The sequence below is a fragment of the Methanobacterium petrolearium genome, from assembly GCF_017873625.1.
GTDB lineage: Archaea > Methanobacteriota > Methanobacteria > Methanobacteriales > Methanobacteriaceae > Methanobacterium > Methanobacterium petrolearium.
This window is the reverse complement of the sequence record NZ_JAGGKL010000005.1, coordinates 115343-173013: the sequence shown is the minus strand read 5'-3', so window position 1 is coordinate 173013 and position 57671 is coordinate 115343. Positions and strand designations below refer to the sequence as shown.

Here is a 57671-nt window from a genome sequence, read left to right as displayed (position 1 = left end):
TGGTGAATTCAGTGCTATCCAGCCCATTATACCAGAAAAAATAAACAGGATGGATGACCAGATTAAAGATTTTAAGTCCCGACTGAGACGATGAATCATGTATACAACTGTCACCGATAAAATAATCCAAATGTAAGGTTTTAAGATACCATATAAGGGTGGTAGAACAACCATAAATAATGGTAAAAGAAGGATGGTAACGATCATTGCCCCAAACCCACCTAAAGAAACCAGTCTAATGGCTTCCTTTCCACGTCCCTGGAGAAGTAAATAATGACCAGGCATTACTGAAAGAACTGTTCCTTCATCAGGAACCCCTAAAAACATAGATGGGATGAATTCAAGTAATGCATGTGAAATTGACATTGAAAGCAGGAAAACTGCCAGGACTTCAGGAGAATAAGAGTATAAAAGAAATGGTGATGCTGAGAAAACGAATGCCCCTACTGTGTTTACATGGATCCCTGGAATCAAACCAGTTACCACACCACACAGCACTCCCATTATACAGGCAAAGATAAGATCAAACATATTATAATCACCACCATAGTTGAGCACAAGTATTGTATTAATAATATTTAAAATAGTATTAATATATTTTGTGTAAAAGATGAAAATGAGATTATTAGGTAAAAATAGAATTTATTGGCTGAAAATAATTTAAAAAACTAATAACAAATGAAAAAAAACTAAAAATAAATTGAAAGATCAGTTTAAAGATTTTTATAGTAAAACAAGTTTTGTGAGAAAATAAAGTAGGGAATATCCTACTTACATTAACCTGCGTACGTCAACCACTTCTATACTGGCAACATCGTCGAGCTGGGAGAATATCTCCTCTGCTTTTTCAGTTCCACCCTCGGCATCATCAACTATTACCATAACATTGAGGGCTACCAGACCAAAAGCAATTGGTTCTTCATCGATTTTGTGAAGTTCAGTTCCTTCTGGTATTGATTTTTCTACATTTTCTTTAATCTGAGCCAGATCAACATCAGGGCTTTCTGGCATTAATTTTATGGTTGCTACTACTTCTCCCATACTATATTCCTCCATTAATCCTATTTTTTATTGATTTATTCATGAAATTTGTTCATTATTAAATAAACCATCTGAAAAGCTGATAACCTGAGATCCAATAGTAATCTGAGATCCATTATTTTATAGAATTTATATTAATTCTATTGACTAACCAAATTATTAAAAAAATATGACCATGTTCTTGATCTCTTGAATCTTGATAAATCAGAAAATTAGAGTTTTAAGGAATGTTATGGACTTTAAAGGCTCTTATGGTCCTTTAAATCCACATTTGCATTGGTAAATGTGGCCGAAAGTTCGGCATTTCTGGCATCTGTACAGTATTTCTTCGCATTCAGGACATTCAAATTTTACATAGGTTTCTACAGGTGATATTTCCTGTTTACATGAGGTACATTGTATTTTTTCCATTTAATCTCCTCCAATAAACGTGCTTATAGAGCTTTGACCATCTAATATTGATAGGGCCCTTTCAGGGTGTTTACCATTAACAACATAGGAGCTGGTTTTATATTCAAGTAAAAGCTCCGCAAAGCTCTCATCTAGTGATGTTTCACCAAAAGTTAGAAGTTTTTTTGCACTAATTTCCTTGATGAATTGGGCGCCATCTTCCGATGGGCTATGTGTGTATATACCATCTACATCAGTGGCTATTAATAGTTTCGCCTTCACCAGGTGTGATATATATAATGAGATGGAATCAGAAGTCACCCTCCAAGAGTGCTCCAGTGGGTCTAATTCTTCCATCATCCGTGAAGGTAAAAGTACAGGTAATTTAGCACTTTTTAATACTTTTTCTGCATCTTCTGAAGATTTAACAGCCACTAAATCATTGAATTTGTCTGCCAGAAGCATGCCCAATATGTCCATACATAGAATTGCAGTCCAGTGTCCTGCAGAGGGGGATAAATCTATTTTTTCATGATATTCTCTGATCTGGTTGGCAAGATCACCACCACCACACACCACCATAACATCTTTACCCACCAATTTTCGGGCCAAATTTATGGAATATTCTGGGAAAAGACTTCCACCTATTTTCACCACCCATTCCATAACAACATTCTCCTAAATGATAATTGGTATGTTTATAAATCTAACTCTCTAAATCTAACCCTCTAAATCTAACCCTCTAAATCTAACCCTCTAAATCTAACCCTCTAAATCTAACCCCCTAATAGTGTCTTTTGGTCCAAGATAAGACTTATTTAAGTAGTTTAAGATCTTGAGTTATTTTGTCTATCTTTTCTTCCTTTTCAGGCCCTATTCCCAGGCAAGTTACAGTAGAGGGAGGTAATTCAGTGTGACCGGCATCTGTTACCAGGTAACTGGGAATTTCAGCGGCTTTAACCAATTCATATATTTCAAAAAGTTCCTGCTGACTTTTAACCTGAACAACCACCTTTTTACCGCCTTCTAACTCCCAGTCTCTTATAATCCTTTCATCAGCCTTTTTATAAGCCCCTATACTCGCATGGCATGCTTGGGCTGCCAATTTACCCTTACTCATTCCCAGATCTGCTCGCATAACAATAACTTGTTTCATTTTTCCACCAAAAAAAGAGGCCTGATTCTTAAATTTAAATCTTTAAATCAGATGAATTGAATTTGAATCCTCTAAATTAGTACATGATCTTATTTTCAGTTAAATTATTTTATTAGGATATTATTATTAGGATTTAAAATTTAATATAACACTGTATATTGAACCTAGTTTATGTTTTTTATAAAAATCTTACACTTTTTTATATGTTTATCTTTTAAGCCTTTTACCAACCCTTTCCACATCAACGGAATAAACTTCCATTCCTGGAATAACAACTCTTACCACTGGAATATCAATTTCTGGCCGGGTGAGATCCGTGTATAAAACCTGATCAAAATCACATTCAGAAAGAAGATTTAATGAAGTTTCTATATCTTCTCTAAATGACTTTTTGGCCTGGTTTTCAATGTCAGAAAGTTCTATTGTGCCCTGAGATTCCCCAAACCAGTGCTTGTTTATCCTTTTCATACGCTGATATCCTGCTTTGCGCATGAAAACAGCCCGGGTGGTGTCTTCACGTGTTCCGTGGATCTGGGTTGCTCTGCTTTGAGCCACCTCAGTTAAGGCCCGGATGGCAGCTACTTCTGGGTCTAGATGAGTTCCCACTCCCAGGGTTAAAAGAGCTGGATCTTTTAAAACCCTATCATCAGATACAGCAGCCATGGTTGGTATTTTCACATCAGCCGTAAGATCAACCAGTTTAATTTCGACCCCTGCTTTGTGAAATTTAGATATTATGTCCTTTATAAACTGATTTTCGGTGCCTTCACAGTTAACTTCCATCTTTGGCTGGCGTAGGGCTTCAAAAATACTCCATGCATCCCGTTCCACCACCTCAGTTATACCATGAAAAACTGCCTCCTCAATTACATTTCCTGATGCCAATCCATTGGTATTGGATTTGAAAAGAGAAACACCATTTTCTGGAATGTAAGGATGGTAAACAGCATTAGCAGGTACCAGACACTCACTATCATCCGCAGCATCAATGGCTGTAACCCAGCTGATGTCGTTTTCATCAGCACCAGAAATATTTGAAGGTAATATTAAAGATTTAGGATCTATGCATCCCTCCATTTTAAAAAAAGAACCAACCACATTTTTTTCTTCATCAGTTTTCTGTTGCTCAGCAGAATATCTTTCAAAGGCTTCCATCATTGCCGAAGCCTTGGCCTGTGGTTTGGTGGCTCCTTTCCCAGCATAAATACTTACCGCACCTTCCGCTGCCCCGGGTCGGATTGCAGAGTAGACTGGTATCCCAATGCGATCCAGATGAGTGATTTCGGCTATTCTGGTAACTCCTGCAGCTCTAAGTTTTCCCTCAACCTTCTCTATGGTCTTTTGAGGGTCACGGCAACGATGGGTGCCTCCCCTGTATCTGACTGGAATTTCTTTAAACATTTTTAATCCTTTAAGAAAGTAAATTAGTGGTTAAATTGTTAATTTTAAATTGTGGCTATAGTGTTAGTCTCATATAAGATAGGATATATGGATAAGCAACCATTATGAAAGCCATCCCTGTTGTAATAACCCATACCACAGGATTCCATTTTAGAACCTTTGCCCCATCCAATATAAATATGGGGAGTAAGTTGAAAAAAGCCAGGAAACTGTTAATGGTGAACCCAAGGCCACATATTAATGATATTATGGGAGAAAATGACAGGAATTGTAGGAGAATGAAAAATATTATTGCCATGGCCATGTTGGTTAATGGTCCAGCTATGGATATTTTTCCATTTTCTTCACGAGATATATCCTGGCCATAAATATACACAGCTCCTGGAGCAGCGAATACAAATCCAACCGCAGCGGATATTATTGCTAACACTAATCCTTGCACCCAAAGCCTATATTCTGCATAAAAACCATATTTTATGGCTACGAATTTGTGGGCTAACTCATGGAACACGAATCCGAATCCCACAGCAATCAATGTAACTGGGATGAGGGATATAAAGTTACTCTGAGTATCATTGCTGAATACGTATGCAAAAACGCCTGCAATAACCAGCATGGAGATCGTTATGTCCCTGATCTCACGGGATGTAAAGTTTACCATAATATACTAAAGAACTCCTACTCATTTATAAATAATTTCCCTCAATATTTTATATAAATTTGGTACGGTTTACTATGAAAATCCAAGAAATAACAGATAGGATGAACCAAGAAAAATTGGAATCGTTATTTATTCTTAAACCAGAAAATATAGCATATGTAACTGGTTTTAAGCCTTCAAGTGCATCTGTTTTAATCATTAAAGAAGAACCAGTACTTTTCTCCACAAAGTTAGATATAGAATTAGCCCAATCCCAATCTTGTGTACCTGTAAAAGAATTTAAATCTCTCGATGAACTTAAAAAATCACTTAAGGAAACTTTGAAGGGAAAGATAGGTATAGAAAATTCCATGAGTGTTGGGACGTATAAAAAAATATGTCAAGACTTTGAAACAGTTCCTAATGATATTATTGAAAGTTTTAGAGTGTTTAAATCAAAAAGTGAGATTAAGAAAATTGAGGGAGCCATCAGAATTGCTGAAGATTCCTTTGAAGATATTGATTTTTCTAAATTTTCTGGAAGTGAAGATGAACTGGCAGCTAAGCTGGAGTATAACATGAGAAAAGCAGGTTCCCTACGACCATCCTTCGAAACAATAGTGGCCTCAGGACCAAGATCAAGTAACCCCCATGCCTCATCAACTTCTTCAAAACTGGAACGTCCTGTGATGATTGATTGGGGTGCTTTTTATCGTAACTATGCATCTGATATCACCCGCAGCATAGTTCAAACTCCGAAAGAGGAAGAAATACTTTCCATACTTTTAGATGCTCAAAAAGAAGCTATTAAATCTATAACACCCGGAATAGAAGCATCCCATGTTGATAAAGTGGCAAGAAGTGTTATCCGGGAGTATGGATATGGGAAATATTTCATTCATTCCACTGGACATGGAGTGGGACTAGAAGTTCATGAAAAACCATCATTATCCTCAAAAAGTGATGAAAAGTTGGAAAAAGGGATGGTGGTTACTGTTGAACCTGGAATATATTTGGAAGGGAAATTTGGTCTCAGAGTTGAAGACATGGTTCTAATAAAAAACCGAACTAAAATTTTAACTAAATTACCTAGAAAAATTTTATCTAAAACTCCCTAAAAGATTAAATATGTTCAACTACTTTCCATAACAACATAATATTATACCGATAACAATATTGTACCAGCACAGAATAGAATTAGGCAAATAATATATACTTCTTGCATAATAATATAAAGACAGTTATAGTAATAACTTAATATTATATATCATATTTTATACAAAGGTGAAAAAATGGCCCTCATACCTTCCGCATTATCACCAGTATCCAACACCATTGATGGCATTTTTCCAGACAGATGGATGGTTCGTTTACAGGAAACCCTGATTCGTTCTGGAATGTATGTTAAGGCGTCTGATCTTTTAACCCTGATTATAGGTTCGGGACTGATTCTGGGCATTATACTGCTGATACCATTTTTAGTTTTAGGTATGAACCCTTTAATTGGTTTCATTCTTGGTTTAATCGCCCCTACTATTATTATGCTTGTTTGGATATTCTTCATGATGGAACGCAGGATTGATGCCATTGAACAGGGTACTCCTGATTTTTTAAGGCAGATCTCATCACTTTTACGTTCAGGAGTAGGTGTTGAAACTGCCATGGAAGACATCTCCAAACACGGAGAAGGCCCATTAACAGATGAACTGAAAAGGGCAGTAATTGAAATTAAAATTGGAAGCACCTTTGAAGATGCACTTCTAGGTATGGGTGAACGTCTAAAATCTAAAACATTAGACAGAACATTTAGGATGATAATAGAGGGCAGGAAAGTGGGAGGTAGCCTTGCAGATGTTATTGAAACAGTTGCAGAAGATTTAAGGGCGGTTCTGGCTTTGCAAAGGGAGAGAAGAGCCAATGTCATGATGTCGGTGATGTTCCTGTTAATATCCGCTGTTATTGCTGCTCCATTTGCATTGGGTATGATAATGACCTATTCCAGTTTCATTGCATCGGCTGGTAAAGTCAACCCCCTGGCAGGTGCTGCTCAAACCAGTGCCGCCGGATACATCATCATCCACTCAGTAATTGCAGGCTTATTAATGGGAATAGTTATGTATGGAAGTCCACGAAAAGGAGTTAAATACGCATTATTACTGGTTCCAGCGGCTTATGCCATCTTTTATGTCATGGGAATTGTCGCGCCAATGATACTTGGTATATAATTAATTGGGTATTATACATGGAAGTGATAGAGATGGGAATTATAGAAGATGAAGCAGCCCAGACTTCTGCTGAATTTGTATTACTATTCGGAGGTATCATTGTCATAGTTCTGATAGCAATGATCGTCTACCGAAATTATGTGCATGATATGGGCGATGAACTGACCAATGGTAGTGAAGTTCAGGACATTGACAAAAGCCTTCAGGAAATTAATGAAAGCTTTAACTAAACCCAAATAATTCAACTGTGATCTAAAAATTGGATCCTACCTTTAATTTTTTCTAAAATCGTTTTTATAGAGTAATTCAAATAAAAAAAAAACTGGATAATAAACCTTTTTTTAACTTGTTAATTCCAGTTAACTGGGCGATATTTATGAAGATGTTAATAAACGGGAAATTGATTGATAAAGACGAAAAAATCGCTGTTCTAAATCCTTTCAACAATGAAATTGTGGATCATGTGCCTCAAGGGAACAGAGAAGATGTGAAAAATGCTATCAATGCCGCTAATAAGGCTAAAAAATCCATGCAGGCTATGTCTTCCCGTAAAGTATCCAGGATACTCTACGATATCCACCAGGAATTAAAAGAAAAATCTAAGGAAATATCTAAACTCATCTGTCTTGAAACCGGGAAACCAATAAGGGACTCTAAAATAGAGATGGACAGATCCCTACAAACATTACTTATGGCTGCAGAGGAAGCAAAAAGGATCTATGGAGAAACTGTTCCTATGGATGCTGCCATTGCTGGTAAAAACGTTTTTGGATTTACAATGAAGATCCCTCTGGGAGTGGTTGCCGCAATCACCCCTTTCAACTATCCTGTGAACCTGGCTATGCATAAGTTAGCCCCGGCTCTGGCTGCCAAAAACACCGTGGTTTTAAAACCATCCAGTAAAGCACCTCTAGCCAGCCTTAAGATGGCAGAGATCTTGGCAAAACATCTGCCTGATGGAGCAGTTAACAGTGTAACTGGTGGTGGTGAAATTTTAGGGGATGCAATGGTAACCAGTCCATTGGTGAATAAAATCTCCTTCACTGGAAGCATACCCACCGGAGTTTCCATAGCCCAAAAAGCAGGAATGAAAAAATTAACAATGGAACTGGGAGGAAATGATCCCATGATAGTTATGGATGATGCAAACATTGATGTTGCCGTCACAGCAGCGGTAAGTGGAGCATACCTTAATGCAGGGCAGGTCTGTATGGGAGTAAAAAGGATTATTCTCCATGAAAAAATAGCTGACCAATTCACAGACCAGTTTGTATCCTCCACCAGAAAACTAAAGATGGGAGATCCAATGGATCCAGACACAGATATTGGTCCGTTAATTGATGAAGAAGCTGCTATCCATGTGGAAAGAGTTGTTGATGATGCTGTTGGAAATGGAGCTCAATTACTCTGTGGAGGTAGGCGAAAAGGAGCTTTTTATGAAGCCACAGTACTTGATAATGTTCATGAGGAAATGGAACTGGTTAAAAAAGAGACTTTTGGCCCATTATCCCCAATAATCCGGGTTAAAAACCTAAATGAAGCCATTCGGGTGGCTAACAATACCCAGTATGGATTGCAAGCAGGTGTTTTCACCCAGAGTATAGAAAATGCGAAAATAGCCGTAAACCAAATAGAGGCAGGTTCTGTACTAATCAATAAACAACCCACATTCCGTACGGATAACATGCTCTTCGGAGGGTTTAAAATGAGTGGGATGGGTAAAGAAGGAGTTAAATATGCTGTGGAAGATATGACCCGCAGCAAAATGGTAATCATCGGCTGAATTCAATCCTTAAAAACACTGCCCACACATAATCCAGATTATAATTTAATAACAGTTCCCATAACCAGAATTATAAAAATAATAAAAAGATATGAAAAATTATAATGAATATAAAACGATTTCAGTTGCCCAAAAATGTTTCTACAAGATTTCTAGCTTCATTCAACGCATCTAGAGGAATTCCATGAGGGAGTTTCCCTAAATCACCTTTTACATCCTTAAGAACACCTGCACCTGCACCTAAAAACATTCCTTCACTGGTTATCCCCATGAATACTTCAGGAGGTAGCAGGGCCACCGCCACCTGATTTTTCTCCTTCACTTCAAGATCGTTGGTTACAACAGTTATGGCCCGTTCATGTAGGTTGACATTACATACCAGGAGTTGATCAGCCTGAGGGTGCTTGGAAACACTTAAAATTTCTCCTTTTTTAATATCCACACCCATCACTGGATCTTTAATCTCACCCAAACTTAAACGTTGTTTTAACCCATAAATTGTTTCAAAGAAGAATTTTATCTTGGCTATTGCTTCTTCCAGCTTTTCTTTCTCATCACGACTGGCAAGTTCTAAAAATTGTTTGTGCCATAGATCTCCTCCCAGAGCTTCTTTTATTTCGTCTGCCTGTTTTTCCAGTAAACCCATTTGAGGAGTTTCTGCTATCTCAACTGGTGATAAGTATGAATAGTAAAGGGTTTGAATTTCAGATGTCATTTTTCTGGCAGCCTGCAAGACCTGTTTTTTATTCCATTTACCTTTTAAATTAGCACCCTCAACGGTCTTCAGGAAAAGTTCAATGGATTTTTCCACCACCAAGAGCCTGTAATCTTCACTGGTATCCCACATTAGAGCACCTAACCATAGATTGTTCAAATCATTTTAAATTAACTTCAGTATTAGAATCACATCATAGTTACATTATCTTTTATGCTTTAATACTTCTTTAGGGCTACATGTTTTATCTGTGGATGTTATTATAATTATTGAAAGACTTACTTGATTTAACGGTACTACTCTTAATATTGATTAATAATTTGATGAAAATAACCTCTTCTTTCGAAATATTTAAGTACAGGGAAGATTTTAATTTAATTTAGTTAACGGTGCACCCTGAGATGCATGTAGATGGGTTTTCAAAAGACCGGGGCATGTGCCAAAAAATGAGAGGTGGAAAGATGGTGGAATTGACTAACCTATATAACTTAGATGTATACACCACCCGCGGAAAGTACGTGGGACGCATTCAGGACGTGATCTTAAACATTAAAAAAGGTAGGGTTTCAACCCTAAAAGCTGTTGCCATGAACCCTGATAAGAAAAGTGTTGGCATTAAAGATGTTATAACAAAAAGCATAAGAATAGTTCCTGAAGGAGATGAAATCAGACCTTTAAAAGAGGAAGGGACTGTAGAAATACCTTACGATAGAGTTCAGGCAGTTGGAGATATTTTACTTATAAGTCCAGAAATAAAAGAACCCAGCAAACCTGCCAGTGCGGAGATATAAATAAATGATAGTTGGTATCCTGGGATGCGGTGCCATAGCTAACATTATAACAAATTTCGCCAGTGAAGGAAAACTGGGTGTTGAAATAAAATATTTTTACGACCGGGACATGGAAAGAGCCGAAAATTTAGCATCACAAGTTGATGGAAGAGTGGTTCTAGACCTGAAAGACATGTTAAGCCATGTCGACCTGGTGATTGAAGCTGCGTCACCTAAAGCTGTGGAGGAAATGGTTCCCATTATCCTTAAAGAAGGTAAAGATGTTATTGTTATGAGTGTTGGGGGCCTGTTAAATCCAAAAATCAGATTAAACCTGGAAAAACTGGCTAAAAAAAATAACTGCAAGATATATGCTCCTTCAGGCGCCATAGTAGGTCTTGACGGAATCAAAGCCGCGTCTTTGGGCAAAATACAGCGAGTTACTTTGGTAACTAGGAAACCACCCCGTTCACTTGGGATCACCACTGAAAAAGAGACCATCCTCTACCAGGGAAAAGCCACCGAAGCTGTGAAAAAATTCCCTCTAAACATCAATGTAGCCGCTACAGTTAGTATGGCTGCCGGTCAAGAAATTGAAGTTAAAATAATTGCAGATCCCCAGGTGGATCGCAACATGCATGAATTAGAAGTGGTGGGAGATTTCGGAGAATTCCACACCATGACCAGCAACCTCCGATGTTCCATGAATCCTAAAACAAGTGTTATGGCTGCTTATTCTGCCATTAAACTGTTAAACAGTCTTAACGAGAATTTATTGATAGGAACCTGAATCAAATCAGCCAAAAATCTTTTTTACAATAAATAATCCTCTATTTTGTTGAACTTTTCTATTGAACTTCACTTCAGTTAGTGAACTCCGTTTCAGTCCATATAATCTTGATTAAATTTTATCCTAGCCAATTATTTCAAAAAATTTTCATAATTGCATATTTGTTTAAATCCATATATTAATTAGATAAACATCTTCCAATAACCAAATCAATTATAAAACTGTTGTAAAAAAATATTAAAATTGAAAGAAATATTAAAGTTGGAACATTGATTAACATTTAATTTAAAAAAAATCTAAAAAAGAAATCTTTGTTGATTACATGAAAGAGTGTGAAATATTTTCCAGTTTAAAGGTTCCCTGCACTTCCAATATTGTGGTAAGGCTTGATGGCAGGAATTTCTCACAATTATCGCGTACATTGGAGTTTGAAAAGCCTTATGACCTGGAATTTGCTGAAATCCTTTCAGAAGCATCCCATTATCTTTTCAAGGAGTTCAATCCCAGATTTATATACCTTTTCTCCGATGAAATCAGTTTACTTCTGGGAGAGGTTCCTTTTGCAGGAAGGGTGGAGAAAATTGATTCGGTTATGGCTAGTTTCATGAGTGGGGCGTTCACCTGTGAAATTATGGGAAGAGAACGTTTTTCTGGACTTTCTGGTGAAATCAATTCTATTTCGTTTGATTCAAGAGTTATACCCCTTTCCAGGAAGGGAGTTATTGAATATTTTAAAGAAAGACAGATGGAAGCATGGAGGAACTGTTTGAATGGATATTCATACTGGACACTGCGAAAAGAGTATTCTAAAGAGGAAACCATGACACTCCTTCATAAAAAGAAAAGCAGTCAATTGCATGAAATTCTCTTTCAGCATGGCATTAACCTGGCCCAGATGCCTGCCTGGCAGAGGAGGGGGATTGGGTTATACAAGAAAAAAGTTGAAGTTGAAGGTTTAAATCCTTTAACCCAGGAAACAGTTACATCTCAACGGAATAAAATTATCATTGACTGGAATTTGCCCATGTTTGATGAGAAATTTTTCAATGAAAAATCCATAATTTGATTGATCATTTAATGAAGAACTAGTTGATATTATATATTATAATACCATTATCACAAACTGATCCTATGTATGAAAAAAAAGGTTGGGTTGACAGAGTTATTGAGATCCTCCTGGGAAACCAGGGTAAAGATTTCCAGGAAATTCTCATAGACCGGGAAGTTGTGGACGAAATAATCCAGATAGCCAGACAATCCCATCCTCTGGAATTCATGGCCCTGCTGGAAGGAAAAATCCATGAAGGAGTTTTAAAGGTAGAGGGTCTTGTTTTTTTACCTGGTGAAACCTCAAATCAGAGTGCGGTTATGAAAACATTCATGATGCCCATGACCACTGAAACAGTGGGATCGGTTCACAGTCATCCTATTCCAAATGCTACTCCCTCTACTGCAGATTTGCACTTTTTTGCCAAGAATGGATTGTTTCATTTGATAATTGCCCAACCTTACACCGAAGAAAGTATGATAGGCTATGATACTTTTGGTGAAATGATCAATTATCGAATAATCTAATTACTGAATAAACTACAATCTAATTACTGAATAACCTAATTACCAGACAACGATCTAACTGCGCATAATAATTTAAACTCAAAAATTAGACAAAAAATTTAAATAAAAAAGCAGAAGCATATAAAAAAATAAAAAAAATAGATAAAAATGGTTTAAAACACAATTTTAAAGATGACAATTAAAGTTCAACTGCCACTGCATCGTATACATCTGGCAGTGCCTTAATAGCATCTTCAACTTCTTCTGACACTTTCTGATCAACCTTCAGCACCATTACTGCTTCCCCACCAGGTTGTTGTCTTCCAACCTGCATTTTGGCTATGTTTATACCATATTCACCTAATTTGACACCTATAGATCCAATAATGCCCGGAATGTCCTTGTAACTGGCTATGACCATGGTCCCCTCAGTTTTCACGTTTACCTGGTAACCGTTGATCATGACAATTCTAGGTTCCTTTCCTAAGAATCCTTCCACACTGACCTGGTTATCTTCTGATTTCATTTCAATACTGATAAGGTTCTTATAACCCTTAGCATCGGTCCTTTTACCTTCTGTTATAATCACGCCCCTGTTTTCTGCGACGGCAGCGGCGTTGACCAGGTTAACTGGCTCGGTGAGTATGGGATTGAGTATTTCCTGGAGAAGTATGCGGGTGATTATATCATGTTTCTGGATTTCAGCCAGCTCCCCACAATAAGTGACTTCTAATTCATTTATGTTACCCTTAGACGTTTGTATAAGGAATTTACCCAGTTTTTCAGCCAGTCGGAAGTAAGGTTTGATGAGTTGGAATGTTTCAGGATCCATAACTGGCATGTTAATAACGTTTCGTGGAGATTCTCCATTAAAAACCTTTTTTATTTCTTTAGCTACTATGATGGCAGCGTCACGTTGAGCCTCAGAAGTTGATGCAGCAATGTGAGGAGTTAGGACTACATTATCAAGTTCAGTGAGTGAACTTCCCTTGGGAGGTTCAGTTTCAAACACATCCAATGCAGCACCACCTATTATGCCTTCAGAGAGTGCTTCGTATAAATCATCCTCGTTTATTATTCCTCCTCTGGCACAGTTAACAATTAGAGTGTTTTCTTTCATCATCTCCAATTGTGGCTTGGATATGAGGTGTTTGGTTTCCGGTGTCAGGGGAACGTGGATGGTGATGACATCTGCATTTTCAAGGAGTGTTTCCAGGTTTACTATTTCCACTCCCAGTTCTGATGCTGCTTCAGAGGTGATGTAAGGATCGTAGACAATAATATCCATTCCAAATGCTTTGGCCCTGATTACCACCTGGCTGCCTATGCGACCCATACCCACAATACCCATGGTTTTGCCATTGAGTTCCATTCCCATGAATCTGCTTTTTTCCCATTTATCCTCTTTAACTGATTTATCAGCTATGGATATTTTCCTGGACAGAGATAGTATTAGTCCCAGTGTATGTTCTGCCACGGTGATTGAAGTTGATTCGGGTGCGTTGACCACCATTATTCCTCGTTCAGTGGCAGCTTCCACATCTACATTATCCACTCCCACTCCTGCCCTGGCAATGATTTTAAGGTTAGTTGCAGCTTCAATAACTTCTCTGGTCACCTTAGTCCTGCTTCGCACTATGATGGCGTCAAAATCTCCAATATCTTTAACTAGTTCTTCAGGAGTGATGTCGGTTCGCGCAACAACTTCGGCGACCTCTTCCAATTCTTCAATTCCTTTCTGGTTTATTTGATCAGCAATAAGTACCTTCATATTATCCACATTATCCATTTTTTTACCAGCCTTAAGGTCCAGTTCTACTATGGTTAAATTATTTTTTTGAAGTGATATAATTTAATTGAAATGATAGAGATTTAAATTTGTTGAATCGTCAAGAACTTAGATAAAAAAAAATTATCTAATTTAAATAAGGAAGTTAAAGTGATTTTTTTATTATTTTTTGTTGGATATAAATCAATTGAAATTTAAAATCAATATTAAAGATTTAAAACCTAAAAAAAGCATGAGTTTTATATTTAATGATTATTGAGAGTTATCAGTGAACTTTTAAATACCTTTCAAAAAAGGTAATATATGTAAGGAAATAAAGGGAAAACATAAGATTAACATTTGGAGGTTTGATCATGGTTTCAGTGGATGAATATATAATTGTGAGCTCTAATTACATACCTGGATATGAGATTACCGAAACTAAAGGCTTTGTATATGGTCTCACTGTGCGCAGTAGAGGTGTTGGTGGACAGATAGGTGCAGGGATACGTTCCATGTTTGGTGGGGAGATCAAGGAATATGTTAGTATGATGGAAGAAACCCGAGAAGAAGCCCTTCACAGGGCCATGGATCATGCCCGGGCCATGGGAGCCAATGCCATAATCAGTGCCCGCTATGATTCCAACGATATTTCTGACATCATGCAAGAGATCCTGGTTTATGGAACTGCTGTAGTGGCTCAAAAAGTTGAATAAAGGTAAAGATTGCAATGTTAGAAGGTTTTATTGAAATAAATGGCCAAAAACTGCCCAGAACTTTGCTGGGAACTTCTCCATTTATTGGAGCACCACAGTTTGGACATCGCGCCCGACTTTATATTCTAGATCTCTACCGAAAGCCAGAAGCCATGGCCAGTATCATAGCCAAATCTTACCAGTTGGGAGTGAGGGGAATACAACTTTTACCCTACCCCCCAGTGGTTGAAGCCCTTCAAATGGCACGTGATGAAGGGTTTCCCATGGATATTGTGGCCACAACCCGCCCGGACCCCGAAAAAGGGGTTGATGATGTAGAACTTCTCACACGATTAGAAGCCAAGGCCATATTATTACATGCATCGGTCACTGACCAGTGCAACTGGGATTTGTTAGGTGAAAAACTGGATGTGATAAATGATACTGGGGCTATTCCAGGCTTGGTGACCCATACACCATTTAAGACAACCAGTAAACTCTTAAATTCACCGGTTTTGGATGATTTCCAGATTTACGGTGTTCCAGTTAATCGTCTTGGATATTTGATGGATTGTGATACTCATGGACCAGAAGATAGGGCTAAGTTCAGAGAATTAATCACGAATCTTGATAAAACAGTGATGGCCAAGAAAGTACTAGCTGCAGGAATAATGACACCAGATGATGCATTTGATTACCTTAAAACCCTAGATTTTATAGATATGGTGGCCGTGGGCATAGCTTCTGAGGCTGAAGCTGAAGAAACCTTTCTTAAACTAGCCAGTCGATGACAAACCGTTCATAAAAATATTTTCCATTAAATATTTGGTTAATTCTTCCTTTATTAAAAAATATAAAAAAATTCATCTTTTATTTATAAAAAAAGTAAGAGGAATGATATAAAAATTTGATTGGATTAATTGCATTCCCTTCTTTCAGCCAGCATCTTAAGAAACTCAGCTGGATCTTTCATTTCACCAATTTCCCAGCTGTGAACCACTGGGACACCATCAATACTATCTAATTTTTTCTTTTTTTCCAGTATAAAAACTGCATCTGTACCGATAACATCAGAAAGATCTTTTAAATTAGTTGCCATTCTCTTGAGGACCTTTTGGTTTCGATTCTTCTCAAGGTCCGTGATTAATGGCTCGGTTTTTTTATTAACATCAACATTTTGGGTTTCAGCTTTGGCAAGAGCATCAAATGGGGTGCGGTTAGTGTTTATAACCCCAAAACCAAGATCTACCAGTTCTCTTGGTTCGCCTTCATCCTTTTTATCCATGTTTTTTTGCTGGGGAACCTGGAATAAGTCAACAGATAGAGTTATCCTCATATTCAAGATGCTTTCCAGTAAAAATGCTGTTTCTGGTTGTGCCCGAACTCTGCCGGTTTCGTATTTGTATATGGTCTCCCTGGACACGTGGGCCAGGTCAGCCAGGTCTTTCAATGAAAGATCCTGTGATTCTCGCACATCCTTAACTATTTGACCATCGATCTCCACATAGTAGCCGCCTCTATCTGCAAATATTTCGGGATAAATTTCTTCCACCACAATATTACGGAGGGTTGTAGGTGCTATTACAGGAATTCCATGGCGTTCATATACCACATCTTCTTCCAGGACCTCATTTTTAGATTTGATGCCAACTAAGAGAGGGGAAGCAAGAAAAGTGCGGGCTACTCTCTTTATTTCCTGCGCATGGGCAGCGCTGAAACCATCCACATTAATGAGTACCTTCATTAAAAGTAGTAGTAATTCTCTACGGGCCACCAGATCAAAACAACTTCTATCATATATATTAGAAGTTTCAAAACCATGTTTGAAGAGTAACTCATTGATCTCATTTATGACATGATCTCTATGGGATGGCATGGTGGATGACATTAAAAAACACCCGGTGATTTTTGATATGAATAATATTGATACAGCTAATTCAGATTTTAACTCAGTTAATTCAGATTCGTTTAAAGTTTACGTTGGTATGGATGACACAGATTCTGCCAGTGGAATGTGCACCACATATATATGTTGTGTGATTATGGACCGACTTAAAGCTTGTGGTTTCAGGGTGGATGGTCCACCACGCTTAATACGCCTGAACCCATTTGCACCCTATAAAACCAGGGGAAATGGGGCAGTATCATTTAAAATGGTTTTAAAGTCAGAAAAAGAAATTATCAATGCTAAAAAACTTATCTTTGACCTGGTAAACGAACTATCTGTTATGGAAGATCCTAAAACCAATCCTGGTCTGGTATTTTATGAGGGAGAGGTAACTCCCGAACTTCAAAGTTTTGCCTTGAAAACCATTAGAACCATAGTTAAACAGGCTGAAGCTGAAAAGTTAGCAGATAAATTGGGTGTAGAATTATTCAAGTTTAAAAAAGGGAGGGGAATTATTGGCTCCCTGGCTGCCATTGGTTGCCCCTTAGATGATGTTACCTATGAATTACTAGCCTACCGTGACCCGGCAAATTATGGTAAAAAGAGATTGGTGGATGCAGAATCTGTCCGAGAAATGAACAGGAAAACATATCCAGATACTTTTGATAATTTAGATGAAGGATATGTGGCCATTACTCCACACACACCATGTCCAGTGCTTTATGGTATTAGGGGTGAAACTGAGGATGCTGTGTTAGAGGCTCATAAACTGGTGAATGTTTCCGAACCCATAGAACGTTTTAAGGTGTTTATAACCAACCAGCACACTGACATGCATCTGCAAGTTGCAGGAAACATTGCAAAAATGGAACAATTCCAGTGTTACATTGTCAAAGGCCAGGTAAAGGACCTTCCGGTGGTTATTGAAGGAGGACATGTAATTTTCACCCTGATAGATGAATCTGGAGAAGTAGAATGTGCTGCTTATGAACCTACCAAACAGTTTCGAGAACTGGTACGCCAACTATTTCCTGGAGACCAACTGATAGTTTACGGTGGAATCGGACGAAAAGGAACATTGAATGTGGAAAAAATCCAGATCATTAATTTAGCAGCCCTATATAAATACGTCAATCCCCTCTGTGAATGTGGGAAACGTATGAAATCCGCAGGAACAGGTAAAGGTTATAAGTGCCCTCAATGTGGGAATAAAATTCGCAACGATGCAAAAGAAAAAGTAAAAGTTGAAAGAACCCTTAAAAAAGGTTTTTATGAAGTTCCACCTTCTGCTCGACGTCATCTGAGTAAACCTCTGGTGAGGGGGACATAGATCTTGGAAATTGATAGAAAAATCTTGGAAAATGATAGAAAAATTTAGGTTTTAGAAATTGATAAGAAAAATTCAAGTTCTAGGCTGATAAGAGGGATTTAAGTTCTATAAACTGATAAAAAGGACGTAGGTTCTGAAAAAATGGTTAGTGAATACCCTGGTGAAATAAACAATAATCTGGAAGAAAACATCAAAAACCACCAAAAAACCACCAAAAAGTTGGCGAAATTTGTTAAATCCACCAAATACCAGAACCTCCCTGAAGAAGTGGTCAGACAAGCAAAACTCTGTTTTTTGGATTTTTTATCAGTAACACTTAAAGGATCATCAACTAAAAGTGCACAGATCATTAGGAATATTACTGGTGGAAATGGTGATTCAACCATTATTGGCGGGGATAAATCCAGTCCCCTTGATGCATCTTTGGCAAATGGGGTTTCTGCCCACTGTATGGATCTGGATGATGGTCACAGGCTAGCTCAATTACACCCTGGTGCATGCATCATCCCCGCAGCACTGGCTTTATCTGAAACCTATGAAAAATCGGGAAACGATTTCCTAACTGCTATTGTTGTAGGATATCATGTAACAATTCAGTTAGGAATGGTACTGAATCCTCAACACCGTGATAAAGGTTTTCACACCACAGGAACATGTGGCACTATAGGTGCTGCAGCAGCCGCAGCCAAGATAATGAATTTAAACTTGGAAGGAATTTTAAACTCCCTTGGCCTGGCAGGAACCCAGGCTGCCGGACTCCTGGAATCTGATCATTCCGGTAGCATGGGAAAACACTTACATGCAGGAAAAGCCGCCCAATCTGGAGTTTTATCCGCATTAATTGCTAGTGAAGGTTTCACTGGGGCACACACCATCCTTGAGGGAAAAGAAGGTTTTTTGAAAGCTATGGGAAGTATGGAAACCTTAAAAAATGCAAACTGGCAACATACCCCATATAAATATGAAATTATGGGGGTTTATTTCAAAAAATATCCCGTTTGCAGACACATGCATTCCTCAATAGATGCTACCATCAATATTATTAACAATAACAACTTTGAACCCGTTGATATCCAAGATATAATCATTGAAACTTACCAGATCGCTGCCTCTCATGATAATTATCATCCGGAAACTCTGGAAGGAATAAGGCAGAGCCTTCCTTTTAGTATTGCAATGGTCATCAAAGAGGGAAATTTAACTGCTGATGATATGTTAACTTTAAAAAATGGTTCAACGAGCTACATGAACCATGAAATAATTGAAACTGCAGGTAAAGTTAAGATAAAAATAGATAATAATCTGAACAATCTTTATCCTCAAAAAAGACCATCTAAAGTTACCATAAAAACTCAAGATAAAATTTACACAGAAGAAGTTGATCTGGCAAGGGGAGAGCCTGAAAACCCTTTCAGCAAAGAGGAACTGTTAACTAAATTCAGCGAAATGAATCCCCAGGTGAATGTAGGATGTTTAAAGATTCTAGATGATTTAGAAGATGAAAATTTACATGATGTGATGAACAATCTTAATAATGAGTTTAAAAAGGGATTAACTTAAAAAAAGGAATTGTGTAATTTTAGATGAAAAAGTGATGATTATGAACACTGAGGGCTTTTTAAAGAAAATTGGAATGAGAAACCATCATGAAAATTTCTCGGAGTCTGCGAAAAGGTTTCCAGATGGCAGCCAGTATCGTTTTGAAGTGCCGGGAATCCAGAACCCCGGAGCTATGGAGGGTCTTCTGGATGCCTTGGATGAATATGAACTTTCAGTGCACAGGGTAACTCAGACCAAGGGGATAATGCTTCTAACAGACCCTGAAATCTTGGAAATGGCCAGCATGGCCAAGGATGCTCAAGTTGAGCTCTTTTTAAGTGTTGGTCCTCGAGCTACTTATGACACCAGTGCATCAGCAAAAACTAAGGAAGGCGCCAGGATAGGGTACCGTTTAAGGGGTTATGATAATCTTAATTATGCAATTGAAGATGTCAGGCGTGCAGTGGACCTCGGTGTCATGGGAATTGTGGTCTACGATGAAGGACTTTTATGGGTTTTGGGTAAAATGCGCGAAGAGGGAGAAATCCCCCATGATGTTCATTTTAAAGTTTCAGCACACTGTGGTCATGGAAACCCTGCATCTGCACGTCTCATGGAGGTGATTGGAGCAGATTCATTTAACCCGGTTAGAGATCTTCAAATTCCCATGCTTGCATCCATAAGAGAATCCATAGATATATCCCTGGATATTCATATGGAAAATCCTAAATCTTCCGGTGGATTTATCCGACACTACGAAGCCCCTGAAATTATCAGGAAAGCATGTCCAGTATATCTTAAAACCGGGGGAGCAGTGGCTGCTCATCATGGCTATGATACCACCAGAAAAGAGGCAAAAGAGAGGGCAAGACAAGTTTTACTGGTGCAAAGCATGATCAATCGTTTCTATCCTGAAGCTGTGATGTCCAAAAAAGGAGCCAGTGACCTGGCCATACCCAAATGAATTGAATATGAAATTGAATAAAAAACGAATTATGCATAAAAATATCGTTATATGAACTTTGGAGAATTCCATGACTACAAAAATCGTTGAACTGGTTAAAAACGCAGTTATAGAGGCCAGTACAACCTTCAGAGAAGATCAATTTGATGCTTACCAACAAGCAGTTCAGAGGGAAGAAGAGGATAATGCCCGCTGGGTCTTGGAATTACTTGTGGAAAATGCAGAACTAGCCATGAATAAGAAAGTCCCACTCTGTGATGATACTGGAATTCCCCATGTTTTAATTGAATCAGGACCCAATACACAGCTTCCCTCAAATATATTTAAACAGATAGAAGAGGGAGTGGCTATTGGACTTAAAGAACTTCCGGGAAGGCCTATGGCAGTCTTAGGAAACGATGCTGAAAGGCTAGAACAGAGTAAAGGACTTGACAATGACCCCGGAAAAGTAACACCTCCCTCGTTCATGGTTGATAAAATGGATGATGAAGGAATTAAAATCCATGTACTCATGTTAGGTGGTGGTCCAGAGATAAGGAGCCATACATATCGTGTTTTTCACAAGCGGGATCATGAAAACCTTTTTAAGGAAGCATTAACATGGATGAGATCAGAGATTCCTAAGTTAGGATGCACACCATGTATCCCAGCCATAGGGATCGGTAGAACCCACTTTGAAGCCTCAACCTTGATGTTAAAAGCAATGGCATATGGAGATCTCAATCATCAATCTGGGATGGAAAAGAAGATAACTGATTCGATGAATCAAACCCATATAGGTGCCCTTGGTCTGGGAGGTTCAGTAACCGCCTTAGGATCCATGGTTAAAGTGGGACCTCAAAGGGCCAGTGGGGTGCGCATAGTTTGCATGAGGCCATGTTGCTGTGTTGAACCAAGAAAATCCTCTATTTATTTATCACCAAAAATACTGGAGTGAAGAGAAATGGTAATTGGAAGAGAAACTGTTGAAAACTTATTAAAACTCACCAAACCTCGTTGGAGGACATCTATTACCAAAGTGGAACCAAACCGGATAATCACCCGAGGATATCCTCAGGAAGACTTGATTGGGAATATTTCCTTTCCTGAAATGGTTTATTTATTATTGAAAGGTGAACTCCCCTCTGAAAACCAGGCAAAAATGTTAGAAGCAGTCCTAGTATCTTTCTGTGATCATGGTGTGACTCCTCCCAGCACCCAGGTAGCCAGAATTATGGCATCAACCGGAGCCCCCATGAACTCCTGTGTTTCTGGAGGACTTTCATCATTTGGAAAACATCATGCTGGAGCTTTAAAGGATTCAATGCACCTTTTACAGGAATTAATCGAAGAGGGGATTGATTCTAGTGGCCCTCCTTCTTCGCGTGATGATCTAAAAGACCTGGCACTCCGGGCAACAGAAATGTACCTGGAAAAAGATGAAAAAATACCTGGTTTTGGGCATCGTTTCCATGATAAAGACCCCAGACCAGTTAAATTAATAAAAACTGCAAAAAAAAATGGGTGTTTTGGAATTCACACCGAATTAGCCGTTGAAATTGAGAATTTGCTACTGGAGATGAAAGGTATTCGTATGAATATTGATGGTGCTAACGCCGGGATACTTTCAGACATTGGATTTGACTGGAAATTCGGAACAGGAATATTCATGATGGGAAGGGTACCCGCACTTGTTTCCCACATATATGAAGAAAAATCTGTTGAAACTCCTTTTAGAAAGTTTGCTGAAGTTGAAGATATTCATTACACTGGTTTAGACTCCAAAAATATCGATTCTGACGAACAGTAACTTAACATCATGAAAAAACCATTTTGAATTCTTTTTTCTCTCTGAGAATTAAATAGTAAAAGATATATATGTCCCTTGATAGATTTCCGTTTATCATGGTCATATTAGGGTGATTTAAATGACAACGATATCGGAAGCGATAACAACGATAAAAAAGGCTGAAAGTGATGCCGATAAACTAATAGAGGACACCAAAGCCAAACATTCTGAAATGATTCAAGAAGCCAAATCTAAATCAGATGAAACCATAAAAAAGGCGAAAGAAGAGGCCAATAGTGAAGCTGAAAAGATCACATTTGAAGCCGAATCCAATGCCCAAAAGGAAGCGTATCAAATTAACAATCAAACCAAAGAAAAAGTAGAAATAACTAAAAATAAAGCTACCGGTATGGTTGATGAGGCTGCTGAAGTCATTGTAAAAAGCATATTATAGTGTGAGAACCATGTTCAAGCCGGCAAGGATGAAAAAGCTCAGGATAATTACCCTGGACAAGTACGCTAATTCTGCAGTGGGTTCACTCCACGAAGCAGGACTTGTCCAAATTGAAGATATATCCGAGCGTATACAACAGGACGCAGAATGGAGACAGATCCTTAAACCCTCCAGCGCCTCTCCTTTTACCGGTAAAATCTCATCCCTTTTGATGAAAACCTCAGGTACAGTTGATTTTTTAAAATCAATGGCCCGTAAAGAGAAGGGAATTTTACCCCTGGTGAAGGGTTTTATAAACCCCCCACCCCTTGAAAAAGTAGAAGTGGAAGCTCTGGACGCTCAGAAACTTATTAAAAAGGCTGAAAAGATTCTGGAAGAAGTTGAATCTGAAACAAAACCCAATGAAGAAAAATTGAATCAACTGGACTCTAGGAAAACTGAACTTGAAAATGCCCTTAAAGTTGCTGGAAATCTTATTAATTTTAATGTTGACCTCGGTCTTCTGGAAGACTCTGATCATGTCTCTTTTATTGCTGGAAAACTGTCCACAGAATCCTATGATGAATTAAAAGGGATTTTAAAGGACTTGACTGATGAAATTATTGTTTTTGATCAGGATAGTGAATTGAAGGGATTCAAAACACTGATCATAATAACTGTGAAAAAGTACAGTGATGAAGTTTTAAGTGAGTTGCGCAAGCTGGAATTTGAAAGGTTCGAATTTTCTGGCCTGTCAGGAAAGCCTGATGAAACAATTCAGAAATCAGAATCAGAACTGGAATCCATCTCCAGTGAAAAAGAGCTTGTACTAAATGATCTGGCAGATGTTTCTGCAAAATGGTTAGATGAACTTATTGCTCTTAAAGAACAGTTAGAAATAGAAAAACAGCGCAATGAAATATTTTCTTCTTTTGGAGAAACTGAGAATACCCTAATGTTTGAAGGATGGGTGCCTGAGAAAAAGGTTAAAGAAGCTCTGGTAACCATTGAAACTTCAACTGAGGGCCATTCAATTGTCGATGTCTCAGATCCTGATGTGGAAAAAGACAACGTGCCAGTACATCTGGATAACCCCAGATTTGCCAAACCCTATGAACTGTTTGTGAACATGTATTCTCCCCCAGATTACCGGGAGGTTGATCCCACCATACTCATGGCCATTGTATTCCCATTTTTCTATGGTTTCTGTCTTACAGATGCTGGTTATGGGATAATAAATGCCTTAATGGGTGTTGTTGTTTATAAAGGATTAGGAAAGAACAATAAACTCATGGCTAACATGGGTCTGATTCTAATTGCCTGTGGTGCCTGGGCATTCATAATGGGAATGATAACTAATGGTTTCATTGGGGATTTATTCCCTCGATGGATTCTGGGTGGTGCTGCTCTTCCAACAACCATACCACAAATTGACGCCTTCAAACATCCTGAAATCATCCTGTATCTTGCTTTAATTGTAGGTGTGATCCACATTAACCTGGGTCTTTTAATCGGAGCCTACAACAACATTGTAAGGGGAGATGTCAGGGAAGCTTTAGGAGCTCAAATAGTATGGTTCATCCTGGAAATAGGCCTAATACTCCTGGCAGCATTCTATTTAATGACTGGATCATTAATGACTGCAGGAATAGTTGGAGGAATACCCATAATTATCGGCCTGGTCATGCTCATTTACTTTAACGGAGCATTTGGTATCATGGACCTTACCGGGTTCTTGGGAAATCTTTTATCATACGCCAGGTTATTAGCATTGGCCCTGTCCACGGGTGGAATTGCCATGACAGTTAACATATTAACTGGTATCGTAGGTAGTATGATTCCTTATATAGGAATTATACTGGCACCAATAGTATTCATAGGAGGACACATAGCCAATCTTTCATTCCAAAGTTTAGGTGCATTCATAAATGCACTGCGTTTACATTACGTTGAGTTTTTTGCTCAGTTTTACATAGGTGGAAGTCAAAAATTCAAAGCTTTCCGAGCTAAAAGAAAGCATACTGATATAGGAGGTAAATAATATGGTAGAAGTCGCTTTAGGAACAGCGTTAGCAGCAATAGGTGCCGGTGTTGCCATCGGATTTGCTGGATTAGGATCAGGTATAGGACAAGGAATAGCAGCAGCTGGAAGTGTGGGTGCTGTGGCAGAAGATGAAGAAATGTTCGCCAGAGGTATTATCTTCACTGCACTGCCTGAAACCCAGGCTATCTACGGTTTCCTGATTGCTATACTCTTGATGGTTTTCACAGTGATGGCAGGAAAAGCACTGCCCCCAGCATTAGGTCTGGTAGCAATTGGTGCAGGAGCCGCTATAGGATTTGCAGGTTTAGGATCCGGTATGGGTCAAGGTATCGCCGCATCATCATCTGTGGGATCAGTAGTTGAAGACCCAGATATGTTTGCCCGAGGTATCATATTCACTGCACTGCCTGAAACCCAGGCTATCTACGGTTTCCTGATTGCAATACTTTTGATGGTCTTCGCCGGAATCATGGGAGGATAATCAGATGAGTGCCGGGACAGAAAAAATAGTCTCAAGTATAATGTCTGATGCCCAGATCAAAGCAGATTCCATATTAACAGAAGCTGAAAAGGAAAACGAAACCATTCTCTCAGAAGGAAAATCAGTTGCAGACACTGAAAAGGAAAAAATCTTAGAAAACGCTGACAAACAGGCAAAAATGAGATATCAACAGATTATCTCAGAAGCTAAGATGAATTCCAGGAGAATGGAACTTGAGGCTAGAGAAGAAGTAATAGAAGAAGCCTTCCAAAAAGCTGAAGAAAAACTTAAAGAACTGGCTTCTTCCGATGCATCCCAATACAAAGAGTCTCTTGAAAAGGTGATTGTAGAGTCCGGTGTGGAAATAGGTGGAGGTGACCTGGTTATACTCGTCAAAGAAAGCGATACAACCAAAATCACCAGTTCCATTTCTTCCCTTGAAAAAAGCATCAGTGACAAAACCGGAAACACAACCAAACTGGAGATGGGAGAAAACATCACCACCATTGGTGGTGCCATTGTCAAGACTAAAAATGGTGAAATTGAAGTCAACAACACCATTGAAGCACGGATGCTGAGATTTAAAAAATCTTTAAGATCGGAAGTTGCAGGGATTCTGTTTAAATAAATAATAGAGGAGATTTCACATGGTAGAAGACATTGCTACACTAGTAACTTCACTGGGATTTCCCTCTGTTGAATCTTTTTTAGGTTTAGTTATCCTTGTACTGCTGATAATCGGAGCAGTTGTAGTTATAGTAACAATCAGACCTGTTCAGAACATATTTCCCTACACCTATCCCAATGCACGTGTAAGGGGACGGGCAGGTAAAATATTCACCGAAAAACAGTTTTCAGAAATTATTGAAGCAGGGAACCTTGATGAAGTGAAAAATTATCTGCGAGGATTCCCAGATTATGCGAAATACATTGATCAGTACCCTCTGGAAAAGGCCCTAGATACCCAACTTGCTGAAAACTACGATTTAATAGCCAGGATAACCCCTGCAAACAGTAGAGATGCATTCAAGTTTCTGCTTAAAAAATGGGATATCCAAAACATAAAAAGCATAGTTATCGCCAAAAAAGTAGGTTTAAATGCTGAAGAAACCCTGGAATTAGTGGTTCCCTTTGGTGAACTGACTGACAAACTGGATGCCCTGATAGATGCCAATGATATCAACGAAGTGTTAAGTGCCCTGGAAGGAACAGAATACACCTCCATAATAGAAGATGCCATCCCCATCTATGAAGAAACAGGGATGTTATTACCACTGGAAGCTTCCCTGGACAAATACCTTCTGGAAAATCTACTCAAAACAGTTACCACCCCTGAAGATGACAACACTGCCTTACTCAAAAGCTACATAGGAAGTATGGTTGATGCAGCTAACCTTAAAATCATTCTAAGGGCCAAAGTGGATGGATTGAAATTTGAAGATATCGATCCATACATGATCAGTGACGGCTACCAGATCAGAGAATGGAAATTAAAAGACCTAATGGAGGCAGAAGATGTTGCTGGAGTGGTTAGTGGTTTAGAAGGAACAGAATACGCTCCAGTTTTAGCAGAAGCCATGACAAAATACACAGAAACTGGTTCTATAGGAGCATTTGAAATTGCTCTGGATAACCATGTGTCTGAAACTGCTAAAAGAATATCATTGAAGAATCAGTTCGGAATAGGACCCATGATCGGTTTTTTAAGCAAAAAAGAAAAAGAAATCAAGAATCTAAAAATCATTGTCCGTGGGAAAAGAGAGGAAGGATTTACCCCTGCTATGATTAAGGAGATGTTAGTATGAGTTCAAAAATAGCAGTTATGGCAGATCCGGACACTGTGACCGGTTTCATGCTAGGAGGCATAAAGGATGGATTTCCTGTCAGTAACATGGAAGAAGCAGGAGAAACCCTCAAAAAACTGGCCAAAGAATACTCCATTATAATAACCACCGAAAAAATAGGAGACAATTTCAGAGAAACCATAGATAAGATCAGCAGTGAAAGTGCACTGCCCATGATAATAGAAATTCCAGATAAAAAAGGCTCAATAGATCGGGAATCAGACCCAATCCGAGACCTTATAAAACGAGTAATCGGGGTAGAGATGGTAGAATGACTGCCGAAGGAAAGATAATAAAAATAGCGGGCCCTGTTATAACCGCCGATGGTATGAGAGGGACCCAGATGTACGAGATGGTGAAAGTAGGTGATGACAAGCTCATTGGCGAAATCATCGAGCTGGAAGGCGACACTGCCACCATCCAGGTTTACGAAGAAACAGCTGGTATGAAACCAGGAGAAGTGGTTGAAAGTACAGGAGGACCATTATCCGTGGAACTGGGACCAGGAATCATCGGATCCATATTTGACGGGATTCAAAGACCACTGGAAACCATTAAACTGGAAGTGGGAGACTACATTGAAAGGGGTGTGGATGTACCCGCACTACCCAAAGACAAAAAATGGACCTTCAAACCTCTGGCAACAGCTGGTAGTGAAGTTAAAGGTGGGGACATTCTGGGCGAAGTGCAGGAAACCTCTGCAGTAGTCCAAAAAATTATGGTCCCTCCCAGGGTCAGCGGTACCCTCAAAAGTATCGTTAGCGAAGGCCAATACACTGTGACCGATGATATTGCAGAAGTAGAAACCCCTAACGGTGCGGTTAAAGTGCAGATGATGCAAAAATGGCCTGTTAGGGTTGGTCGACCATACAATGATAAATTAGACCCAGATATACCATTAGTAACCGGTCAAAGGGCACAAGATACCTTTTTCCCTGTTGCTAAAGGTGGAACCGCAGCCATACCAGGACCATTCGGATCAGGTAAAACCGTTACCCAGCAACAGCTGGCTAAATGGGCTGATGCAGATATCATTGTCTACGTAGGATGTGGTGAAAGGGGTAACGAGATGACTGAGGTTCTAAAAGAATTCCCAGAACTGGAAGACCCTAAAACCGGTAAACCATTAATGGACCGAACCGTCCTTATCGCTAACACTTCAAACATGCCTGTGGCAGCTAGGGAAGCCTGTGTGTACACCGGTATAACCATAGCAGAATACTTCCGTGATCAGGGCTACGACGTGGCTCTAATGGCAGACTCCACCTCAAGGTGGGCAGAAGCCATGAGGGAGATCTCCGGACGACTGGAAGAAATGCCTGGTGAAGAAGGATACCCAGCATATCTGGCATCAAGACTGGCACAGTTCTATGAACGAGCCGGCCGGGTGAACACCGTGGGAACTGAAAGTAAAGTTGCGTCAGTAAGTGTGGTAGGTGCAGTATCACCACCTGGTGGTGACCTATCTGAACCAGTTACACAGAACACCCTGCGTATATGTAAAGTGTTCTGGGCACTGGATGCATCACTTGCAGATAAACGTCACTTCCCATCCATAGACTGGCTGCAGAGTTACTCATTATATGTGGACAGTGTGGAAACATGGTGGGAGAAAAATGTGGGTGCCGAGTGGAGGGCAACCAGGGATGAAGCCATGGCCCTATTACAGAAAGAATCTGAACTTCAGGAAATCGTGCAACTGGTAGGACCAGACGCATTACCAGACAGGGAAAGGATCACCCTGGAAAGTACCCGTATGATAAGGGAAGACTTCCTGCAGCAGAACGCATACCACGAAGTAGACACCTACTGTTCCCCAACTAAACAGTTCCAGTTACTGAGAACTATTATTCTATTCCAGGAACAAGCTACAGCTGCCCTGGAACGTGGCGCAGCAGCAGCAGATCTAACTGATTTACCAGTTAAGGAAGAAATCGGTAGGATGAAGTTCATCCCTGAAGATGAATTTGACGCCCAAATCAAAGAAATCCAGGATAAAATAGTTAAACAGACAAGTGAGGTGTGAAAATGAACGCTAATATCAAAACCAGAGAATATACCACAGTCAGAGAAGTGGCTGGTCCCCTCATGATTGTTGAAGGCGTTGAAGGCGTTGCCTACAATGAAATAGTGGACATAGAAACACCAAACGGTGAAATGAGAAGAGGACAAGTCCTGGAAGTTAAAGATGACGTTGCTGTGGTTCAGGTTTTCGAAGGAACCAGAGACCTCAACACTGCCACCACCAAGGTACGATTCACAGGAGAAACCGCCAAAATCGGAGTTTCACTGGACATGCTCGGACGAATATTCGGTGGTACCGGAAATCCCATAGATGGCGGACCTGAAATCATTCCAGAAGAAGAATTGGACATTAACGGAAGTCCAATGAACCCATCTGCCAGGGAATTCCCTGCAGAATTTATTCAAACTGGTATTTCAACCATAGATGGAATGAACACCCTGGTACGTGGACAGAAATTACCAATCTTTTCTGGATCTGGTCTACCACACAATGAACTTGCCGCCCAGATCGCAAGACAGGCCAAGGTGTTGGCTGAAGAATCCGAATTCGCAGTTATATTCGCAGCCATGGGTATCACCCACGAAGAAGCAAACTATTTCATGCGCGACTTTGAGAGAACCGGTGCCCTGGAACGTGTGACTGTGTTCATGAACCTGGCTGACGACCCTGCCATTGAAAGGATCATCACCCCCCGTATGGCCCTAACCACTGCCGAATACTTTGCCTTCGAACATGACATGCACGTGCTGGTTATATTAACTGATATGACCAACTACGCAGAAGCTTTAAGGGAAATTTCCGCAGCACGTGACGAGGTACCCGGAAGACGAGGATATCCTGGTTACATGTACACTGACCTTTCCAGTCTGTACGAAAGGGCAGGCCGTATCAATGGTAAAGAAGGTTCCATCACTCAGGTACCGATCTTAGTGATGCCCCAAGATGACATCACCCACCCCATACCTGACCTTACTGGATATATTACCGAAGGACAGATAGTTTTAAGCAGGGACCTGCACCGTAAAGGTATTTACCCACCAGTAGATGTACTACCATCACTATCACGACTGATGAGTGGTGGAATTGGTGAAGGACAGACCCGTGAAGACCACAGTGGTGTGTCTGACCAACTTTACTCTGCATATGCTGAAGGACGTGACCTTCGTGATCTGATGGCTGTGGTTGGTGAAGAAGCCCTTACCGAGCGCGACCGTAAATTCTTAACCTTTGCTGATGACTTTGAAGGCAAATTCATCACCCAGAGCAGGGACGAAGACCGATCCATCCAGGAAACCCTGGACCTTGGCTGGGAGTTAATGAGCATACTGCCTGAAGCAGAGCTTAAGAGGGTCCGTGCTGAGCATATACCCAAGTATCACCCTGACCATAAATAACCCCCTTCTAAATTTTTTTAGGAAGGAAAATAGAGGGATAAAAAATGGCACAAGAAATGATTGAAGGCATCAACCCCACCAGGATGGAGCTTTTAAAACTCAAACAGCGGGAAAAACTCGCAGTTAAAGGTCACAGCCTCCTTAAAGAAAAAAGGAACGCCTTGATCATGGAGTTTTTCAACATCCTGGAAAGGGTGAAAGGATCCAGAGAAAATGTTAACAAGAAACTGGAGGAAGCCTACCAGGATTTAACCGCTGCCCAGGTTTCAATGGGTGATCTGGCTGTTCGAAAAGCTGCCATGTCAGTCACAGAATCAGTTGATGTGGATATTGACGCCAGAAGTGTTATGGGAGTATCAGTGCCGGTAATTGACTCTGAAATTAAAAAGAGAACTATCACCGAACGTGGTTATGGATTCATGGACACCTCAGTCAAAGTGGATGAAGCAGCCAAAAAGTTCGAAGAATCAATCCAGCTCATAATTGAACTGGGAGAAATCGAAAAAACCATCATGTTACTGGCTGGAGAGATCGAATCCACCAAAAGACGTGTGAATGCCTTAGAACATATCATTATTCCCAGGATTGAAAACACTGTCAAATACATTGAAATGCGCCTGGAAGAGATGGAAAGGGAGAACTTCGTCAGGTTGAAAATGATCAAGAAAACCATGGAAACGGAGGAAGTCAATGGTTAGAATAATAACACGACTGGATCAGGTCAAAAAAGAACAACACAAAAAAACCAAACCTTCCATTGATTTTGAGATCGGTAACATCTCTGGAAAAGTCAGAGCAATCATAGCTGCTGAAGAAAAGGAATTCAAAGCAGGGGAAACAAAACCAATCCCCATCAAAAAGATCGACATCAACGCCAACCACATAAGTTTCATAAGCGCTTATGGAACCAACAAGTACGGACATGCACTGGCAGTTGGTGAAGAAACCTACCTTCCCATCAGCATGGACAGAACAGCAGATCACGTGCTCTTCGCAGCAGCACTAGATTACAAAGTGGAAAAAGATGATTTATTAGGCATTTTAATACTCCTACCAGTGGAAGTAAACTTCTAAAGGTCCCTAAAAAAATTGTCTGATAAATATTTTTTTTTATTTTTGATTAAAACCAGCTATATTTTTGAAATGATTAAAATCCGACTAATCTTGATTTTATATAGTTATTTAGAGGTTCTTTGGCCTCCTGGATCTGGAGGAACAGATCATCCAATATGTATTTAATTTCGCGATAAGATTCCAGTGATTGATCATGTTTCCTCTGTAGATTTTTTAATTCTTTAATCTTGGACTTTCCCCTAACCCTTGACATAACACCAGGAGAACGCCCTCCAGCATAATCAACATTTATTTTATGTTTTCTTTTTAAATACTCACGTTCAATGTTTTTAATGTCCTTATTAACACGTTTTTTAAGTTCCTTTAATAGTACTTCCCTTTCATTGATCTCGGCTAAGATGCGCCTTGAATCGGCAATAGAATCTGCTTCTAAGTCAATATCAGCGATTTCCTGAATTAGTTTATAATAATCTTTAACTTTCATCCTGACACCATTAAAAAAGAAGAAATTAATCTGACTATCCTATTCACCTAATTATTTCAATTAATATCTTAAACAGATCAGATTCAACCTCACAATGGGTCTTCAGATCATCGTTTTCTTTTTCCATCAGCCTTAACTTATCAAGGATGTTGGCAATGGGATAAGTATTGAAAACTCCATTTACATTATCTGGTTTGGAAGATATAAGAAGAATAGTCACTATATTGTCATCAATATTCACATTATAATTCATACCATTGATGTAAATAGTATCAGATAACCTGAGAAGTAGTTTAATATGTTTAATAGGAAGGCCACTGGTGCTGATTATCTCTTTTATCTTATCATTCTCTTTACACTGTTCTATATCAATATCCACAGTATCCCCTACATTTACTTTTACAATACAATATTATATTCACCAGAGAATAAAATCTTAACTATGAACAGAGATCATAACCCGGAAGAAAATCTCCTGAAAAAACAGATCCTGAGCCTGAACCGCCACCTTCCCCGCCGTAGGAAGAACCTCAAGGAACTTTTAGAAGAGGAAAAACCACACGTGATGGGAACCGATGGGACACGCCACCGTTTTAAGAGGGATGAACTTAAAAAAATTGCATCCATGATTCCTGAAGGCATGTGGGAACGCCTGAAACTTCCAATATATATTGAAATTGATTCAGATAGAAGTGGTTCGCGCATATCCGGAAAAATAGAATGTGATCTGATATGCCAGATTCTGAATAAAGAGGATTGTGGTGAGGAAATCTATATTTATCGACCAGACATAAAGGTAGTAAGGCAAAAGTTTCCAACCACTTCACAGTACATATTCCTGGTTCGGTGAATTCCTTTCCTAAGTAAATATTACATATATAAAACTCCCATAATCGTTTCGTATGTAAATATTACTCACATAAATCCCCTTAATCTAATAGTTAAAGTAAATGCTAAAATTATATAAAGAAATATTCACAACAGATTGAAAACAATATAAAGGATGATTTAATGGGATTAAAAGGTATATGGAAAGCAATAAAATCATTTTATTACGATATTTTATATGACTTTGATTGGGAAGAGATAAAAAGGGACCCCGATAAAAGAGCAAAGGTAAGTGTGGTAATTTTCGGTGCTGAAATTCTAGTTACAATTAGTTTAGTGATTGGAACGCTAATTTTCATTTATTTAGTTGTGTTTACCTAAATATTAATTAACTATAAATTAACACATCATTTTGCAGGTTTCAGTTGGCCGTAAACCTTTTGAACCTTTTTTTTAGCAGAATAAATAGTATCTTCCCTTGCCATTCCTGAAGTTATGACTGTGGCTAAGGGTTCGCCTTTCTCAATGATAACCCCCGGGTAAGGTATATCATGGACCCCCGGCAGGTTAAGATCTGTCACCTGGGATCTGTGGTGGGTGTGGATGATCATTTTAACTGCAAATTTATCAGGAGCACTGACTTCCATAAGGCGTCCCTGACAGGCCTCAAGATGTGCTTCTGCCATGTTTATATTCAGGGCCACTTCGGCACATTCAAAGGTTCCCTGCAGGCGAGGGTTGACTTCAATGACATATATTTCGCCCTGGTTAATTATGAAATCCACCCCATTTGAGCCTATTAAGGATAGGTGGTGTGTCACTTTTTGGGCAATTTCTGAGATTTTACCATCTCCACTGTGGGGTGCAATGTTACCACAGTATCCGAATGGCTCCCTTTGACCCAATCTTTTGTCACCTATGATCTGGGTGCTGGTGAGTATGGTTTGAGTATCGTACATGGTTGAGAGAACTGATGCACTGATATTCTCACCAGCTATAAATTCCTGTAAGATCCAGTCATCACTTTCAATTTCCTGACAGTCAAGATCTGTTTCCTGCATCAGGGGATCCAACCTGCGTACTCCGTAACCGCCTGATCCATATCTAGGTTTTAAAATGAACTGTTTTTCCGGTGCACCGGTGGCAATTTCATGGGCATCATCCATATCACCTACCAGATATGTTTCTGGAACATGAAAAGAATGGTCAAATTTACTGTTAAGGAGGTTAAGTTCCTTCATAAGCTGGTATTTATCCTCAACACCATCCACATCAGGGTTTCCTATGATTTTATTGGATGGAAACCAATTAGGAGACACACCAGCACAACAAATAACCCCATCAACATCATCCACCATTTTAAGTGCCATCTTTTTAATAATCAGGGGATTGAAGTGTTCTATGAACTTTCCACATGATTTTTGTGGTTTTTGATCCAGGACAGACTGGGATTTTTCCGTGCATGATCCTAAATCCATAACTCCAAAATAATCTGCAGAATAAACCTGATATCCCAGTTTTTTCAGGGAACATGCCACAGCACGGGTGTTAACACCTGCCAGGAGAATTTTTTCCATGTAATTACCCTTGAAAATAAATAGTCCCGAGCGGAGTCGAACCGCCGTCGCCGGTTCCAAAGACCAGCAGGATTACCACTACCCTACGGGACTAAAACATAAAAAAGGCTGCAAGTGCAGCAATCTCCTTTTAGGCTGAAGTGATATTTAAAGTTATCTACATCTTATTTAAACTATGTTAAATAACTCAAAGTTATCTTGGAAGGGCTTTTTTATCACATTTACTCTTCAAACGACAGCTACGACATTTTCTAGGGTTTTGTGTCGGTATAAATTCTTCCTTACCCAAAATTAAGTTGTGAACCCGGTTAATAAGGGATATTATATCATTTTCTGCCCTCTGGTCAAAATATGCCGACCAAAAGATATTATCAGTTCCCCTTTCCCTCAGGGAGGCTATTATCTTTCTATCATCTTGCACTGTGTCTTTGAATGCCAGGCAATATCCAAAGACTTGGTGAATTGATGAAGAGAATGCCTTTGTTCCTGGTTTATCATCGATGATAACGAATTCATCAGGGGTCATCCACACCTCATCGATGAATCCTCTGATTCCGTAATGTTCGGAGATTACTGGTAGTTCTCTGGAGAGTAATTCTGCAGTTTTTGATGTTTCAATCATCTCTTCAAATGTGGCAGGTTCGGCATCACGTGAGAATTCTTCTTCTAATCTGGCGTGTTCCCTGGTCCCTACCACCATGTTTCTGGTGGGTTTAACTTCTATTCTTTGAACATTTTCCAGAAATATGCTGTATTCACAGTAACCCTGTTTATTCAGCCAGCTTATCGGGAAGTTGTTGCGCCCCTGGATAATCATAACCTGAGAGATGTCAGGGTGAGTTTTGGATTTTGTTTTGGGTTTTTCACCATCTATCAGACTTTGCTGGATTTTAAACACCCGTCATGTGTTGTAAAAATTTTATTTCTTTGAAAAAAATATTAATTTTTCCCTATTTTTCATCTTCCTCTTTTTTGGTTAAGCGGCTGCGTAGAACTGTCCAGATATCTTTATCATCCCTGTTTTCTTTGATTTCTTCGGCCTTTTTATTTTCTGTGCCTTTTTTATCCGGATTAATTTCTGTTTTATCGGCTTTAGAGGTACTTTTTTGGGTTTTACCCCCAAATTTCCCTTTTACAGTTACCTGTCCAGAGGAAGTCTGTTTTGCAGATTTTTGAGGAATGGTTTTGGGACCTTCTGTGTTTTCTTTCATTCTGGTATCTTTCACTTTTTTCAAGACACTGATGAGCTTTTCTCGGTCGTTTCCCAGACTTTCAACCTTATTTTCAAGTTCCTGGTTCTTTTTACGGATTTTATTATGTTTTTTGAACAGTTCTTTGTATGATTTGGAAAGTTGGCTGTGTTTCCACTCAAGATCTGCAAGTTCAGCTTCGTATTCAGCCAAATGACGCTTATATTCGTCTTCATCTCCTGAAATATCTTTTAATTCGCCTTTTTCATCAATTAAATCATTAAGATCGCTTTGGGGTATGATGAACACGTCCATACTGCAATCAAGGTTGTCCGCCCTTTTAAGGGGAACCAGATACTGATTGTATTCATAGGTCTTCTTCTGACCTCCCACATTTTTCTTGGTCTTCTTTTTATAGCATTTAACTTGTGATTTTACCAGTTTCACCAATTGATCTACCCCTATAAAGATTCAAAATTACGATTTAAAAAATCACATCCCCCTTCTGGATAAAGATATATCCTATCCTATTTTTAAGTCATTTGCTTTGTAACCTAATTTTAAGTTATTCAATTTCTAACATAATGTAAAGTTTTTTTACTTTGGAACCAAGTTTTAACTTATTTACTTGCGGTTCATAAATTTTCTTAAATTAAACTGGAATCCATTTACTCTAATCATGCTAGGCCTTCTTATATTACATTAAATGGTATTTCTATCTTTATTTATCATTTAGTTCCGCACCATGTGAATACCATCAGTATATGGATAGGATATCAGTATTATGTAAAATGGAAACATTAAAATCCAAGGGTTGTTACTTTATGTTAAGGCAACATTACCAATGTAATACTCATATCAATCCCCTTGTTTATTACTATGTGAATTCGGTGCATTATAATGAAAGATAAGAAACCCATATTGGGATATGATAGATTCCTGATGATGGCTCTTCTAAAGGAAGGTCCGCTGAGTTTAGAAGAGATTGATGATAAAACAATGCTGTTTTTATCACTTATCTGGTACCAGCAAATACCTCAAAAGAGCCAACCTTTAATGGAAAAATTGTTTTTCACATTTGCACATCTTAGGTCCGAATTAGAAGATAGGCGAGTTGCTCGAAAAGTTGGTGCCACTGCATATGAATGCCAGAAACTTGTTGAAATGGGTTGGGTGAAACTGGATGATGGTCTTTATTCTCTGACTCCTGAAGGATTGGAGTTGGCTGAAAAATTTGTTCAACATATGGAAAAAAAGGCAGCCCTGGTACGGAAGGATTTTTTCAAACCAGATGCAGCTGCGAAGAATACTACCTTTTTAGATGCTTTTCTGGCCGTTCTTAAACTAGGATCTGGTCTGGTGAGTGGGAGTGTGGGACTCACTGCTGATGGTACTGATGCCACCATGGATACGGTTTCCGCCTTTATGGTGTGGCTGGGAATCAAGTATCACCGGGAAACTCTGTCCACTTTGCTGGTGATATTCGGATTATTCTTCGCCTCCTTGAACATTGGTTATGATTCTGTTACCCATCTTATAAGCGCCTACTATGGAACACTGACCCCCATGGGTATGCCATACTTGGTTATAGTGGTGGAAGGAATCGCCATCATGGCAGCAGTTTTCCTGTTCTACTATCAACGCTACGTGGGTAAGACCAATTCTAATTTAACCCTTATTTCCCAGTCAGTGGACAGTAAAAATCATATATTCATAGGTTTTTCCGTTATTACCGGGGCAATTTTCACATTACAGGGTATTTACTTTGTAGATTCCATTATAGCGTTAGTCATAGCCATAGGAATATTCAAAGATACCACAGACTTACTCCAAGAGGCTATTTTAGCCAGAAGAGGGGAAGAGGAGGATTACTCCCATTATAAACTTCCTTTGGAGGAGACATGGGAGGGTAACAAGATGATGGCCTTCCAGAACTGGATATTATACATCCTGTGGAGTGGGCAGGAAAAAACACGCCCAGAAATTGTTTCGTCCTTGAAAACTGTTTTCAGTCCTGATAATTATATTCCTGTTTTATCAGAGCTTAATGCCTCAGTAAAGGAAGTTCATGACTTTGATGAGATATTTGATGATCTGGTAATTCCCCTGGAAAAAGAAGAGCTTTTAATTTTAGAGGAAGAAATTTACGCCCTAAGTGATGCTGGAAGTAAGTACCTGGAGAATTTTATAAGTAATTTCGATTACTATGATGTCCATACCTCAGATACCATCCTCCTGGCCATGGCTGAAGATTCGAGTAATCAACAGTAACCTCTAAAAAAGATTTAATGAAATAAATTGATATTAACTGATATTGATATAAATTGATACAAAATTAAATAATTTAAAAATTAGTTTTGGCATTGTTGGCAGCTTTCAATAGTTGCCGGTATTTAGCCCTTATATATTCCATATTTTCTTCTATAAGTTCATTGATGAACTTTTCCACACTTTCATCATCCAGGAAATCACGTATTTTATAGAATTTTGCCATTTTATAAAAACTCCTCTCGATCCAGAAATAATGTTTATTTTGCTTACTTAAATAGTTAGGTGATATACGAACTGTTCGTGACTAAATAAGGTAAAAAAAATATCAACTGCATCTATTCACATTCTACTCATTCATTGATCAAGGAAAAATATAAACATTTTCCCAGATTCCACCTAATTTTAATTCATCCAAAAAAAAATACAATTTGGTGATCAAATTTACTTCGTTATAGTCCTGTTTAGCGAAATTCTAATTCAAGTGAATGTTCTTTAAAATAAAATAATGTAAATTGAGTGATATTAATTATAAATACAACTGTATTAAGGATTTATGAACTGAAAACAGTATAACTTATCTTTTTATTTGTTCATATTTGCATATGAACTGTATAATATTCATTTAATTATTTTAAATATGTTAAAACACAATTTAAATGCAATAGTAGGATTCTGTTACAGATATTTTATTTTTCATTAGTTAAGTATTAATAGTAGCTAAAACTAACTCTTTTCGAAGAATATAATTACTAACCAATTAATCTAAACGCCAAAGGAGTTAATTTAACCTTAATTAACTTTTTTTAGGGTACGCCATGCAACAGGATTTCAATAATACTCAATAATTTATTTAATAAAGTATAACAGAGGTGAAAACATACAAAAACAAACAATTACAACTAAAATTGAATTCATTATTCCTTTACTGCTTATAAGTTTAACCTTATTAATCTGTTTGAGTGCTGTTTCTGCAGTAGATGTTTATGTTAATACCACTGGAAATGACACAAGCGGTACGGGTTCTGTTGATAATCCTTACCTTACTATACAAAAAGGAATAGACAGTGTAAATCCAAATGGGACAATATACATTGCTGATGGGATTTACAAAGACACTGGAAACACTAACTTAACAATAAACAAAAACATGACCCTTATCGGCCAAAGTCAGACAGGCACCATAATTGATGGTCAAGGACAGGGATCAATATTCACAATCAACCAGGGAATAACCATTATATTAAAGGAATTGACATTAACCAACGCCAGTACCACTAAGAAGGGTGGGGCTATTAACAATAACGGAACTTTAACAGTGTATAATTGTAACTTTAACAAGGATGTTGCGACTATCTTTGGAGGAGCAATCTACAATAATGGCACCCTAACAGTATCTGACTGTAACTTTACACAGAACACTGCAATTGGGGGTGGGGCCATCCATAACGATGGAATATTGAAAGTGATTAACAGCACCTTCAATAACAATACAGTGCCTAGTGGTGTTGGTGGTGCTATCGCTAATTATGGAAATTTAAACATGACTGGTTGTTCTTTTGATAATAACTTCGCATGGTTTTACGGTGGAGCTATTTACAACTCTAAAAACTTAAACATGACCAACTGTACATTCAAAAATAACACCGCTGAAGAGGGAGGAGCTATTTATAATTATGCAACAGGTATATTAAACATAAACGAAACATCATTCAATAATAACTCTTTAGATTATTCAAACGGTGGAGCAATCTATAATAGTGGAACACTGGCCATAATTAACGGTAAACTTACAAGTAACACGGCAAAAATCGATGGGGGAGCTATTTACAATAGTGGAACAGTAACCATCACAGGGTCCACGCTCACAGGTAACACCGCAACCGAAGATGGTGGTGGTGCTATCTATAACAGTGGGACAGTAGACATATCTAGCAGCACATTCACCAGCAACACTGCAAGTAAGGGAGGATCCATCTACAACAAGGAAGGCAGATTAACCATAAATAACAGCACCATAGAATATAGCACCGCGACAGCCACAAGTAAAACTGTAGATGTATATGCTAGTGGTGCAGGAATCTTCAATGATATTAATGGTAATTTAACAATTGATAACTGTATCATCCAAAATAACAATGCCACAGCCTCAGGTGAAGGTGTAAACGTGCGTTCTTTTGGTGGAGGGATATGCAATGGCGGAAATCTCTTTATCAATAATTGTATCATTCAAAATAACAATGCCATAGCCACAGCCGCCTCACAACTCGATATTGTATCTGCTGAAGGTGGAGGAATCTACAATGATAATATTCTCATCATTACTAACAGTACCATTCAAAGCAACACCATCACAGCCACGGCTGATGCGGACGTGATTATTTATGGGGCCGGAATCTTCAATTCTGAAGATGGAAATGTGTATATTGACAAAAGCACCATCCAATACAATAACGCCATCACAACTACAGATGCAAGTGTAGGTGTTTACGGTGGAGGAATACTCAATAATGGAAATCTGTATATTAATGACAGTTCTATCCAATACAACACAGTTGCGGCTACTACTCAGAGTATAAATCGCATTGGCGGTGGAGCTATATCTAATTCATACATTGGAAATGTGTATATTGACAAAAGCACCATCCAATACAATTCGGTTAAAGCCACAGGTGGAGATATTTTTGCCGTTGGTGGAGCAATCTACAACGAGAATGTTCTAATTATCAGTAACAGCACCCTTCAATACAACAATGTCACAGCCACTGGTGGAAGTGAATATTCAGATATTTGTGGCGGAGGAGTATGCAATTTTGGTGATATGATTGCAAATTTCAACCGGATTATAAATAATTCCCCAAATTCAATACATAATGATGCAGAATCTGTCCCAGATCTTCAATATAATTGGTGGGGTTCAAACGACCCTGTTTGGAGTGATATTATATATGGATGCAGTCCTCCTGACAATTGGGTTATTTTGAGCGTTAATGCAAGCCCTACAAATATCAATAACACCAAAACGTCAACTATAATGGCAGATTTCAACCATATTAACGGTGGTGGTATTTTAACTGGTGGACATATTCCTGATGGACCTATAACTTTGGAAGTACCATGGGGAAGCTTAGTTGACGCCATATCTGGAACCGGAAATTTGCCTTTATTGAGAAGTATAGGATCAGTATCTCCCGTGAGCGACTCTACTGTAATAACTCATTCAATCACATTAAACACTATAAATGGCGTTATTGCAGCTACATTCTATGCTAATGAAGGAGTAGTAAACCCCTTATCTAACCCTGTAAAAGTTACTGCAACTGCTGATAACTACACTACAAACAACACAGAATCTGCTTATATCACCCTCAACAAAGCATCAGACCTATATATCAAAATAACAAGCAATAATAACAACCCTAAACTAGGAGAAACATTCCAAATTACCTACAAGCTCGGAAACAAAGGTCCAGATGCAGCAAACAATGTAACAATAACAATACCCCTACCAGAAGGCTTTGAATACACCCATATTAGTGGTGATGGAGATTGGACTTACAATGCAGACACTAATACAATAACATGGACTATAACAAAGGTAGAAGTTGGTGATCCTTATCTGTATGTTTCAGGTTATGTAATTAGGCCGGGAGTTTATGTATTTAGTTCTTCAATCTCTTCAGATACTTACAATATCAACAGTCAAGGTGTAACTCCAATCACAATCAATGCAGTGAGTGAAGTGAAAGCAGCAAGTAAAACAATACCCATGCAAAATACAGGATTACCCATATCTGGACTAATACTTGCAATTCTAGCAGTTCTTGGTGGCTTAGCAACCTCAAAAATAAAATAAACTTTTTTTCTCTTTTTTTTATTTTTTCTATAAAATGTAACTACCATACTTGTTACCTATCCATCAACCAAACCATTATACATCATCATGAAGGCAATATAATAGTTTATAAAAAAAATAAAATACACAGGATGTGATTTTATGGTGGCATTAGTAGAGTTCACAGATTTTTTAGGTAGTATTGGTGTCTTGGCCCTTTTTATATTCATTATTTCCAGTATGATCTCCATGGGCCTAAATTATTCACTGAAAAGCATTATATCCCCTTTAAAAGATTTTAAAATGGATTTACTGTCTATCGTTGCTAACTTCGTTATTATTCCATTGATCACCATAACCATTGTGTATTTATTCCCCCTTGGCACTGGATTATCCACAGGATTAATTCTCATTGGATGTGCTGCAGGAGCTCCTTTCCTTCCAAAATTAGCGCAAATAGGGAAAGGAAATGTGCCTTACTCCATAGGTCTGATGGTGCTGCTAATGTTAATTACAATAGGGTTCCTGCCACTAGTATTGCCCTTTGTGCTCCCTGGAGTTACTGTCAATCCTTTAGACATAGCCAAGCCCCTGGTTATTTTAATGTTATGTCCAATGATAATTTCCATGTTGTTTAGATATCGATATGAAGATATATCCAAAGAAATTGAACCATTTTTTTCAAAAACATCCAGTCTGGCTCTTTTCGTTTTAGTTATTTCATTTTTTGTGGTGTACTTCAATCAAATAATGGGAATTATTGGTTCAACAGCCATAATTGCTTCTGTAATTATATTTTTAACCGCTTTTGTAGTTGGCTATTTACTGGGAGGAAAAGATAAAAACACTAAATTCACTTTAGGGGTTGGAACTTCACAAAGAAATCTTGCTGCTGCTTTTACAATAGCTACAACAAATTTTAACAATCCTGAAGTATTAACCATGGTAATAGTCTTTGGTTTAATGGCACTCTTAATAATAATGCCTTTAGCAGCCGAAACCGGGAAAAAAAGAAGGTGAAAAAAGAGTTTATGGTATAACTATGTTGAAACCAGAATCGAAACCTACCATGGAATCTAAAAATTCTTTCAAATCCTCAGAGTTACCTTTAACTTTTGATTCATCACTGGTAACTTCATCCAGCTTGGTTTGACCCAGAATCAGGGTTACCAAGGTGGAGACATCCACGTTTAATTCTATGTCTGGAGATTCATCCTGATAGTTCATCCGGTATATTAAAACAGAATCTACCAAGTTTATAGAACATTTTTCATTTCTATCAGTTAAATTTACATTTAATCGGATTTCTTTTCCTTCTGCTTTATCTTTATCAATTAAAATACCTAAAAATTCTAACAACAACTCGGTAGGCATACTGATCAGCGCATCTGTTGTATCTGTTGTTGCTGGAACTTTGTTCCCCCGTAATTCGGCGGCACCCACCAGGAAATTGTTTCTCCAAGGTCCACTTTCAGTTTGGTATCCTAATTGTTCCAGTGCATCTGCTTCCAGATACCTTGCATTTTTGTTGTTTGGATCTGCAAATACCAGGTGTTTGCATACTTCAGCCACCCATCTGTAATCTCCTTCATCAAAAGATTTTTTGGCTTTCTTTAAAACTTCTTCGAATCCGCCCATAAATTCCACATATCTTTTAGCAGCTTTTTCTGGTGGAAGAGCATATAAGTTTGCAGGATTTCCATCGTACCATCCCAGATAGAATTGGTAGATGGCTTTGGAGTTGTGATTAAAACTACCATAATAGTTTCTCAGGTGCCATTCATTTTCTAATGTTTTGGGAAGTTTCATTTCTTCTGATATTTCAATAGGTGTGTATCCCTGATTAGCTAATCTCAGGGATTGATCGTGCAAAAATTTGTAGGCATTTCTCTGCTTTTGTAGCATGTCAACGATTTCTTCATTTCCCCATTTAGGCCAGTGATGTTGTGCTATAAGAGTCTCTATTTGGTCACCATAAGTAAGTAGAATATTATCAATGGCTTTCCACCATTTCTTTGCATCTCTTACCTGAGCACCTCTTAAGGTAAGGATGTTGTGGATGTGATGAGTTACCACTTCAGCTACATTGAACACTTTAAACTGTGGATAGTACATCATAAATTCTGAAGGGGCTTCTGTTCCACTGGCCATTAAAAATCTAATATCCACCCCATCGACAGTGATCTTTTCTCCACTTTTACCAATAGTTTTCGTTGGATTGATTAACGATGTGGTTCCTAGAGCAACATTTTTTCCCAGACCCACATCTACCTGTTCTTGAGCAGATTCATTCAGTGTGATCCCATACATGTAGTTTGCTCGTCTGGTCATTGCATTTCCTGCAAATATATTTTCACTTACTGCTGCCATCAGGAAACCTTCAGGAGCTATCACCTCAACTTCTCCTTTATCTACTTGTTCTTGGGTTATAACACCTGCCACTCCACCATAATGGTCCCAATGACTGTGAGTGAAAATAACTGCTTTCACAGGTTTTTTACCTATATTTTTATAATATAGTTCCATTGCAGCCTTTGCAGTTTCAACGGAAACTAAAGGATCAATGACTATTAATCCAGTATCTCCCTCAATAACAGTGATATTTGACACATCATAAGATCGTATTTGGTAAATTCTATCCTGGACTTTGTATAAACCACTGTATAAATTAAGTTGTGCCTGTCTCCACAAACTAGGATTAACTGTAGGTTGCCAATCTCCTTTCAAAAATTCATAACTTTTTAAATCCCATAAAACGGAATCGTCAACTTTGATAACTAGATTTTCATCAGTTGCGATAAATCCCTTTTGAGCCTCTTTAAAATCTACATCATCATCAAAAGGTAGTTTTGCTTTCAAATCTTCATTAAATTTTTTGGTTATTTCAGAAGCATCCTTAATATCTTTTGTAAATTTTTCCATAGGAGCACCTTTTTTATAATTTGATCCTTTTTTAACTCCAAAAAATAAAACAGATAGGGTTTTTTTCTAAATCTATTTTCTAAGAACCTTTTTAACTAACTTTTTAATGAATCATTATTCCTGCAGCCATTTCCAGGCTTCATCTATATCTGCGGTGTGGAAATATTTACTTTCTTGGGCGTATGCTTTACCAAATACAGTTAACAGTTCTTCCCAGCGTTTATCACCAACAATGGCTAATTTATCTATTTTTTCGTGATATTTCCGGCCGAAATTTAGATCATCACCCCATGCTTCTACTTTTTCCCACTTAAATTCTTTCAAATCCAGTAGCAGTGCAGCTGATCCTTCCTGGTCTATCACATTTTGCACATCTGGTACCAAAACATCATAATCTGATTTGGATACATCACCAATTAACCTGAAACCCAGAACTTTCCCCTGACTTTTTTCCATTTTTTCAATCATATCAACAATCCTCCTCTTGACTTATTTTTTCGTTGTGAAAAATAATAAATTTTTGGATTTGTAATAATCATTTGTGTATCCTGGGCAAAAACTCAGCAAACTTACAATTCTTGGTTGTGAAAACCGAAAATTATAAGTATCTCACCAAACAATTTGCATTTGGAGTTTATTTAATCACCAATCAACGTTAACTTAATTTATAATGTAAAAAGAAACAGAAAATTCCCTCATATCAAATTTATCCATTTATATCAAAAGTTTAAAGAGAATTGTGACTAAAAATTTCCTGGTGAAAATATTGAAATATAATTTCAAAAATGTCACGTCTTTATTACCCATACTTAAATGGGGGACTAAATATGATAGAAACTGGTTAAAACCAGATATTATAGCAGGAATCACGTTAGGTGCATTTACCATTCCTGAAGCAATTGCATATGCTTCTTTAGTGGGTTTACCCCCAGAAACAGGTTTATATGCAGCCATGATAGGATTGGGAGTTTATTTATTATTCGGGACGTCTAAACAGCTTTCTATGGGACCCACTTCAGATGTGGCTATTTTGGTGGGGTCAACAATTGGTGGTCTTGCACTTTCCAGTTTTACAGAATATGCTGCTCTGGCTGCAGTAACTGCTATTTTAACTGGAGTAATAGCTTTAATTGCCCGGATTTTGAAAATGGGTTTCTTAGTGAAGGTAATTTCTAAACCTGTTTTGAAGGGTTTTCTTGCAGGTGTTGGTTTTTATATAGCTGTCAGTCAGTTACCCAAATTATTTGGCATCCATGGAGCAAGTGGAGGGTTTTTTGATCGCATATTTTTTATTGTTTCCAATTTTTATCAGTTTAATCTTCCCTCATTTCTAATTGGCATGGGAGGAATAATATTCCTCTTAATTATTCGTTACCGATTTAAAAAAGTGCCGGGAGCTCTACTTTTAATAGTTTTCTCCATTATTTTAATGTCAGTCACTAATTTGACTGATATGGGTGTGACTGTACTGGGACAGATATCAGCCCAGTTGCCTACCTTTGGTGTTCCCAATATTGCTACTGATATTTCTACAGTTATCCCCCTTGCTTTTGCCTGTTTTTTGATAACCTATGTGGAAGGTATGGGCCTTGCTAGAATGTTTTCGGTTAAGCATCACGATCCTATAGATCCTGATCAGGAGCTGGTGGCCCTGGGAACATGTAATATTGCGGCAGGATTAAGTCAAGGATTTCCTATAGGGGCTAGTATGTCCAGAAGCCTGGAAAATGATGAAAGTGGTGCAAAAACACCATTTGCAGGAGCTATCAGTGCATTAATAATACTCATCGTCATATTATATCTTTCCGGATGGTTATTCAATCTTCCCCAACCCATCCTGGCATCCATAGTGCTGGTGGCAATTATTGGCCTTGTGGATTATAAAGATCTACTTCGAATATACAGACTAAACAAAAGAGAATTTTATATAGCCATAATTACATTTTTGAGTGTTTTAACATTGGGGATCCTTCAAGGAATCCTGATCGGAATTATAATTGCATTCATAGATTTATTAGAACGTATTTATAATCCAAAAATAGTTGTTTTAGGACGTATCCCCCATTCTGAAAAGTTTAGTGATCTAGAACGTCACCCTGAAAATAAACAAATACCAGGTATTTTGGTGGTTAGAGTAGATGGATATCACATATTCGCCAGTGCAGAAAACATTAAAGAATCTATAATGAGTTTGATTGAAAATCAGGATAGTAAAGTGGATCTTCTCATACTGGATTTCAAATCATCACCAATAATAGATGTTACTGGTGCTGACATGCTAAAAGAACTGTGCGAAGAAATTATAAGTGAGGGTATTGAAGTTAAAATCGCCCATGCTTCAGGACAGGTGAGGGATTTCATTCGCAATGCTGGTTTTGAAAATTATTTCGAGCATTTAAAGCCTAATACTCATATCCATGAAATAATAGAGGAATTTAAAAATAAAAATAATCGTTAAATTCAAATCGTTATTCGTTGACTTAATACTTGAAGATATAACATAACTTTAAAAAAAATAGGGATTGTATGATTTGATTTTTTTTTAACTAATTTTCTTCATTTACAATTATGTCTGCTGGTTTAATAAAGAACAATGCTATTCCATCGATTATTAACCAGATACCAATAAGTAACGCAAGGTAATAAGGGTCCCAGGCATACGCGGCTAGTATTAAATATAATATACCTAATATTATGCCCATAGCACCTGATCCTTTACCATATGCTCCTTCTTTAACAAAGAATGACATTATACCTGCGATTATCATGAAAAGTCCGGCAAAGTATAGTAAGAAACTTGCAAAAGCACTGAATGCTAGAATATTTCCAAATAAACCAATTCCTACAATAATACCTATAATCCCTAGAATTAGATAGGCAATACTGGCACCCTTACTTGCACTCCAGGTTCCAAAGCTCTGTGCCAGGAGCCAAATACCCACAAAGATTATTGCCAGCCCAGCCAGTATACTTACTGTAAACACACTGAACAGAGGGAATGCAATTACTAAAATACCTAAAATAATAGCTAATATACCCATTAATACATTATTTCCTTCAGCCATTTTTCTTAACCTCCTCATATGTTATCAAACAATCCCTATACACTATTTAACCTAATATTAAGATTCAAGTATATATATTAATTTGTTATAAATGTACAATTTAAAAAATAAAAAAATTAGAATTCTTTGTTTATATTCACAACTCCCTGATTATCAGATGTGCTTTGTGTTTGAATTACATTTCCACCTTGTAGCAGCTGTACAGTTAAAGTTCCAGTACCATTATTTTCTAAGGAAACTGTAACAGTTCCAGGATTAGGGCCTAAATTGTATTTAGCATTTCCTGTTCCGTTTATCTGCATATCTCCATTTTTGTACCCATAATCACCAATCCAGGTACTGTTGGAATAAATCTGCAAAGTCACATTTGAACTGCTCTGATTTGAGGTGTTGTTACTGCTACTGGTACATCCAGATGCGAGGACTACTAAAACTAAAACAACAGGTATAATTCCCATTATTTTTTTCATTATTTTACCTCATTCTTCCAAATAATTTGATTTAATATAATAGAGAGTGATCCTCTTTCCTGTGTTCTTCTTCAAATGACTCTTCCAGTTTTTCACAGACATTCATTATATCATCAAAAAGCATGTTGACCATATCTCTACTAAATGTCTCTTTGATAACCATTCTTAAAACAGTGACGTCTTCTGCATTTGGCGGAAGTGTGTAAGCAGGTATTATCCATCCTCTTTCTCTAAGTTTATCTGAAAGCTGGTAAGTGGTGAAGTTTGAGTTTTTTAAAGTAAGGGCAACCAATGGAAACGTTGTGTTCTTGTTTATGATTTCAAATTTACCTGTTTCCTTAAGTTTTTTTGATAGATATTTAGCGTTTTCTGACATATTTTCCATTATACTCTTATATCCATCATATCCAAGACGAATAAAATTATAATATTGGGCTATTATGGTGCTACTACCTTTCGAAAAGTTTAAAGAATAATTGGGCATTGATCCACCCAGATAGTTTATATCAAATACCAATTCTTCTGGAATGTCAGTTTTATCTTTGAATACTAACCATCCAATTCCAGGATAAACAAGGCCATATTTGTGGCCTGAAACATTTATGGACCTTACTTGTTCCAGTCTAAAATCCCATTCCATGTCAGGATATAAGAAAGGAACTATAAAACCCCCACTTGCACCATCAACATGCATAGGAATGTCCCATCCTTTTTCTTCCTTAATTTTAAGTAAAGCATCGTTAATTTCTTTTACAGGATCCATTTGACCAGTGAATGTGGTTCCTACTACTGCTCCTACTGCTATGGTGTTTTCATCTACTTCAGCAGCAACATCTTCAGCGGATATTACATAGATGTCCTCTTTTAGAGGTATAAGTTTTAGTTCAACATCGAAATATAAAGCAAACTTTTCCCAAACTGTATGAACATCTGCACCCATAACAATGTTTGGTTTATCATAAGGTTTACCTTCGGCCTGTCTACGCTTTTTCCAAGTCCATTTATGAGCTAATAACGCTAACATTATGGCTTCAGAAGAACCAATAGTTCCTGTTCCAACAGATTCACAATCCTCAGGAGCGTTGAATAATCTGGCCAACATATTAATAATTCTTGATTGAATTACCTCTGTTTGAGGGTATTCATCATTATCCACAAAGTTTTTATCCAGACTTTCATTGATAAGCTGTTCTGCTTCTGGTTCCATCCATGTGGTTACAAAACTTGCTAAATTCAAGGCAGGATTCCCATCAAGATTCATTTCATCATGAATAAGCTGATATGCTGCCCTAGCTGGCATTCCTTCATCAGGCATTACATATTTTGAAATGCCTTTTGCAAAATATCGGCTTCCATATATTGTTGTTTCCTTATCTTCTTTCTTCATTTTATCTAAGTTTTTTTTGTTTGACAGCATCTATCTCACCTTCATTGTACCAAAAAACGAATATTATTTCATAAAATTATTTTAATTTGCCATAGAAAGTATAAATCTCCATTTTCGGTTGTAAACAAAATGGATCACTAACAAGCTGAAACAACGTTAACTCCATAATAAAATACTTTTTATAATATATAAATAATTGGTTTTAAATGTGCGATTAATATTAGTATTTTTAGGTTGATATGACATTCCCAAATTATAACGAGCTCATATTTTATGAATAAATCAAAGAGAAAAATAGGAAAAAATAAAAAGAACCCCTAAACCCAGTTACAAAGTGTTAAATTTTTTACTTAACATTTGTAGAATTAATCAGCTGTTTTAAATACTTTAAGTGTTCTTTAATCTCATTAAGTTCCTTATCTTTCTTATCCAGCTTTTTAATAAGAAGTTCATACTCTTTGCTGGTTATAGTTTCAGTGATTTTAGGCTTCCTTCTGACAGTTAACCCATCAACTGATTCTAAATATATGGTTTTTAGAGTTTTGATCTCATCAACGGAATGATAATCAATGTTATCATCTAAATTTTGACCTAAAAACGCATCAATTGTTTCATCATCAACATTTGATTGGTGCATGTGATTTTTGAAATACTTCCGAAGCATGGTAGAAGAAAAAAACCGTCTTTTATCCGTTAAATATCCTAAACCGGCCCTATTATTCGCCCGTTTAAAAATTGAACCATGAGCATATTTACTTATTGCTTGATTTTTTGAATTTACAAAAAGGGGATCATCTAAAGATTGAACAGATTTATTGTTTCTTTCACGGTCTATTAAATAATTTAATATGGCTAATGACGATTCATGAGAATTAAAGGTAACGTAAGATCTTCCTGTCCTAATTTTTTTGATTTTCCAGGTTCCAACCAGAGTATCCATCTTAAAAAGTTCATCAGCAACTTTTCTAAAATTTAACACTCCCTGATTTAAATCCATGTACTCTGAAATTGAATTAATAAAATCACCATAGGTTAAAAGTCTTAACTCCCTAGCCTCCATACCCGAAGATAAATGGAGTAGTATCATGGCTTTATCCCTTAAATTGCTTAACTCTAGTACTTCTTTAATTTGATCACTTGAAATGATCTTACTGTTACTACCTTTGTTAGTTTCTGGAATTGTTATGTTTTTAATAGGATTTGTACCAACTTGGAATTCATTGTAAAATGCCCTTATGGTGTCTAAATTGTTGACTATTGTGGTTGGAGATTTACCAGTTTGTTTCAGTTCTTCAATGTAACTGTTTACCAGTTCATCAACTTTCATGCCTTTCCTTTTTTGAGCATCTTGAATTAATTCAGACGGATTTTTACCGGCGAAATCACAGTATGACCTAATGCGCCCAATGTATACTGCTTTAGTTGATTTGGAGAGCTTTCTATTCTCAATGAAATTATTAAAAAATGGATCCTTTGAAATTTCTAAATTTAATTCATTCATAAAAACTACCTGAAATTATCTCACATTTTTGTTTAATTATATTATATTCTCCATAAAAATGTTTGCCCATTAACTGTTCTCAAAGATTTTTTCAAATGTTTTGAAGATGTCTTTTTGATTATGTTCTGGTCTTTCTTCTTTCAGGACAATATCATTGAGAAGTGCCATTAAATCATAGATAATGTCAGTTAAAATCGTTTCTCTTTCTAAAAATCCTTGTTCTAATCCTTTCTGCAAACCGATATCTGTGACTATCCCAATCAACCCTGTGTAATTCATCTTTTCATTATAGATTGGTGTAACTGTTAAAATTGTCCATACTTTATTGTTAGTCTTGTTTAAAAATTCAAACCCATCATATCGAATTACTTTAGTTTTGGACAGATTTTCGGGTTTGTAAAATTCTACTTGTTCTGTTATGAAATTTTTTATATGTTTTTCCAATATTTCGTTTTTGGAAAATCGTAACAAATCGGACATTTGTTCATTCAAATATTGGATTATTCCCTTTTTATCTAAAATAAAAATTCCAGCAGCTGATTTTTCTACTATATATTTGTATTGTCTTTCACTGTCAACAAGTTTCTTTTCCATTTTTTTACGTTCAGTAATATCAACGTGCACCCATAATCTACCATAAGGTTTATTTCCCACAAATATGGGTATAAAATCCCGTAAACAGGTTTTTTCACGGTTAAGATGAATTTCTTCACCAGTTACAGGTTCCCATCTTTCGATAATTTCATTAATACGATTAATTGCCTCATCAGGATATTTATAAACAGGTTTAATCTTTTCAATGAGTTTTGCTGTAGTGAACCCTGTTAATTCCTCTGGAGATTCATTAAGATCAAAATAGTCACAGAATGCAGGATTTGCAAATTCGATCAACCTTTCTTCTGTTACCAACAAAATACTCGCACCTAAATTGGAAAGAATAGTATAAAATCGTTTTAAAGTTGTTTGAAGCCTTTTTTCAGCTAATTTAAGATCAGTTAAATCATTAACCGAAGCTATGGTTCTTTTTGTTCCAGGAATCATTGCCACGTCAATTCGTATGATTTTTATATTTCCTTCTATGTCAATAAAACGAGCCTCATAACTACTTGGTGGTGTTCCAATAGCATTTCTACGCATAGAGTGATATTTTTCCAATGTTTCCAGATCTTCTTTCAGTACCATACCTTTCCAGCTTTTTTTACCTTCTACTGATTCTTTAGAATAACCGGAAAGGGTTTCAAACTGGGTGTTAACCATTAAGATGGTGCTATCTTCATCCACAATAATACTTGCAGTTCCTGTATTTTCAAACAGAGTTCTGTAAAATGATTCTGACTCTCTTAAACGAGCTTCCATTTCTTTTATTTCAGTAACATCTTGTACTGTGCCCCTTACAGAAATTATTTTGTTATTATTATCCTTCAGTGGTTTGCCAATAATGTGGATAACCCGTTTCTTACCATCCGGCCTTATTATCCTCAAATCGATTTCAGCATCATTTCCGGTTTTAAACACATATATCACTGTATCGTGAAAAAGATTCCAATCTTCAGGATGTACCACCTTCTTTTGATCGTAGTATTTAACCTGTCCCTGTTCAATATCATACCCTAAAACTTTAAAAACTCCCTCAGTCCAGGTTGGATCCCATGTTTCCGGGTCCAGTTCCCAAAAACCAAAATGAGCAATTGATTGAGCTTCGATAAACTTATTTTCAATGTCTTCTAAAGACATTTTTAATGTTCTTATTTCTCCCTTTCCATCATTTTTTGGTTGGCAATCCTTCAATTCAGAATCAAGTGATTTTTTATTGGTTTTTTTCATGAAACCATCCGATAATCTTCTAAATTAACTATAATGATGTTATATATAACTATAACAAATTTCTTAATAATATTTTCGAATCTTTGACAAAATATCAAATTTGATCTGGTAGTTCTTGAATATTCATTAGAATAACAAAATTAATAAAACATTAATCTAATGAAAATTTATGGAAAAAATATCTGGTAGGTGATATTTTGATGAAGTCGGATTCATTGATGAGCTTCCATTTGATGGCGAAACCAACTGGTGCAATTTGTAATTTAAACTGCAAATATTGTTTTTATACTCCTAAAAAGGACTTATATCCTGATCAATCCCTAAGAATGTCGGATGATGTGTTAAAAGAATATACTCGCCAGTATATCCGCGCACTTAACATTCCAGAAGTTACTTTCGCGTGGCAGGGTGGTGAACCCACTCTTATGGGTATTGATTTTTTTAAAAAAGCTTTAAAATATCAAGAAGAATACAAAACCCCTGGAATGCAGGTTTTTAATACTATACAGACCAATGGAATTCTTTTAGATGATGAATGGTGTGAATTTCTAAGTGAAAATAATTTCTTGGTGGGAATAAGTATTGATGGCCCTCAAGAACTTCATGATGTTTACCGTAAGGATAAAAAGGGAAACCCTTCTTTTATGAAAGTGATTAGAGCTATACAGTTAATGAAAAAGTATAATGTGGAATTTAATATATTGGCAACTGTGAACCGGGTGAATGCTGACCATCCCCTTGAGGTTTACAGGTTTTTCAGGGATGATATTAGTGCCAATTATATACAGTTCATTCCCATTGTGGAATTTGAAAAAGGTTCAGATGGAGAATTTAAAGTTTCTGAGGAATCTGTGAGAGCGGAACAGTATGGAAAATTTTTATCTGCAGTTTTTGATGAATGGATCAAAAAAGACGTTGGTAAAATTTTCATCCAGATATTTGACTCTTCTCTGGCCTCATGGGTCAAATATCCTTCATCAGTATGTTTATTTGCCCCAACATGTGGAACATCCCTCATACTAGAACATAATGGAGATGTTTACTCCTGTGATCATTTTGTTGATCCTGAACATTTACTGGGTAATATAATGGAAACTCCTCTGGAAGAACTGGTGTATTCACCTATGCAAGTTCAATTTGGACAGGATAAGTTTGATGGGCTTGCTAAAAAATGTTTAACATGTGATGTGAATTTTGCATGTCATGGAGCCTGTCCAAAACATCGTTTTTGTGACTCTGATGGTGAAATCCCTTTAAATTATCTTTGTTCCAGTTATAAACAGTTTTTTGAACATATAAAATGGCCCATGATTATAATGGCCAACTTACTTAAACAAGGCAAACCACCTGCCGATGTGATGCCTATTCTTGCTGGAGAACCTGAAACCTTAAAATACGTTTTTCCAAAAATAAATCGTAACGACCCTTGCCCTTGCGGAAGCAATCTTAAATTCAAAAAATGTCATGGAAAAGTCAAATGAACTAAAAATAATATTTTTTTAAATTCTTATTTTTTATTGTACATTTAAAACCAATAATTATTTATGAAACGTTTTATCATAAAAATCCTCAATCAAGAGGAGGAATTATATTTTATAATAAAATTCTCAACATATAGGAGGGATTAAATGACTACTGAAATAAATGATAAGGGGAAAATCGTCATAGTCGCTGCGTATCAGGACATTGAAAAGGCTGAAAATAATTTTGACCAGTTGACTGAACTGGCAAAGGATAAACAGATTAAAACAGACGGTATGATCATTGTTGAGAATAATGAAGATGATAAATTACGGGTTAGGGAAACTGGTGATAGTCTCGGCCGTAAAGGATTGGGATGGGGTGGCAGTGTTGGTCTTTTAGTGGGACTTGCTGCACCACCACTTTTAGCATCAGTAGCAGTTGGTGCTGCTGCAGGAGGCCTTATAGGTAAATTTACCAAGAAAAAATTAGAAAGTGGTATTGGAAAGGGTCTCGGAGAAAATTTAAAGCCAGGCACAGCAGCCATTTTAACCATTGTGGAAGAAAAAGATAAATTAATCGCTGAACAAGCATTAACTGATTCACCAGCCAAATCTGTGGCATCAATTGATAAAAAAGGACTTAAAGGTTTAAAAGATGCACTTGCTGAGGCAGGAGGTAAATTTAACCCGGATCGTACTGTACTGCCCATTCCTGATCGTGAATTTGGTGGTACTGCAGGTCGCACACTACATGAATCAGTTGCAGACTGGACCATGATACCCGGGCCACAGGCACCGGAGGATGCTCCCAACGTTTTACTCATTTTAATTGATGATGCAGGATTTGGTAACATTGGGTCCTTTGGAGGTCCAATAAACACCCCTAACTTCAGCCGTGTTCAGGAAATGGGGATCACATACAATAGCTTCCATGTAACTGCAGTATGTTCTCCTACAAGGGCATGTCTGTTAACCGGGCGCAACCAGCATCGGGTAGGTTTCGGTTCAATTGCAGAATATTCTGGACCATTCCCTGGCTATACTGCTGCCAAACCTAAAAGCTGTGCCGCTTTCCCCCGTGTTCTCAAGGAAAACGGGTATGTTACCGGTGGTTTCGGTAAGTGGCACCTTACTCCTGATAATGTTCAAGGAGCAGCTGGACCCTTCGATCACTGGCCCCAGGCATGGGGATTCGACCACTGGTGGGGTTTCTTGAGTGGTGCAGCAGGACAGTACGATCCCATAATCACCCAGGATAATGCAACAATAGGTGTACCCGAGGGCAAAGATGGGGAACAATATTACTTCCCTGATGACATCACAGACAAGGCTGTGGAATGGTTGCATGCAGTTAGAGCCCAGGATGCCCATAAACCATGGATGATGTACTATTCCACTGGATGTGCACATGCACCTCACCATGTAGCCAAACAGTGGGCTGATAAATATAAAGGCCAGTTTGATGAGGGATGGGATGTTCTGCGTGAAAAAACCCTGAAACGTCAGAAAGAACTTGGGATAGTTCCCGAAAATACCCAATTAACCGAACGACCTGATCTTTTCCCGGCATGGGATTCCCTGAGTGAAAATGAAAGGAAATTATATGCTCGGCAAATGGAAGTTTACTCTGGTTACTCTGAAAATGCAGACTGGAATGTTGGACGGCTTTTAGATGAAATTGAAGAGATGGGAGATCTGGATAACACACTCATCATCTACATCTGGGGAGATAACGGTGCAAGTATGGAAGGCACACTAACTGGCTCCTTTAATGAAATGACATTCCTTAATGGCATAGTACTGGATGCTGAAGACCAGTTAAAACTCATTGAAGAGTACGGTGGGATTGATGCCATTGGTGGTATCCACACTGCCCCTCACTACGCAGCTGCATGGGCTCACGCCGGTAACACACCTTTCCAGTGGGGTAAACAAATGGCAAGCCACTTGGGAGGTACTAGAAATCCCATGGTCATAGCCTGGCCCAATAAAATCAAACCAGATAGCCAGATGCGCCCACAGTTCACCCATGCTATAGATGTAGGTCCCACCATACTGGAAACCATAGGATTACCTGAACCAAAAATGGTGGATGGAATCGAACAGGAACCAACGGATGGAACCAGTTTTGCCTACACTTTCGATGATATGGAAGCTGAAGAACGTCACACTATCCAGTATTTTGAAATGTTTGGTAGTCGTGCACTTTACAAAGATGGCTGGTGGGCAGCTTCAAAACCAGACAGAATACCATGGGACTTATCACTAGAAACACTCCAAGCATTTGGACCAGATAGTAATTGGGACCCAGATAAAGATGCACCCTGGGAGTTATATTACCTTCCTGAAGACTTTTCACAAGCTCATGATGTTGCAGCAGATAATCCAGACAAGGTCAAAGAACTGCAAGATTTATGGTGGGAAGAAGCCGAAAGAAATCGGGTTTTACCATTGATGGGCGGTTTGTCTGTTTTTTATGGAATACTCCCCCCATTACCCACCATCACCCGATATAACTTTGCTGGAGATGTGCAAAATGTGCAGCGTGGTATGGTGCCCCGTATTTACGGACGGTCTTATGCCATTGAAGCAGAACTATCAGTCCCTGAAGAAGGGGCAGAGGGTGTTATTGTAGCTAACGCTGACTTTATCGGAGGTTTTGGTCTTTGGGTGGATGGAGAAGGATTGTTACACCATACTTATTCCATGCTTGGTGTGGAAACTTATAGGCAGACTTCCAAGGAGAAAATACCAAGTGGTGACGTTAAAATTAAGATGTTATTTGAAGCGGATGAACCTAAACCTGGTACTGGAGGTCATGTTACCCTATTTGCCAATGGTAAGGAAATTGGTTCCGGTAAAATGCCAAAAACCGTTGCTGTTACATTTTCTTCCTACGCAGGTATGGATATAGGTCGTGACAATGGCCTGGTTGTTGACCGGGATTATGAGGATAAAGCTCCCTATGCATTTACTGGAACAGTTAAAAAGGTGGTCTTTGATCTTAAGCCCAATGCCCATGAAGATGAGGAAAAAATCCATGAAATTGAACAACAATCAAATATTGCCCATGGAAGTGCAGGTTAACTTGATTTAGCCAAAAGGATGAAAAAATAAAAAGTTTCATCTTTTTTAGAATCTTTT

The 57671-nt window shown here is 37.9% G+C and carries 56 protein-coding genes and 1 tRNA gene (1 of these 57 cut by a window edge); 33 read left to right on the top strand and 24 right to left on the bottom strand.

Annotated elements, in window-relative coordinates:
* The 7 genes from J2743_RS06295 to J2743_RS06265 form a co-directional block, all read right to left on the bottom strand.
* On the bottom strand, positions 1–531 hold the start of the coding sequence (locus J2743_RS06295) for a tripartite tricarboxylate transporter permease (protein ID WP_209625722.1). 717 nt of this gene lie to the left of the window's left edge; the window shows 531 of its 1248 coding nt (coding positions 1–531); the start codon lies at positions 529–531; its stop codon lies off the left edge, out of view.
* Positions 532–771: 240 nt separating this feature from the next.
* Positions 772–1041, bottom strand: a complete 270-nt coding sequence (locus J2743_RS06290) for an elongation factor 1-beta (RefSeq protein WP_209625721.1) — start codon at positions 1039–1041, stop codon at positions 772–774.
* Positions 1042–1290: 249 nt separating this feature from the next.
* Positions 1291–1452 (bottom strand): zinc finger domain-containing protein, encoded by a 162-nt coding sequence (locus J2743_RS06285; protein ID WP_209625720.1) that lies wholly within the window; start codon positions 1450–1452, stop codon positions 1291–1293.
* Positions 1453–2097, bottom strand: coding sequence for an amino acid kinase family protein (locus tag J2743_RS06280; RefSeq protein ID WP_209625719.1), 645 nt, complete (start codon positions 2095–2097; stop codon positions 1453–1455).
* A gap of 148 nt (positions 2098–2245) precedes the next feature.
* The gene (gene pth2 / locus J2743_RS06275) at positions 2246–2587 is read right to left on the bottom strand and encodes a peptidyl-tRNA hydrolase Pth2 (RefSeq protein ID WP_209625718.1); all 342 of its coding nucleotides are present in this window, start codon (positions 2585–2587) and stop codon (positions 2246–2248) included.
* A gap of 207 nt (positions 2588–2794) precedes the next feature.
* Positions 2795–3988 (bottom strand): YcaO-related McrA-glycine thioamidation protein, encoded by a 1194-nt coding sequence (locus J2743_RS06270; RefSeq protein WP_209625717.1) that lies wholly within the window; start codon positions 3986–3988, stop codon positions 2795–2797.
* A 55-nt stretch (positions 3989–4043) separates the two neighbouring features.
* Positions 4044–4649, bottom strand: a complete 606-nt coding sequence (locus tag J2743_RS06265) for a site-2 protease family protein (RefSeq protein WP_209625716.1) — start codon at positions 4647–4649, stop codon at positions 4044–4046.
* 74 nt (positions 4650–4723) lie between these two features.
* Between J2743_RS06265 and J2743_RS06260 the strand changes: the two genes are divergently transcribed.
* From J2743_RS06260 to J2743_RS06245, 4 genes are all read left to right on the top strand, one after another.
* The gene (locus tag J2743_RS06260) at positions 4724–5746 is read left to right on the top strand and encodes a M24 family metallopeptidase (RefSeq protein WP_209625715.1); all 1023 of its coding nucleotides are present in this window, start codon (positions 4724–4726) and stop codon (positions 5744–5746) included.
* Between the two features lie 174 nt (positions 5747–5920).
* Entirely contained in the window at positions 5921–6853 is a 933-nt protein-coding gene (locus J2743_RS06255; RefSeq protein ID WP_209625714.1) for a type II secretion system F family protein, read from the top strand.
* 17 nt (positions 6854–6870) lie between these two features.
* Positions 6871–7083: a class III signal peptide-containing protein gene (locus tag J2743_RS06250; protein ID WP_209625713.1), complete on the top strand. Its 213-nt coding sequence runs from the start codon at positions 6871–6873 to the stop codon at positions 7081–7083.
* A 146-nt stretch (positions 7084–7229) separates the two neighbouring features.
* The gene (locus J2743_RS06245; RefSeq protein ID WP_209625712.1) at positions 7230–8636 is read left to right on the top strand and encodes a lactaldehyde dehydrogenase; all 1407 of its coding nucleotides are present in this window, start codon (positions 7230–7232) and stop codon (positions 8634–8636) included.
* A gap of 121 nt (positions 8637–8757) precedes the next feature.
* On the opposite strand, the gene J2743_RS06240 is transcribed toward J2743_RS06245, so the two are convergent.
* The gene (locus J2743_RS06240; protein ID WP_209625711.1) at positions 8758–9483 is read right to left on the bottom strand and encodes a tRNA-binding protein; all 726 of its coding nucleotides are present in this window, start codon (positions 9481–9483) and stop codon (positions 8758–8760) included.
* A 329-nt stretch (positions 9484–9812) separates the two neighbouring features.
* Here J2743_RS06240 and J2743_RS06235 point away from each other — a divergent pair, with 329 nt between their 5' ends.
* From J2743_RS06235 to J2743_RS06220, 4 genes are all read left to right on the top strand, one after another.
* A complete protein-coding gene (locus tag J2743_RS06235) occupies positions 9813–10142 on the top strand; it encodes a PRC-barrel domain-containing protein (RefSeq protein WP_209625710.1) in 330 nt (109 codons plus the stop codon).
* A 4-nt stretch (positions 10143–10146) separates the two neighbouring features.
* Positions 10147–10911, top strand: coding sequence for an aspartate dehydrogenase (locus J2743_RS06230; protein WP_209625709.1), 765 nt, complete (start codon positions 10147–10149; stop codon positions 10909–10911).
* Between the two features lie 322 nt (positions 10912–11233).
* Positions 11234–11977 (top strand): tRNA(His) guanylyltransferase Thg1 family protein, encoded by a 744-nt coding sequence (locus tag J2743_RS06225; RefSeq protein WP_209625708.1) that lies wholly within the window; start codon positions 11234–11236, stop codon positions 11975–11977.
* 65 nt (positions 11978–12042) lie between these two features.
* On the top strand, positions 12043–12486 hold the full coding sequence (locus J2743_RS06220; protein WP_209625707.1) for a Mov34/MPN/PAD-1 family protein: 444 nt from the start codon (positions 12043–12045) through the stop codon (positions 12484–12486).
* Positions 12487–12664: 178 nt separating this feature from the next.
* Here J2743_RS06220 and serA read toward each other — a convergent pair whose 3' ends face one another.
* Positions 12665–14236: a phosphoglycerate dehydrogenase gene (gene serA, locus J2743_RS06215; protein WP_209625772.1), complete on the bottom strand. Its 1572-nt coding sequence runs from the start codon at positions 14234–14236 to the stop codon at positions 12665–12667.
* A 371-nt stretch (positions 14237–14607) separates the two neighbouring features.
* On the opposite strand from serA, the gene J2743_RS06210 reads away from it, so the two are divergent.
* Both J2743_RS06210 and J2743_RS06205 read left to right on the top strand, forming a co-directional pair.
* Positions 14608–14949, top strand: coding sequence for a heavy metal-binding domain-containing protein (locus J2743_RS06210; protein ID WP_209625706.1), 342 nt, complete (start codon positions 14608–14610; stop codon positions 14947–14949).
* A gap of 14 nt (positions 14950–14963) precedes the next feature.
* Positions 14964–15719, top strand: coding sequence for a hypothetical protein (locus J2743_RS06205; protein ID WP_209625705.1), 756 nt, complete (start codon positions 14964–14966; stop codon positions 15717–15719).
* Positions 15720–15844: 125 nt separating this feature from the next.
* On the opposite strand, the gene J2743_RS06200 is transcribed toward J2743_RS06205, so the two are convergent.
* Positions 15845–16816, bottom strand: coding sequence for a transcriptional regulator (locus J2743_RS06200; RefSeq protein ID WP_245248097.1), 972 nt, complete (start codon positions 16814–16816; stop codon positions 15845–15847).
* 25 nt (positions 16817–16841) lie between these two features.
* On the opposite strand from J2743_RS06200, the gene J2743_RS06195 reads away from it, so the two are divergent.
* The 15 genes from J2743_RS06195 (at position 16842) to J2743_RS06125 (ending at position 31713) form a co-directional block, all read left to right on the top strand.
* Complete coding sequence (locus J2743_RS06195; RefSeq protein ID WP_209625704.1) at positions 16842–18146, top strand: tRNA(Ile)(2)-agmatinylcytidine synthase; 1305 nt, start codon at positions 16842–16844, stop codon at positions 18144–18146.
* Positions 18147–18287: 141 nt separating this feature from the next.
* Complete coding sequence (locus tag J2743_RS06190; RefSeq protein WP_209625703.1) at positions 18288–19706, top strand: MmgE/PrpD family protein; 1419 nt, start codon at positions 18288–18290, stop codon at positions 19704–19706.
* Between the two features lie 37 nt (positions 19707–19743).
* Positions 19744–20649 (top strand): peptidase, encoded by a 906-nt coding sequence (locus tag J2743_RS06185; protein WP_209625770.1) that lies wholly within the window; start codon positions 19744–19746, stop codon positions 20647–20649.
* A 70-nt stretch (positions 20650–20719) separates the two neighbouring features.
* A complete protein-coding gene (locus tag J2743_RS06180; RefSeq protein WP_209625702.1) occupies positions 20720–21586 on the top strand; it encodes a fumarate hydratase in 867 nt (288 codons plus the stop codon).
* Positions 21587–21592: 6 nt separating this feature from the next.
* On the top strand, positions 21593–22438 hold the full coding sequence (locus tag J2743_RS06175) for a citryl-CoA lyase (RefSeq protein WP_209625701.1): 846 nt from the start codon (positions 21593–21595) through the stop codon (positions 22436–22438).
* A gap of 118 nt (positions 22439–22556) precedes the next feature.
* Entirely contained in the window at positions 22557–22871 is a 315-nt protein-coding gene (locus J2743_RS06170; RefSeq protein ID WP_209625700.1) for a V-type ATP synthase subunit H, read from the top strand.
* A gap of 10 nt (positions 22872–22881) precedes the next feature.
* Positions 22882–24891 (top strand): V-type ATP synthase subunit I, encoded by a 2010-nt coding sequence (locus J2743_RS06165; RefSeq protein WP_209625699.1) that lies wholly within the window; start codon positions 22882–22884, stop codon positions 24889–24891.
* Position 24892: 1 nt separating this feature from the next.
* On the top strand, positions 24893–25375 hold the full coding sequence (locus tag J2743_RS06160) for a V-type ATP synthase subunit K (RefSeq protein ID WP_209625698.1): 483 nt from the start codon (positions 24893–24895) through the stop codon (positions 25373–25375).
* 4 nt (positions 25376–25379) lie between these two features.
* Positions 25380–26003, top strand: coding sequence for a V-type proton ATPase subunit E (locus J2743_RS06155; RefSeq protein ID WP_209625697.1), 624 nt, complete (start codon positions 25380–25382; stop codon positions 26001–26003).
* Positions 26004–26022: 19 nt separating this feature from the next.
* Positions 26023–27180, top strand: a complete 1158-nt coding sequence (locus tag J2743_RS06150; protein ID WP_209625696.1) for a V-type ATP synthase subunit C — start codon at positions 26023–26025, stop codon at positions 27178–27180.
* Positions 27177–27494, top strand: a complete 318-nt coding sequence (locus J2743_RS06145; protein ID WP_209625695.1) for a V-type ATP synthase subunit F — start codon at positions 27177–27179, stop codon at positions 27492–27494. The genes J2743_RS06150 and J2743_RS06145 overlap by 4 nt, the downstream gene beginning before the upstream one ends.
* A complete protein-coding gene (locus J2743_RS06140; RefSeq protein ID WP_209625694.1) occupies positions 27491–29245 on the top strand; it encodes an ATP synthase subunit A in 1755 nt (584 codons plus the stop codon). Before J2743_RS06145 ends, J2743_RS06140 begins: the two co-directional genes overlap by 4 nt.
* A 2-nt stretch (positions 29246–29247) precedes the next feature.
* Entirely contained in the window at positions 29248–30639 is a 1392-nt protein-coding gene (locus tag J2743_RS06135) for an ATP synthase subunit B (RefSeq protein ID WP_209625693.1), read from the top strand.
* 44 nt (positions 30640–30683) lie between these two features.
* Positions 30684–31337, top strand: a complete 654-nt coding sequence (locus J2743_RS06130) for a V-type ATP synthase subunit D (RefSeq protein WP_209625692.1) — start codon at positions 30684–30686, stop codon at positions 31335–31337.
* Positions 31330–31713 (top strand): DUF22 domain-containing protein, encoded by a 384-nt coding sequence (locus J2743_RS06125; protein ID WP_209625691.1) that lies wholly within the window; start codon positions 31330–31332, stop codon positions 31711–31713. Before J2743_RS06130 ends, J2743_RS06125 begins: the two co-directional genes overlap by 8 nt.
* A 73-nt stretch (positions 31714–31786) precedes the next feature.
* Here the strand turns inward: J2743_RS06125 and J2743_RS06120 are convergent, their stop codons facing one another.
* Positions 31787–32197: a hypothetical protein gene (locus tag J2743_RS06120; RefSeq protein WP_209625690.1), complete on the bottom strand. Its 411-nt coding sequence runs from the start codon at positions 32195–32197 to the stop codon at positions 31787–31789.
* A gap of 43 nt (positions 32198–32240) precedes the next feature.
* Positions 32241–32576, bottom strand: a complete 336-nt coding sequence (locus J2743_RS06115; RefSeq protein WP_209625689.1) for a hypothetical protein — start codon at positions 32574–32576, stop codon at positions 32241–32243.
* Between the two features lie 63 nt (positions 32577–32639).
* Between J2743_RS06115 and J2743_RS06110 the strand changes: the two genes are divergently transcribed.
* Together J2743_RS06110 and J2743_RS06105 are read left to right on the top strand one after the other, a co-directional pair.
* Positions 32640–33047 carry a DUF61 family protein gene (locus tag J2743_RS06110; protein WP_209625688.1) on the top strand — a complete coding sequence of 136 codons (408 nt, stop codon included), beginning with the start codon at positions 32640–32642 and terminating at the stop codon, positions 33045–33047.
* A 161-nt stretch (positions 33048–33208) separates the two neighbouring features.
* A complete protein-coding gene (locus tag J2743_RS06105) occupies positions 33209–33406 on the top strand; it encodes a hypothetical protein (protein ID WP_209625687.1) in 198 nt (65 codons plus the stop codon).
* Positions 33407–33432: 26 nt separating this feature from the next.
* On the opposite strand, the gene J2743_RS06100 is transcribed toward J2743_RS06105, so the two are convergent.
* The 4 genes from J2743_RS06100 to J2743_RS06085 form a co-directional block, all read right to left on the bottom strand.
* Entirely contained in the window at positions 33433–34602 is a 1170-nt protein-coding gene (locus J2743_RS06100; RefSeq protein WP_209625686.1) for an ATP-grasp domain-containing protein, read from the bottom strand.
* 21 nt (positions 34603–34623) lie between these two features.
* Positions 34624–34695 (bottom strand) — tRNA-Gln (locus J2743_RS06095).
* 100 nt (positions 34696–34795) lie between these two features.
* Positions 34796–35491: a CRISPR-associated protein Cas4 gene (locus J2743_RS06090; RefSeq protein ID WP_425342806.1), complete on the bottom strand. Its 696-nt coding sequence runs from the start codon at positions 35489–35491 to the stop codon at positions 34796–34798.
* 61 nt (positions 35492–35552) lie between these two features.
* Positions 35553–36239, bottom strand: a complete 687-nt coding sequence (locus J2743_RS06085) for a hypothetical protein (RefSeq protein ID WP_337972237.1) — start codon at positions 36237–36239, stop codon at positions 35553–35555.
* Positions 36240–36692: 453 nt separating this feature from the next.
* Between J2743_RS06085 and J2743_RS06080 the strand changes: the two genes are divergently transcribed.
* Positions 36693–38063: a cation efflux transmembrane domain-containing protein gene (locus J2743_RS06080; protein WP_209625684.1), complete on the top strand. Its 1371-nt coding sequence runs from the start codon at positions 36693–36695 to the stop codon at positions 38061–38063.
* Between the two features lie 73 nt (positions 38064–38136).
* Here J2743_RS06080 and J2743_RS06075 read toward each other — a convergent pair whose 3' ends face one another.
* Positions 38137–38286 (bottom strand): hypothetical protein, encoded by a 150-nt coding sequence (locus tag J2743_RS06075; RefSeq protein WP_209625683.1) that lies wholly within the window; start codon positions 38284–38286, stop codon positions 38137–38139.
* A gap of 732 nt (positions 38287–39018) precedes the next feature.
* On the opposite strand from J2743_RS06075, the gene J2743_RS06070 reads away from it, so the two are divergent.
* Both J2743_RS06070 and J2743_RS06065 read left to right on the top strand, forming a co-directional pair.
* Positions 39019–41916: a beta strand repeat-containing protein gene (locus J2743_RS06070; RefSeq protein ID WP_209625682.1), complete on the top strand. Its 2898-nt coding sequence runs from the start codon at positions 39019–39021 to the stop codon at positions 41914–41916.
* A gap of 141 nt (positions 41917–42057) precedes the next feature.
* Entirely contained in the window at positions 42058–42915 is an 858-nt protein-coding gene (locus tag J2743_RS06065; RefSeq protein ID WP_209625681.1) for a bile acid:sodium symporter family protein, read from the top strand.
* 9 nt (positions 42916–42924) lie between these two features.
* Here the strand turns inward: J2743_RS06065 and J2743_RS06060 are convergent, their stop codons facing one another.
* Positions 42925–44817: an alkyl/aryl-sulfatase gene (locus J2743_RS06060; RefSeq protein WP_209625680.1), complete on the bottom strand. Its 1893-nt coding sequence runs from the start codon at positions 44815–44817 to the stop codon at positions 42925–42927.
* Between the two features lie 114 nt (positions 44818–44931).
* On the bottom strand, positions 44932–45285 hold the full coding sequence (locus J2743_RS06055) for a SpoIIAA family protein (protein ID WP_209625679.1): 354 nt from the start codon (positions 45283–45285) through the stop codon (positions 44932–44934).
* Positions 45286–45583: 298 nt separating this feature from the next.
* On the opposite strand from J2743_RS06055, the gene J2743_RS06050 reads away from it, so the two are divergent.
* Positions 45584–47275: a SulP family inorganic anion transporter gene (locus J2743_RS06050; protein WP_245248093.1), complete on the top strand. Its 1692-nt coding sequence runs from the start codon at positions 45584–45586 to the stop codon at positions 47273–47275.
* An 88-nt stretch (positions 47276–47363) separates the two neighbouring features.
* Here the strand turns inward: J2743_RS06050 and J2743_RS06045 are convergent, their stop codons facing one another.
* The 5 genes from J2743_RS06045 to J2743_RS06025 form a co-directional block, all read right to left on the bottom strand.
* Positions 47364–47900, bottom strand: a complete 537-nt coding sequence (locus tag J2743_RS06045; protein ID WP_342451635.1) for a DUF308 domain-containing protein — start codon at positions 47898–47900, stop codon at positions 47364–47366.
* A 98-nt stretch (positions 47901–47998) separates the two neighbouring features.
* Positions 47999–48352: a hypothetical protein gene (locus J2743_RS06040; RefSeq protein ID WP_209625678.1), complete on the bottom strand. Its 354-nt coding sequence runs from the start codon at positions 48350–48352 to the stop codon at positions 47999–48001.
* Between the two features lie 31 nt (positions 48353–48383).
* Positions 48384–49769 (bottom strand): glutamate decarboxylase, encoded by a 1386-nt coding sequence (gad, locus tag J2743_RS06035; protein ID WP_209625677.1) that lies wholly within the window; start codon positions 49767–49769, stop codon positions 48384–48386.
* Between the two features lie 316 nt (positions 49770–50085).
* Complete coding sequence (locus tag J2743_RS06030) at positions 50086–51240, bottom strand: tyrosine-type recombinase/integrase (protein WP_209625676.1); 1155 nt, start codon at positions 51238–51240, stop codon at positions 50086–50088.
* Between the two features lie 69 nt (positions 51241–51309).
* A complete protein-coding gene (locus J2743_RS06025; RefSeq protein WP_209625675.1) occupies positions 51310–53064 on the bottom strand; it encodes a PAS domain-containing protein in 1755 nt (584 codons plus the stop codon).
* A 200-nt stretch (positions 53065–53264) separates the two neighbouring features.
* Between J2743_RS06025 and J2743_RS06020 the strand changes: the two genes are divergently transcribed.
* Positions 53265–54545: an anaerobic sulfatase maturase gene (locus J2743_RS06020; RefSeq protein WP_209625674.1), complete on the top strand. Its 1281-nt coding sequence runs from the start codon at positions 53265–53267 to the stop codon at positions 54543–54545.
* A gap of 147 nt (positions 54546–54692) precedes the next feature.
* On the top strand, positions 54693–57614 hold the full coding sequence (locus tag J2743_RS06015; protein WP_209625673.1) for an arylsulfatase: 2922 nt from the start codon (positions 54693–54695) through the stop codon (positions 57612–57614).
* Positions 57615–57671: the final 57 nt, after the last annotated feature.

Coding starts and splice junctions, on each gene's coding strand:
- J2743_RS06255 (WP_209625714.1), top strand. CDS start 5,921: ATGGCCCTCATACCTTCCGCATTATCACCAGTATCCAACACCATTGAT.
- J2743_RS06025 (WP_209625675.1), bottom strand. CDS start 53,064: ATGAAAAAAACCAATAAAAAATCACTTGATTCTGAATTGAAGGATTGC.
- J2743_RS06060 (WP_209625680.1), bottom strand. CDS start 44,817: ATGGAAAAATTTACAAAAGATATTAAGGATGCTTCTGAAATAACCAAA.
- J2743_RS06135 (WP_209625693.1), top strand. CDS start 29,248: ATGAACGCTAATATCAAAACCAGAGAATATACCACAGTCAGAGAAGTG.
- J2743_RS06125 (WP_209625691.1), top strand. CDS start 31,330: ATGGTTAGAATAATAACACGACTGGATCAGGTCAAAAAAGAACAACAC.
- J2743_RS06240 (WP_209625711.1), bottom strand. CDS start 9,483: ATGTGGGATACCAGTGAAGATTACAGGCTCTTGGTGGTGGAAAAATCC.
- serA (WP_209625772.1), bottom strand. CDS start 14,236: ATGAAGGTACTTATTGCTGATCAAATAAACCAGAAAGGAATTGAAGAA.
- J2743_RS06100 (WP_209625686.1), bottom strand. CDS start 34,602: ATGGAAAAAATTCTCCTGGCAGGTGTTAACACCCGTGCTGTGGCATGT.
- J2743_RS06190 (WP_209625703.1), top strand. CDS start 18,288: ATGGTTAGTGAATACCCTGGTGAAATAAACAATAATCTGGAAGAAAAC.
- J2743_RS06075 (WP_209625683.1), bottom strand. CDS start 38,286: ATGGCAAAATTCTATAAAATACGTGATTTCCTGGATGATGAAAGTGTG.
- J2743_RS06225 (WP_209625708.1), top strand. CDS start 11,234: ATGAAAGAGTGTGAAATATTTTCCAGTTTAAAGGTTCCCTGCACTTCC.
- J2743_RS06280 (WP_209625719.1), bottom strand. CDS start 2,097: ATGGAATGGGTGGTGAAAATAGGTGGAAGTCTTTTCCCAGAATATTCC.
- J2743_RS06020 (WP_209625674.1), top strand. CDS start 53,265: ATGAAGTCGGATTCATTGATGAGCTTCCATTTGATGGCGAAACCAACT.
- J2743_RS06055 (WP_209625679.1), bottom strand. CDS start 45,285: ATGATTGAAAAAATGGAAAAAAGTCAGGGGAAAGTTCTGGGTTTCAGG.
- J2743_RS06205 (WP_209625705.1), top strand. CDS start 14,964: ATGTTAGAAGGTTTTATTGAAATAAATGGCCAAAAACTGCCCAGAACT.
- J2743_RS06040 (WP_209625678.1), bottom strand. CDS start 48,352: ATGAAAAAAATAATGGGAATTATACCTGTTGTTTTAGTTTTAGTAGTC.
- J2743_RS06155 (WP_209625697.1), top strand. CDS start 25,380: ATGAGTGCCGGGACAGAAAAAATAGTCTCAAGTATAATGTCTGATGCC.
- J2743_RS06170 (WP_209625700.1), top strand. CDS start 22,557: ATGACAACGATATCGGAAGCGATAACAACGATAAAAAAGGCTGAAAGT.
- J2743_RS06210 (WP_209625706.1), top strand. CDS start 14,608: ATGGTTTCAGTGGATGAATATATAATTGTGAGCTCTAATTACATACCT.
- J2743_RS06260 (WP_209625715.1), top strand. CDS start 4,724: ATGAAAATCCAAGAAATAACAGATAGGATGAACCAAGAAAAATTGGAA.
- J2743_RS06045 (WP_342451635.1), bottom strand. CDS start 47,900: ATGAGGAGGTTAAGAAAAATGGCTGAAGGAAATAATGTATTAATGGGT.
- J2743_RS06030 (WP_209625676.1), bottom strand. CDS start 51,240: ATGAATGAATTAAATTTAGAAATTTCAAAGGATCCATTTTTTAATAAT.
- J2743_RS06165 (WP_209625699.1), top strand. CDS start 22,882: ATGTTCAAGCCGGCAAGGATGAAAAAGCTCAGGATAATTACCCTGGAC.
- J2743_RS06220 (WP_209625707.1), top strand. CDS start 12,043: ATGTATGAAAAAAAAGGTTGGGTTGACAGAGTTATTGAGATCCTCCTG.
- J2743_RS06250 (WP_209625713.1), top strand. CDS start 6,871: ATGGAAGTGATAGAGATGGGAATTATAGAAGATGAAGCAGCCCAGACT.
- J2743_RS06200 (WP_245248097.1), bottom strand. CDS start 16,816: ATGTCATCCACCATGCCATCCCATAGAGATCATGTCATAAATGAGATC.
- J2743_RS06290 (WP_209625721.1), bottom strand. CDS start 1,041: ATGGGAGAAGTAGTAGCAACCATAAAATTAATGCCAGAAAGCCCTGAT.
- J2743_RS06140 (WP_209625694.1), top strand. CDS start 27,491: ATGACTGCCGAAGGAAAGATAATAAAAATAGCGGGCCCTGTTATAACC.
- J2743_RS06265 (WP_209625716.1), bottom strand. CDS start 4,649: ATGGTAAACTTTACATCCCGTGAGATCAGGGACATAACGATCTCCATG.
- pth2 (WP_209625718.1), bottom strand. CDS start 2,587: ATGAAACAAGTTATTGTTATGCGAGCAGATCTGGGAATGAGTAAGGGT.
- J2743_RS06015 (WP_209625673.1), top strand. CDS start 54,693: ATGACTACTGAAATAAATGATAAGGGGAAAATCGTCATAGTCGCTGCG.
- J2743_RS06270 (WP_209625717.1), bottom strand. CDS start 3,988: ATGTTTAAAGAAATTCCAGTCAGATACAGGGGAGGCACCCATCGTTGC.
- J2743_RS06195 (WP_209625704.1), top strand. CDS start 16,842: ATGAATAATATTGATACAGCTAATTCAGATTTTAACTCAGTTAATTCA.
- J2743_RS06130 (WP_209625692.1), top strand. CDS start 30,684: ATGGCACAAGAAATGATTGAAGGCATCAACCCCACCAGGATGGAGCTT.
- J2743_RS06080 (WP_209625684.1), top strand. CDS start 36,693: ATGAAAGATAAGAAACCCATATTGGGATATGATAGATTCCTGATGATG.
- J2743_RS06110 (WP_209625688.1), top strand. CDS start 32,640: ATGAACAGAGATCATAACCCGGAAGAAAATCTCCTGAAAAAACAGATC.
- J2743_RS06180 (WP_209625702.1), top strand. CDS start 20,720: ATGACTACAAAAATCGTTGAACTGGTTAAAAACGCAGTTATAGAGGCC.
- J2743_RS06160 (WP_209625698.1), top strand. CDS start 24,893: ATGGTAGAAGTCGCTTTAGGAACAGCGTTAGCAGCAATAGGTGCCGGT.
- gad (WP_209625677.1), bottom strand. CDS start 49,769: ATGCTGTCAAACAAAAAAAACTTAGATAAAATGAAGAAAGAAGATAAG.
- J2743_RS06105 (WP_209625687.1), top strand. CDS start 33,209: ATGGGATTAAAAGGTATATGGAAAGCAATAAAATCATTTTATTACGAT.
- J2743_RS06245 (WP_209625712.1), top strand. CDS start 7,230: ATGAAGATGTTAATAAACGGGAAATTGATTGATAAAGACGAAAAAATC.
- J2743_RS06120 (WP_209625690.1), bottom strand. CDS start 32,197: ATGAAAGTTAAAGATTATTATAAACTAATTCAGGAAATCGCTGATATT.
- J2743_RS06175 (WP_209625701.1), top strand. CDS start 21,593: ATGGTAATTGGAAGAGAAACTGTTGAAAACTTATTAAAACTCACCAAA.
- J2743_RS06065 (WP_209625681.1), top strand. CDS start 42,058: ATGGTGGCATTAGTAGAGTTCACAGATTTTTTAGGTAGTATTGGTGTC.
- J2743_RS06235 (WP_209625710.1), top strand. CDS start 9,813: ATGGTGGAATTGACTAACCTATATAACTTAGATGTATACACCACCCGC.
- J2743_RS06150 (WP_209625696.1), top strand. CDS start 26,023: ATGGTAGAAGACATTGCTACACTAGTAACTTCACTGGGATTTCCCTCT.
- J2743_RS06230 (WP_209625709.1), top strand. CDS start 10,147: ATGATAGTTGGTATCCTGGGATGCGGTGCCATAGCTAACATTATAACA.
- J2743_RS06285 (WP_209625720.1), bottom strand. CDS start 1,452: ATGGAAAAAATACAATGTACCTCATGTAAACAGGAAATATCACCTGTA.
- J2743_RS06145 (WP_209625695.1), top strand. CDS start 27,177: ATGAGTTCAAAAATAGCAGTTATGGCAGATCCGGACACTGTGACCGGT.